The organism is Hyphomicrobium sp., assembly GCF_035687085.1.
In the GTDB taxonomy this organism is placed as follows: domain Bacteria; phylum Pseudomonadota; class Alphaproteobacteria; order Rhizobiales; family Hyphomicrobiaceae; genus Hyphomicrobium_B.
Map to the genome: position 1 here is coordinate 284456 of NZ_DASRYS010000002.1, position 55222 is coordinate 339677.

Below are 55222 nucleotides of genomic sequence, written 5' to 3' on the forward strand. Positions count from 1 at the left end.
CGAGTCGGAATCGTCTTTCTTCGCGAGCATGACGGCGACATGGCGGTTCAACGCATCGGCCGCGAGCGTTGGTACGAGTGCCGGTCCGATCGGTCCTTGAGCGGCGTTATAGGCCGTGCGCATCTCGCCGTCCTTGCCCCAGATGACGAGCGCATAACCCGCAACATCGTCCCCCAGCGTGTTCACAGCGCTCATGCATTTCTCGAACAGGTCTTCGCGCAGAAGCTCGGCATCGCGTTCCGAGCGAGCGGCTTTTTCGGTGGCGAGTTTTACCAGTTTGGACATGGTTTGAAGCCGTATTTAGGGGTCTTCAGCCTCTAACGCGCGGGACCGGCCGGGGTTCATGCAGGAGCCGGGGGCATACTTACTGGGGCTTGACTGTCGCGTTTCGTTAGGCATGCTTGGGTTCGCCGCGAAACGGAGGCGCCGGGAAAACCCGGTTGGTTGTGAGGTGTCGGCCGGACGACATCGTAACAATCGAGGTCGTCGTCATGTCTTCCGGCAATCCGCTTTCCAATAATTCCGCTGTGTATGGGCAACTCAATTGCGGGGGGCTTTCACCCTCCACAATTGCATCCGAGCAAACGTACTCCGGGCCTCAAACGTTCTTGCGGGCGCCGCGTGCCGCCCAGGCGAGTGCTGGTGATTTCGCGATCCTCGGTGTGCCGCTCGACATCGCGACCTCGAACCGGCCGGGCGCCCGGCTAGGTCCTGCGGCGGTGCGCGCGGCCTCGGCGCCGCTGGCCGACATCAAATCGTATCCCGGCGGTTTCGATCCGCTTTCGCACGTCCGGATCGTCGATCTCGGCGATGCGTTGCTCGACTACGGCTTTCCGCAAACGATCCCCGCGGCGATCGAGGAGGCCGCGTTTGAGGTTGTTTCAGCTGGCGCGTTCCTGTGTGCGCTCGGCGGCGATCATTTCGTCAGTTATCCACTGCTCAAAGCGCACGCACGCAAACATGGGCAGCTCGCGCTCATTCATTTCGATGCGCATCCCGACACGTGGACGCCGCGCACGGGCCCTGGCGGGGAAGTCGAAATCAATCATGGCACCATGTTCGCGCAGGCCATTCGGGATGGGATCGTCGATCCGTCACGGTCATCGCAGATCGGTATCCGTACATGGGTCGATGACCCGATGGGCATGAATATTTTTGACAGCATGACGGTTGCCGAGAAGGGCGCCGCTCAGATCATCGCGATGGTGAAGGCGCTGGCGGGTGACGCGCCCTGCTATCTGACCGTCGATATCGATTGTCTGGATCCTGCCTTTGCGCCGGGCACGGGTACGCCGGTGATGGGCGGGCTGACGCCGCGTGAGTTGCTCGCCATGCTGCACGGCCTCGACGATCTCAACATCGTCGGATGCGATGTCGTCGAAGTGGCGCCGGCCTATGATCATGCGGGCATCACGGCGCTTGCCGGGGCGACGGTCGTCTATGAGCAGGCGTGCCGCTTTGCACGACTTAATGGCGCGCGTCCGGCGTCATATCCGGTGCCCGGCAAGGTGCTCGCCGCGAGCGAGGCGTAGGCCTCCGGCTTACGGTCAAGCTCCGGTTCCCACCGGAACAGCGGGCATCACACGGATCTCGTATCTCTTTTGGCGACAAGTCCCAGAGACGGGCTTGCATCGCCAAAAGAGAGGAGCCCCAGCCATGCATGCCTTCATTGCGATAAGCCGGAATGCTTCGAATGCCGCGTTCGGTTCGGCCCTGGCACTCGCCGGTGTCACGGTGCTTTCTGCGACGGCGTCCGCCGTCAGCCTGCGCGTTCAGATGGCGTGCGCGAGCGATTACTATGCGCACTGCAGCGCGTACAGCCCGACCAGTCCGCAGGTGCGATCGTGCATGCGGGCGGTGGGTCTCAGTTTGTCGAAGGGGTGCGTGAATGCGTTGATTGCAGCGGGGGAAGTTTCCGCCGCTGAGGTCTCTCGGCGCCGTGATGGATCGAAGACGGCGGCAAAGTGACTTGAAAGTTCAGCGTGGTGCGCAGGCCCGGGTATGCCGGAGCCTGCGCAATTCAACTCAGTGCCGCTGCTGGCCGTTGAACGTGAATTCGAACTCGTCGTGCATGTTCTGTGCAGCCTGACGCCAGTCGCCCGCCTGGCCGTTCAGCGCCTCGAGTTCAGCGCGTGTCTGATTGACCTGCTGCTGATGCTGATGCTGATGCTGCTGGTCGATGGCGGCGACGGGTTGGTTCTGCGTGCGGGCGGGAAGGGCGCAAAGGCGGGATGCGAGATCCTGAAGTTCACCGAGGATCGCTTCGCGGCGCAGCTCATGCTGGAGAGCGACATTACGGACATCGCGCAGCAGTTGTTCGTCGACCCTGCGAATGGCGTCGGAAAGCGTCAGCACGAAGTCCTGTTCGGTTCGTGCATTCTCCGCAAGGCGAATGAGCATTTCTTCGACGTTCTTGGACAGTGCGGCCATGGTTTTTCTCCTCGCGGTTCGTGCGCCCATTAGCGTGCGATTCTCATGGCCGAAAAGTGTTTTAGTTATGCTCGAAACTTGAGCTAAGTAGCTGCCGCGACTAGGAAATTTCGTGAGTATAAATTAGCTGAGCACTGAGGAAATGGAAGCGCGGCGGCGCGTTCGCCGGACCATGGGCAAGCGCACCGCCTTGTGCCGTGAAAGCCGCTTAGGGCTTGAAAAGCGTAAGTCCTGCAACGCCTGCCGAGAGGTTGAGGCCCGTCTGACCTTCGACGCTCACCGGCTGCAAAATGATCGATCGGCCCGAGCCGCCGATCAGTGCGTTGGCGTTGGCGCCGATGCCGACGGCCGCGCCGGCCGTCACTCCGCCGTAATTTCCTTCGAGCGCTTCGCTGGGGATATCTAACGTCGGGCCGATAACCGTCCACACCAATGTGCTCTCGCCCTTGAAGCCGATGTCGACGCCGACCTTGGTGATCGTCGCTGCGTACCGGTAGGTGCGGCCGCTGATGGCGGTTTCGAGATTGCAGCGCAGGTTCTGTTTCGACCCGAAGATGAGGCCGATGCTGCCGTGGCCGTAGCACGTCAATGTGCCGAGAGCGATTTTCGGCGTGTCGGCCAGCGAGGGCGAGATTTGCGCGGCGGCCGCTGCGATGAAGGCGACGCATGCGGCAAGCGCGCGGATACGAAGGCGTGAGGTGATCATGTTGTTCTCCGACGTGGGGCTTCGCGCAGGGGCACAATCCCGCGCGTACACGGGGCCGGAAAAGCTCAACACCTGCGTGGAGTTCCAACTTCGTGTCGAAGGGGATTTAAGGCCCCAAAACGACGGTTCGGTGGCAGATTCCTGTGTGCGAAGGTTAACGTGGCGCGCGTGGGGCCTGTTTCACCGTTCCGTGAAACGGTCCTTCAGCTCCTTCGTGCGCTGTACGGTCTTTTCCGTCATGCATCCGAGAATTGCCGACGTCGTGCCGCTGCCGCCTGACCATTCCTGCGCCACGAGATCCTTGCAGTCGGCATCGCGGTAGGCGACCCAGGCGCGTTGAGCGTTGCGCATCGCCGCCTCAAAACTCGCCGCGTCGTAGGGCTTTTCTCCCGTTTGCGTTCGGATGTAGGCGATTGCGGCTTCATAGGCGGCGTTGAGCGCCTTGTCGGCCGCTTGATACTCTTTGTCGAAGCAGACGTTGATCTCGACGGTCGATGCCGCATCGGCGCAATCGCTTTCCGCATGCGCCGGGCTGATGATGGGAACGATGGCTGCGAGGGCAAGTGGGAGAAGAGGGCGTGCTGCGCGGCGGGGCATGTGTATGAACTCCAAGAGCCGGTGAGTAAGCCGTGTGCAAATCTCTACGCGTCGCGCGCTTCGGCCGGTAGGCGTTAAGCGGTATATTCCGGCATTCGCGGGCAAGTGATGGTTGCATCTTGATAGCGATGCGTTGCCGATTTCTTGATGCGTGCAATGAATGAGAACTAGGTGAGCGGCCTGTGATGGCATTTACGCCCTACAGTTATCGTAACGATCCGGCGGTCCCGCGCTTCGACGACACGCGGCCGCTGATCATCTTCGATGGGCTGTGCGTGCTCTGTTCGAGCGGCGTGCAATGGATGCTCGATCACGATCCCGCCGGGCGCAGCCAATTCGCGGTGATCCAGGATCCGCTGCCGAAAGCGATTTACGCGCATTACAAGCTCGACGCCGACGCGTTCGATACGTTCATGGTCTTGCGGGATGGCGTGCCGTATGTGCGATGGGCCGGCGTTCTGGCTGCAGCACAGACGATGCCGCAACCGTGGCGCGGGTTGGGGTTCATGGGCCGCATCATTCCCAACGCCATTGGCGACCGCATTTACGATTGGGTTCAGCGCAACCGGCTTATCTGGTTCGGCGAGCGCGCCGCGTGCCGCCGTCCCAACCCTGGCGAGGAGCAAAGATTTCTCACAGCTTAGCTTGCCCTAGCGTGCGGCTTGCACGAGGTTAGGGCCTTGGTATGCGCGATGCTTGGCGCAGAAGCGGAGGCTACGATCGATGAGTTGGCTCAAAGACAACGATCCCATTCCGGGCGATCGCCAATCATGTGATGCCGTCGAGCAGGTGATCGTGCCCCGCGCGCGCGATCTCGGCGGCTTCGAAGTGCGCCGCGCGCTCCCCTCGGCCCAGCGGCAGATGATCGGGCCCTTCATCTTCTTCGATCAAATGGGTCCGGCGCAGTTTCTCTCAGGTCAAGGAATCGATGTGAGGCCGCATCCGCACATCGGGCTGGCGACTGTCACCTATCTGTTCGAAGGCGAGATGATGCACCGCGACAGCCTCGGGTCATCGCTCGCGATCAGACCGGGCGAGGTCAATCTCATGACGGCCGGGCGAGGCATCGTGCATTCGGAGCGCACGGCTCCAGAAATGCGCACATCGGGCCAGGATATGTTCGGCATTCAAGCATGGATGGCGTTGCCCAAGTCGCACGAAGAGAGCGCACCGGGATTTGCGCATCACGACGTGAGTGCGTTGCCGCGCTTGGAAGGTGAGGGAAAGCGCGTCCGGCTCATTGTCGGAAGCCTTTACGGCGAGACATCGCCTGCAGCATTTCCGCATGATTGCTTCTATGCGGAGGCGGTGCTCGCTCCCGGTGCAGTGCTGCCTCTCGATGCCGATTATGATGAGCGCGCCGTATATTTAGCATCGGGCCGCATCGATATTGCGGGGCAAACTTTCGAAGCAGGGCAGCTTCTCGTCTTCAAGCCCGGCGATCGCATTTCCATTCTCGCTGAGACGAACGCGCGACTGATGCTGCTTGGCGGCGAGCCGATGGATGGGCCGCGCCACATCTGGTGGAATTTCGTATCGAGTTCGCAAGAACGAATTGATAGCGCTAAAGAAGACTGGCGGCAGGGCCGTTTTGCGATAGTGCCCGGTGACGAAACGGAATTTATTCCGCTGCCAGAAAAAGGCTGATTTTGCCCTTTTCGCGATTTATTTGACGAACTTAAAAATTGCTGATCCGTACAGCTTACGTTCAGTCAAGGACTCCTAGCTTGCTTTTGCCGGAACCAGCGATCGCGATTGCGAATTGTTGGAAGGCAATAGCTTGGGAGACCGAAATGCGAAAACTACTATTAGCAGTGGCGCTGGGACTCGGTATCGGCGTTGCCGCGACTGGAACTCAAGCCGCTGCGATCGGCGGCGGCAACCTTGCGGCCGTTGAATCCGCTGCGAAGAGCGGCAACAGTGTCGTCGAGAAGACGCACTATCGTCGCTACCGCCATCGTCATTACCACCGCCGCTATTACCGGCCGTATGGCTATGGATTCCATCGCCATCGCCACTGGCGCCATCATCACCGGCATCACCGGCACCACCACCACCGGCACTATCGCCGCTGGTAGTCGCCGGTTCAGCCATTCAGAGCTGACTGGAAGTCATTACAGGGGACGGGCTCAGCCTCGTCCTCTGTATGGCTGCACGCCCTGATCGGGCAGCCAGACGCCTTCGGGAAGTGTTCCCGTCTGCCAAAACACGTCAATCGGAATGCCGCCGCGCGGATACCAATAGCCGCCAATTCTCAGGAACTTCGGTTCGATGAGAGCGGCGATGCGCCGGCCGATCGCCACCGTGCAATCCTCGTGGAATGCGCCGTGATTGCGAAACGAAGCGAGATACAGCTTCAGCGATTTGCTTTCGAGCAGGTACGGGCCCGGCACGTAGTCAATGACGAGGTGCGCGAAATCGGGCTGGCCGGTCACCGGACAGAGTGATGTGAACTCGGGCGCCGTGAAGCGCGCCACATAGTTCGTATCGGCGTGCGGGTTCAAAACGCGCTCAAGCTCGGCAGCCTCGGGACTTTCGGGAATGCCGACCTGGTGGCCGAGCTGGGTGACGCCGGGCTTTCCCGCTGTCATGGCCCGTTACTCCGCTGCCAGGCGCGGGGTCTCCGGCGCGGGGCCGCGATAGATACAACCTTCGCTGCAGCTGTCGCGATGAACCTCGACCTGCACGAGACCCGGGATACGGTTGGCAAGCCGGTTCCAGATCCACATCGAAATGCGTTCGAGGGTCGGCGCCTGGAGGCCGTCGATCTCGTTCAGCATGCGGTGATCGAGGGCGTCTTCCGTCTCGCGGAGAGCCTCTGCCATCTCTTCAAAATGGAAGATGTAGCCGGTCGATGCGCTCGGCTCGCCTTCAACGACGATGCGGGCGCGGAACGAGTGGCCGTGCACGCGCGCGTTGGGTGTGCCAGGGGGCGCCGACGGCAGGAAATGCGCCGCCTCGAACCGGAATTCCTTGTATATCTGCATGGCCGCTCCATAAGGGATTTCATCCCGTGGCGCCACCCCCCGGATCGGGGTCGAAACCGCGCCAAACGGGCGCGGAGGCGTGCTTCCGTTAAGGAATTCCCAGGATTTTATGGGTTTGCACGGATAAACGCCACGCCGGATTGGCCTTGCAGTAGGCGATGGCGGCGATGGTGTTGGCGTGCTGATCGGGCCCATCCATGGGCTGCAGGAAGCGCTCCTCGAAGTCGAGTTCGAGGAAGGCCGCCGGATCGTGCCCCTGTTGCGGGAAGACGAGTTTCAGCTCGTTGCCGCGCCGCTGCTTCAACTCTGATCCGGCCTTGGGCGAGACGCAGATCCAATCGATGGTGTCGAGGACGGGCAGCGTACCATTGGTTTCAATGGCGATGCGGAAGCCGCGGGCGTGGAGGGCGTCGACAAGTTCCTGATCGACCTGCAGCATCGGTTCGCCGCCCGTGAGGACGACGAGGGGGGCGTGATTGGAGGTCTGTGGCGCGGCGGCGCGGCATGCGTCTGCCAACTGGTCCGCCGTCTCGAACCGGCCCCCGCCTTCGCCGTCGATGCCGACGAAATCGGTGTCGCAGAACTGGCAAACGGCCTTGGCGCGGTCCTGCTCGCGGCCGCTCCAGAGGTTGCAGCCGGCAAAACGGCAAAACACGGCCGGCGTCCCGGCATTCGCGCCTTCGCCCTGCAGCGTGTAGAAGATCTCCTTGACGGCATACATGGCCGGATACCTACGAAGCGGGGCGGGCAAGTCAAGCCCGCGGGAGCGCTTCCCGGGCGGCCGCGCGTACGTACCGCAATTTGGCTTCGGAGGGGCGCGTAATGCGTTGCCGTCAAGCGCCCGCCGCGGCTGCATCGCGGGTGCGTGCCTGCCATTCGGCCCAGCCTTTGGCGCGCAGATCGCAGGCCGGGCAGGTGCCGCAGCCGTAGCCCCAGGGGTGCCGGTGGCTCCGGTCGCCCATGTAGCAGGTGTGGGTGTCTTCCAGGATGATCTGGATCAGTTCGTCGCCGCCGAGCTTTGCCGCGAGTTCCCACGTCTGCGCTTTGTCGATGAACATCAGGGGCGTTTCGATCGTGACGGGTGAGGCCAGCCCCAGGGACAGCGCCTGCGCCATGGCCTGGATCGTGTCGTTCCGGCAGTCGGGGTAGCCGGAGAAATCCGTCTCGCACATGCCGCCGACGAGCGTGGCGATGCCGCGCCGATATCCGAGCGCGGCGGCGTAGGTGAGAAAGAGGAGATTGCGCCCGGGAACGAACGTCGTCGGCAAGCCGGTTGCCGCGAAGGTGATTTCGGTTTCGCGCGTCAGTGCTGTGTCGCTGATGCTTTGGAGCGCGGGAAGATCGAGAACGGTATCGTCGCCGAGCGTATGGCCCGAGGGCGCGAGCTTTGAGAGCTTCTCCCGGACGATCCGGCGCTGCTCGAGTTCGACGTTATGGCGCTGGCCATAGCTGAACCCGACCGTCTCCACCCTGTCGAAACGGTTGAGCGCCCAGGCCAGACATACGGTCGAGTCCTGACCGCCCGAAAAGAGAACAAGAGCAGAAGAATCGGCCACGGCGCGAAGGTTCTTTCTCAATTGGCGGCCAGCTGCGGCCGAATGAAATCAGATAGGCAGCGTCTTGTCAGCGCAACCTTGGCATCTGGTGCGGGTTTCAGCTCTATCGCAGGACCAAGCCTAACGCCAATCCGCAAGCCTCGATCATGATCTGACCCATAGGGTAGGCGCAAGCCCGCCCGCCGGGACTTTGCTGTACTCATAATTGGGTTTAAGAACCGGGCGCCGAACCCCCGCAGACGAAACCCGATAAGAACCAATAGACCAGGAACGCTCATGACCGCCATCGTCGACATTATCGCCCGCGAAATCCTCGACAGCAGAGGCAATCCGACGGTGGAAGTGGATGTGGTCCTCGAAGACGGTTCCGAGGGCCGGGCTGCCGTTCCCTCCGGCGCATCGACCGGCGCCCACGAAGCCATCGAGCTGCGCGATGGCGATAAGGGCCGCTACCTGGGTAAGGGCGTGCTGAAGGCGGTCGATGCCGTCAACGGCGAGATCTTCGACGCGCTTTCGGGCATGGACGCCGAGGAGCAGCGCGGCATCGACGACGCCCTGATGCAGCTCGACGGTACGGAGAACAAGAGCCGTCTCGGCGCCAACGCCATTCTCGGCGTCTCGATGGCTGTTGCGAAGGCGGCTGCTCAAGCCAACAACCTGTCGCTCTACCGCTACATCGGCGGCGTCAACGCGCACGTCCTGCCGGTGCCGATGATGAACATCATCAACGGCGGCGCGCATGCCGACAATCCGATCGACATTCAAGAATTCATGATCATGCCCGTCTCGGCGGAAAGCTGCGCGGACGCGATCCGGGTGGGCGCTGAAATCTTCCACACCCTGAAGAAGAACCTGAAGGACGCCGGCCACAACACGGCCGTCGGCGATGAGGGCGGTTTCGCGCCGAACCTCAAGAGCGCGGACGAGGCGCTGAGCTTCATCATGAAGTCGATTGAGAATGCCGGTTACAAGCCCGGTGAAGACGTGATGCTGGCGCTCGATTGCGCTTCGACCGAGTACTACAAGGACGGCAAGTATCAGCTCGCGGGCGAAGGCAAGACGCTCGATAACGCGGGCAATGCGAAGTATCTCGAAGATCTCGTCAACCGCTATCCGATCATCTCGATCGAAGACGGCATGGCCGAGGACGATTGGGCCGGCTGGAAGCATCTGACCGATCTCATCGGCAAGCGCGTTCAGCTCGTCGGCGATGATCTGTTCGTGACGAACACCACGCGTCTCGCGGAAGGCATCGAGAAGGGCATCGCCAACTCGATCCTGGTGAAGGTCAACCAGATCGGTTCGCTGTCCGAGACGCTCGACGCCGTGAGCATGGCGCAACGCGCAGGCTATACCGCGGTCATGTCGCATCGTTCGGGCGAAACCGAAGATTCCACGATTGCCGATCTGGCGGTCGCGACGAACTGCGGTCAGATCAAGACGGGCTCGCTGTCGCGGTCGGATCGTCTCGCCAAGTACAATCAGCTCATCCGCATCGAGGAAGAGCTTGGCGCCGTCGCCGTCTATGCAGGCCGCTCCATCCTGAAGCGCGCGCAGTAATCGTTGCTTGAAACCGTAGCTTGGGCGCAGCGCGCCTAAGCTATGGGCGCCGGCAAGCTCGGTTCAGACACGCTATTTTGGCGTTTTTATAACGTAAACTCGCGGTATCGTGACGCCGGAACGCTCCCGCGTTCCGCGCGTTCTCGTCGAATGAACGGGAACGTTATGCGTCAGACAAGATCCGCAATTCTGGGCAGCGTCGATCGCGCCAGAAAAATCGACCGGTACCGGCGTCGCGCCTGGGGCCATCGCCGGGTGGCCCTTCGAACCGTCGATGTTCAATCCCGGCCTCAGTACATTCCAGGCGAGTATCCGGAACCGCCGAAGTGGAAATCGCTAGCCCTTGCGCGCCGTGGCGTTGGTCTAACATCCGACGTTCTTCTGCTCTCACTTTTTTCGCCGTTCTTCGCTCTCTGGTTCCTTTATCGCGGAGCATTGCGGCTAGGACGCCTCGCCACACAACCCTCCAAGCCGGTCAAGCCGATCAAAAAGTGATGACCCGATGTGATCGCGCGGGCGCGCCACGTTAGCGGAACGCTGCAGGAGAGGCGTGCGTTTAATCCTCGCAAAGTCAAAAACGATAAAGAGGAAAACGCCATGAGGAAGATGTTTGCTGCGTGCGCCATCGCAGCTCTGTTCGGCGTGACGCCGGCAATGGCTGCGGACACGTCGACCGACAATAAACCCGCGTCGGACATGAGTTCGGGACCCGGTGTGAAAGGCGATGTTGGCGGCAAGAACGGCCCGGCGATGGATGCCGACGGCGCGTCCGGCAGCAGCGGTGCAAGTTCGGGCGAGCAGGGCATGTCCCCCTCGCAGGATGCGACCGGTGTGAAGGGCGCTGAAGACAGCACCAACGGGCCGTCGGACAAGAAGCCGGGCGATACGTCCAACTAACCTCATAGAGGCCCCGAGAATTCGGGGCCTTTTGTCTTTTCAAAATCTGGAACTGACATTGCCAGGGGGGTGTTTCCTTCTAAAGGGAAGGACCTCCGGCCATGACATATTTTCTCTCCGCTTCCGCTGTCGCGCTGCTTGCCGCGAGCATTGCTCCAGCCTGGGCGCAGACCAAAAACATCGACAACTCTTTGCCGGAAAGCATGCGCATCCAGCAAAGGGTGACGGAGCAGTACGAGCGCGACGGGGAGAAGTTGCGCGAGCGGAATTCCCGGCTTCTCGGTCCGCAGACGCCAAGCGCCGCCGGCGGAAACAATAACTCGCGCATCAATCCGGCAGGCTCGGGTCCGCAACGGCTGCAGCTCGATAACAATGCGAATACCCAGGCGCGTGGCACTCCCGGTGCGGGCGCGACCAACCCCGGCTTGCCGGCGAACGCGGGTTCTCCGACGACCGGAACTGGAGCCGGTGCTTCCGGCAGCACGGGTGCCGGCATGCCCAGTGCGGGAACACCGGGCGTTGGTACAGCGGGCGCGGGACGGGGCGGCGCAGCAGGAGGATCGCGAGGCAGTTCTGCTGGCGGCTCATCCGGCGGCGGCTCATCAGGCGGAGGCAGCTGAAGTTCGCGCAGCGCCCATTTTATAGAGCTTGGAGAAATTTTCGATGACCCAGCAATTCCGATCAGAACGTGAAGCGGCTGCCGAGCAAGGCCGCGAAATACAGGCGGAGGTCGATCGTATCGACGCCCAGAGCGGACAGGACACGAAGGCAAAATCACCTTCTCAAACCGGCGTGCGCCACTATCCGGAAAAGTTTCCGGAACAGCATCAGGCGAAGTCGGGACAAGAGGCGAAACTCGATCCCGCACCGATGTATGAAGCTCCAGGCTACAAGGGATCGCAGAAGCTACAGGACATGGTCGCGCTGATCACCGGTGGCGATTCCGGCATCGGGCGCGCGGTTGCTGTTCTCTTTGCACGCGAGGGCGCGGACGTTGCCATTTGCTATCTCGAAGAAAGCGAGGATGCGCGCGTTACGAAAGAGGCCGTGGAGAAAGAGGGCCGCCGCTGTCTGTTGATCCAAGGCGACGTTTCCAGTTCGCAGTTCTGCGATGAAGCGGTGCGCCAGACGGTCGATACGTTGGGCAAGCTCAACATCCTCGTCAACAACGCGGCGTTTCAGGAGCACACATCCGATATCGTCGATCTGACGGACGAGCATTTCGACCGGACGGTGAAGACCAACCTCTACGGCTATTTCTACATGGCGCGTGCAGCCGTGCCGTATATGACGCCCGGCGCGTCGATCATCATGACGGGTTCGGTCACAGGCATCGAAGGCAGCAAGGAACTGCTCGACTACTCGATGACGAAGGGCGGCATCCACGCGTTCACGCGCTCATTGTCGTCTCAGCTTTTGAGCCGCGGGATTCGCGTGAATGCGATTGCGCCGGGTCCTGTCTGGACTCCGCTCAATCCGGCGGACCGGCCCGCGGAGGATGTCGCGAAGTTCGGTTCGTCGGCCGCAATGGGACGTGCCGCGCAACCGGAAGAAATCGCGCCTGCCTTCGTCTTCATGGCGGCGCCAAGCTGCTCGAGCTACATCACGGGTGAGATCCTGCCGATCATCGGGGGCTACGGCTCTTAAGGACGGTGCGGCGCATACAAGTCTTAACGGCCATTAACCTGTAATCACGTCTGGCACATCGTTTGCTCCTGATGGGTATCGGCCCTTCGCTTGACGGCGGAGGGTGATCCTTTTTTTGGGGGGCGGAGACAGACGTGTTTTTGGATAGTCCTCACGCCGCGGCCGTTGCGAAACGGCCTGCCGACACTCCGGCTGCGGCCGGCTTCGATGCCGTGGTCATTTTGGCCGCCCTCTGGAATCGTAAGGTTTTCCTGGTGATTTGCGGCCTATTGGGCGCTGGGCTCGCTGTTACAGGCGCCAAGTTCATTCCGCACCGGTACGTCGCGACAGCTGAATTGCTGGTCGATCCGCGCGACCTTCGCGTGCTCGACAAAGAAGTCATGCCGCGCGCAGGGGAATCCGATTCCGGCATCACGGTCGTCGAAAGCCAGGTTCAAGTCCTATCATCGAACAGTGTCCTAAAACGAGCCATTGCGAAGTTGGGACTCCAAAACGATCCGGAGTTCAACGGAACGCAGAGCAATGTGCTCTCAGCCGCTCTATCCGGTGTGACCGGGCTCTTCGGGTCCCCCAAGAAGAGCGATCCGGAAATGGCGGCGCTGCAGACGCTGCGGCAGCGGATCGGCGTCAAACGGCCCGAGCGTACGTTCGTTGTCGAGATGTCCATCAGCTCCAGTGATCCCGACAAGTCGGTGCGCATCGCGGACGCTATCATCGCCGCCTACCTCGAAGACCAGGCGCAATTCCGGTCGTCGAGCAACGAGGGCGCGGCCGTGGCCCTCGATGCCGGTCTCAAGGCCATGCAGGACCAAGTCAACGCAGCCGAACAGAAGATTGCCTTCTACAAGGCTGCCAACAATCTCGGGCTGGCGAGCGGCAAGCTCGTCGTCGAGCAGCAGCTGAGCGACGCCAACAACCAGCTGGCACTCGCGCGCGCTGCGAGCGAGCGCATCAAGGCGCAACTCGACGACATGGAGAGGTCGCGCGGCGCGCCTCAATCGATGCCGGAGATCATGGCGTCACCGGCGCTCATCAATCTGAAGAAGCAACTCGCCACCGTCTCGGCCGAACGCGCAAGGTTTGCCGCGCAATTGATGCCGAAGCATCCCGTCATGGTGACGCTTAGTCAGCAGGAGCGCGCCGTCAGGTCGGAGATGGATCGCGAAATCGGCCGCGTTCTGCAGAGCATCCGGCACGACTACGAGCGGGCGAAAGCGAACGAGCAGGCTCTTGCCCGGTCGGTCGAGCGTCTCACGAGCGAGATGAACCAGGCGGCGCAGGCGCAGATTCAGTTGCGCGAGTTGGAGCGCAACCTCGAAGTCACGCAATCGCTCTATCAGCAGTCGGTTGCGCGGGCGCGCGAAACGCGTGAGCAGTCCCGCCTCAACACGACGAACGTGCGCGTCATTTCCTCGGCGATGCCGCTCCCCGCACGCGTCTTCCCGCCGCGCGGGGTCATTCTGGCCATGCTCGGTTTCATTGTTGGTGCGGGTATCGGCGCCATGGTGGCGCTCTGGCCCCTCGCACGCCGCTTCATAGCGTTTATCAACGGCGCCGACGCGCCTTCGCCCAAGAGCGCTAGCGCAAGCGGCAGCGTGAACGCTGAAGAAGAAATTCCTACCGAAAAAGCCGAAGCGCCCGTTTCAGCGTCGTTCGCCGAGCGCCTGCAGCGAACGGCTGAACGGCCGGCGCGGGCGTCAAAGATCTTAGACACTGTGCCATCTGAAGAGGCCGGAAGCGATCCTGTCCCTGTTCCTCTCGAAAGCATGGTCGAAATCATACCCTCGCCCGCGCAATCTTGCGAGCAGCCAGCCGTCGATGCTGTGCCACCCGATGAAGGGAGAGCTGCGAGCGAGAACAAGGTGGACGTTGTCTCGCTCAATTCGCGGCGGTTTGTCAGCGACATGCGCGCGGCTTCGCGTGCTGCGCAGACGATGTGGCTGCGTGAAGGGACTTCGGCCATGGCCGTGCTTGCGCGCATGGCTGCCAAATCGTCCGATACCGCGTTTGCCGATCACATCCGTGCGCTGCAGGCTTACTTGGGCGGTGCTCAAAAGGGCGAAGGCCGAACCGTTTGGTTCGTGTCGCAACATGGCGTGCCGATCAAGCCCGTCATCGCGCTGGCATTCGCGCAAGCCTTCGTTGCCGAGGGCAAGAAGGTGTTGATCGTCGATGGCGACGTGCGGACGCCGGGTCTGACGCGCTTGCTGGTGGCCGATCATCAGCTCGCCGCGCGTTCGGCTTATGAGGCAAGAGGCCGTATCATCAAAACGGAAGATCCCTCTCTCGACGTTCTCATCGTTAGCAATCCGAATCCCTCTTCGCTACTCGCGGCCCTCAATGCAGCCAAGGGCTCCTATGACGTCATCGTGGCCGACGCGCGGGTCGATGCGCTTTCGCCGGATCTCGATCAATCGCATGACGTCTTCTTCGTTGCATCGGGGCGTCCCAATGAGATTGTTGCGGGTGCGGGAGCCGACGGCGTCACGGACAACATTCCCCGCATTTGCGGAACGATCCTGACCGCGAAGGGCCTCGCAAGCACTGCGTCTTCGGCAGTTGAAGCGCATGCGGTGTGAGCTCAGCCGGCGGAGGATGCTGACGCTGGCTGCGGCCGCCGGCATTTCGGCCGCTGCAACTCCGGTGGGTGCGGGCGAAGCGGCCAAATTCGACGTCGTGGGCAATGAGCTGCATTTCGGCGGCCGTGCGATCCGCCTGATGGGCGTCGGCGTCGGCGATCCGGTTTACGTTCGCGACGGGCGGCCGCTTGACGATTATGAGCATCTCGCGCGCGATTGGCTGTGCTCTGCGGTGCGGATCAGCGTGCATCCGGGGCATTGGCGCCAGGATGCTGAGACGACGTTCGCGCTGCTTCGGCGCGATGTGGCGGCGGCCCGTGCTGCCGGGCTTTTCGTGATTATCGATTGGCACGCGATCGGGTTTCCGGGCCGGTATGCCGAGCCTGTCGATCCGAGCTGGGGTTTGCCGCCCGATGCATTCGCTTCCGATGAAGCGCTGGCGATCGATTTCTGGCGCAGAACGTCCGCTCATTTCGGGCAAGATACGGGCATTCTTTTCGAGCTCTGGAACGAGCCCGTCTACGATGGCCAGCTCTGGCGGAGCACGGGTGAGCATTGGCCGCTTCTCAAAGCGCTTTGGGAGCGCCTGATTTCCGAGATTCGATTGCGGTCGGATGCGATCATCATCGCCGCGGGTGGGCGTTGGGCTCATGATCTCGTAGGCGTCGCCGACGATTTGATCGCCGATCCGCGCGTCATCTATTCCTGGCATTGCTACCCCAATGAAGATCGCGGCGTTGCTTCGCGCTGGCCCGACAGCCTCGGGGGATTGCCGGCGATCAAGCCTGTCATCGTGACCGAATGGGGCTTCAGCCGGGATGGCCACGACGCCATCCGCGGAACACCGGAAGACTTCGGCATTCCATTCGTCAGAGACGTGCTGGAACCGCTCAAGCTCCATTCCATGGCGTGGTGCTACAGTTCAGGCGCGACACCGCGCTTGCTCGCGGCCGATGGCGCGACACCGTCGGAGTACGGTCAGTTCGTTAAAGACTATCTGGCACGTTCATGACGGCCTCAGACGTGAGGCCTGAGGGTTGGCTGGCATGACGCCCATGGAAGCGATCGGGGAGGGAGGCACGCGGCGCACGAGCGATGCCGTCAACCTGCTGCGCCCTTTCCTGCTGCTGATCGTGCTGCTCGTCTATTGGATTTCGTTCGAGCCGTTTCATGACCGGTCGGGCGCTGATCTCGCCGGCCCGCTCGAAGGCGGCAATGTCGCCAACCAGATCGCCTTCCCGTTGCTGTGGATTATTTTGGCGGGCTTCACGCTGGTGGCGAAGCCAGCGTATTTCCGCAAGGTGGCGACGCTTCCGCTCGTGGCTTTCATGAGTTGGCTGCTGATCACGAACGTCGTTTCGGGCGATCCGGCGACAGGGCTGAAGCGCGGCCTCTTCGAGATCATTTCCATTACGATCGCTGCCATGGCCGTGGGGTTGCCGGAGAGCCCGCGCCAGTTCGCCAATCAACTGGCGATCGCCGCCATGGCGGTGCTGGCTCTCTGCTATTTCGGCGTGGCGTTCCTGCCATCGATGTCCATCCATTCGACCGGCGACATGCTGGAGAAGGAACTCGCCGGAAACTGGCGCGGCTTTTTCAGTCACAAGAACGAAGCCGGCGCGATGATGGTCGTGTTGATCTTCACGGGTCTTTTCATCAAAGAGGCCGGGAACAAGGTGGCGGGTTGGGTGGTCGTCGGGCTCGCTGCAGTCTTTCTGGTGTTCTCCGTTTCCAAGACGTCGATTGCGCTCGTCCCGGTCACGCTCGCGTTGGCGGCCTTGGTCGCCCGTGTTCGCAGCGGGTGGCTCAGAGCCATCCTCATCCTGTCTCCGGTTATACTTCTCAACGTTTTGACGGTCGGCTCGAGCTGGCCAGGACCTGTGCGTTCGCTGGTTGCCGCTGTGCTGCCGGATCCGACGTTCACATCGAGGACGGATCTGTGGCGGTTCTCCGTCGAGCAAACTTCGCAGCGCCCGATCTTCGGCTATGGCCTGACAGGTCCGTGGCGGACGAACGAACTCATGTATCGGGACAGGCTTCGGCCCGAGCCTGAGGATCTGTCGGGCTGGGTGGAGGAACTCGGTACGGACTCTCACAACAGTTATCTCGAAGCGGCCCTGCAGTTCGGCGTGCCCGGCGTGTTGCTGCTGTTGCTCTTCGTGGTCTACCAGCCGATGCGCGATTTCGGAACGGCACTGCGCGTCTCGAACAATCCGGCGCTGCTTCGCTATTTCCTTAGGCTGTGGATTTACGTGCTCTTCACGGCATCGCTGGAGACGGTTCTTGTTTCACGCAACAACCCCGTCTGGTTCATGGCGCTCATGGCGATCATCGGGCTTCATCTTCTCGCCCGATATCACGTCGCTGAAGAGAAGCGGGCCTAGGCCCGCACTCCGATGGCGGTGAGCGCTTCATCGACCGCCAAGCAGTCAATGCCGCGTGCTTTCACAGCTTTCACGGCCATTTCGAGATGCCCGGGCGAGCAGCCAATCCAGCTCGGGCCGGGCGCAACGTCATGCGTATAGAAGATCACCCATGCGTTCGTCGCGATCGCTTGATCGAGAACGGCGTTGATGGATTCCTCGGTGCTGGTGCGATCATAAAGTTCGATGGAGCGCAGCATCGCGAGATCGATGAGGCCTGAGTTCAACCCGGTGTAGATGCTGCGGCAGCTCGTGAACTGCCGGTCGAGCTGGAACTTGTGCGGGAACGACACATTGCCGAACGGATACGCGAAGTTCTTGCTTGGCGCGCTCCCACAAATAGCGCGCAGCGACTCGAAGCAGCGCTTCGTTTCGCGGGCGAGTTCGGAGCGCGTGAGTGTCTGCACCTTGACGTGACTGTATGTATGGCAGCCGACCTCGTGCCCTGAGTTGGCTAGGGTGGCGACGCCACCTCTATCAATGACCGTCCAATGCTCGTCTTGCAGACCGCAGGTGCCGGGCGCGACGTAGAATGTTCCGCGAATGCCATGCCGATCCAGAATGCGCGCGCCGTTGGTTAGCGCGGAATTCGGCACATCGTCGAATGTGAAGCTGACGATGGGGCGAGAATTTCTCGCCCGGAACGGCTTCGTCGGCACCACGCGTGCGAGATAGCGTGATCCGCTTGCACATAATCCGGTGAGCCGCTTGGGTTGTTGCGGATTTCTCGGGCTCATCCATCCGCTCAGGGCCGTGATGCTGTTCATGGTCTCACCCGAATTGCATATTGGTTAGGAGACAGCGGGCGGCATGGCGCGCTGTATGTTTTTCTGCGGCGCGTCGCAGCGCGGCCCGGTCCGGTGGCGTTGCGAGTGTGCGTTCGATCGCGCTCGCGAGCGCTTTGGGATCGGCGACAGGAACGAGCTGGCCGAGGCGCCCGCCTTCCAGGACTTCGCGCGGACCATAGGGGCAATCGGTCGAGACGACGGGCGTGCCGCAGGCGAGCGCTTCGATGAGTACGTTGCCCAGACCTTCGAACTTCGACGAACTGACGAGCACTTCCGCCTTCAAGAGCCATTCGAACGGGTCGCTCGACGCGCCGGCAAGCGTGATGAAATCACCGAGACCGTGACGCGCGATGGCATCTTCAAGCGCGGGTCGCATCGGGCCCTCACCGACGATGACGAGCCGCGCGCGGGTATGCTTGCGGAGATCTGCAAACGCCTCGATCAGCGTCAGGTGGTCTTTTTCCGGCGACAGGCGGCCAATCGCGATGATCAAGCCTCTCTGGCGGACGGTCGCAGTGGCTTCCGGACGTGAAAGGCGCTCGGCGGTTGAGGGATCAATAACCGCGTTCGAGGTCATCACGCTGATGCGCTCGGGCGGCACGCCGAAGTTCGAAATGAGGTCGCGGCGCGCGCCGGCTGTCAGCGTCAGGACACGATCCGCGCGGCTGTAGACGTATCCGGCGAGACGGAATGCAAGGCGGTTTTGAAAGTAGGGATCCAGCGTTTTCGCGACGGAGGGAGCCGTCACTTCTCGCAACACGAGGCGAGGGCGGACCTTCGCATTCAGAAGGCTGACCGCTGCAAAGGCTGCGACATTCGCCGCCGCTTCCGAGCTGAGGAGCACATCGGGTTTGACCTTGTTTATCGTGCCGCGAAGCGCGTTGACGGCCGTTGCGAGACGCTTTGCCCGAACGTGATGGATGGCGACGCTATCGTCCACGAGGGATGCCAAGCGGCCTTCGGGGACGAGCGTCAAGATGCTGACCTTCGTACCGGTTGCGGTCAGGGCGTTTGCGAGCAGGATGGCATCCCGCTGCGCGCCGCCGCCATCAAGCGCACGAATGAAGAAGGCGATGTGAGACGGTGCGCCTACTGCGACGTGGCCGGAGATGTCCGTTGCGTCGCCAACGGAGACGCCGACGTTGGCATGGAAAGTGGATTTCACGTTTGTATCATGAAGCATCATGGGAACGGCACATGCCAAAAGCATGCCTAAACCGATGCTGATCTGCCGCCGTCACGCGAAAGACAAAATGAGACGCGTCCCAAAATCGAGCAATGCAGCGTGAGTAAGGCCTTCCCAGAATGATCCTACGACACGCTGTGATCTATATCGGCACGCGGGTGTTTGCTGCCGCGCTGAACCTGCTCTCCGTCGCGCTGTTCGCGCGCCTTGCCGGACCGGAGAGTTTCGGCAGCTATCTGCTTTATCTCGCGTCGGCCTACATCATTTACGGCTTTGCGTTCCAATGGCTGCGGATGTCGTTCTTCGCCGTCTATACGGTGGATAATTCGCTCGCCATCGCCGCCACGTTCATTCGAACGGTGGGGTTGTTCGTGGGCCTTACCGCCGCGATCGCGGTGTTAACGGTTTGGGCCGGACTCTTCAGTGCCGACGTTGTCGCTGGAACCACGTTGCCGATCATCGGTCTTGCGGTCTTCGAGACGTTTTACGAGATTGCGCGCGCGCGCCTGAAAGTGAACCTGATCGGGTTTGCCGTGCTGCTTCGCGCGGTTCTCGTGCCACTCTGCGGTGCGGGCCTGTTCGCGTTGACCGGCACAGCGACCGGCCTCGCCGCGGGTGTCGCCGCCGCCCACATTGCCGCCGCGGTACCGCTCATCAGGGAGGGCTGGTCGGGCATTCGGGCCCGGTATTCGGCCGGTATTGCGCGCCAATATCTGAAGTACGGCTCGCCGCTGATCCTGGCTTTCGGCATCAATGCCTTCGGACAAAGCGGCGACCGTGTTCTCTTAGGCAAGCTCGATAGCGTCGGCGCCGTTGGACCCTATGGGGCTGTCGGTGATCTCATCAAGCAAAGTCTTGTCGTTGTGTCGGAGGCCGTTGCCGGATCTTACATGCCGCATGCGAAGCGCGCCGCGACCGACGGCGACGATCAGCAGACGCGGAGCATTCTCTCGCAAGCGTTTCGCGCCTATGCGTTCATTACCGCGTTCGGTTCGGCATTCATTTTGTGTTTTGCGCCCGAAGTGGTGAAGCTGCTGTTTGGCGCCCATTACGCCGATGCTGCCGTTTCGCTCGTGCCGTATTTTACGCTGGCGACGGCTTTTTACGTATTCCGCGCCTTCTACTTTGGGCAGGCGATCTATTTTCTCGAGAGCTCATCAGCTGAACTCTATGCCTCTACGGCAACCGCGGCGGTGGGGGCGGCTACAGCGCTCGCGCTCATTCCGCTCTATGCAGCGACGGGTGCGGCGCTGGCGATGCTCGCCGCCCAAGCTGCCGGCTGCTTCGTTGCCGCGTTGGCGGCGCGGCGCTGGCGGGCCATGCCGCTTCCAGTTCTCGATCTTTGCGGAATTGCGGGCGTGGCTTTGGGTACGGCGGCGATTGCCGACGCCGCTGTATTGTTGCCGGTGAGCTATGGCCTTGCGCTTCTTATCGAGTTTGCCGTTCTCAGCGCCGGGGCGTGCGCGGTCATAAAGATCTACGACATCTTCGGGCTTGGCGATTGGGTTCAGAAATTCGTTTCGCGGAAGCTCGCAGCACTGCGGCCGGTTTGACCGGCCGCTCCATCAGGCGGCGTTTCGCGTTTCGTTGCCGCTGATCAATTCCGCATAGGCACCCAGCATGCGGCTGCGCGAGTATTTGGCGCGGATCGCTTGTGCGAACTTGCGAACGTCGTCGCTCTTCCGGTTCCTCTTGCGCTGCTCTTCGACCGCAGCGGCCAATGCGCGTGGGTCGTCCGGAGCAACGAAGCTGACGGGTTCCTTGCCGCCGCTGGATAGAACTTCACGCAAGACAGGGAGATCCGCAGCGACGATCGGGATGCCGGACATGGCGGCTTCGACCGCGGCAAGGCCGAAGGTCTCCCATTTGGAGGGGAATACGAACACATCGGCGGCGCCCAAAAGGTCGCCCAGGTCGTCTCGAGATACAACTCCGAGGAAGTGGATGCGATCTGCAACCTGAAGTTCCCGAGCCAAGTCTTTCAAGGCAGCTTCGTTCGGCCCGCCGCCAGCGAGCACCAAGCGCGCATCGTCAATATAGGTCAGGGCGCGGATGATCTGCTCCTGGCCCTTCTGATCGCAGAGCCGGCCGGCGTTGAGCAGGAGGAGCCCATCATCTGGGATCGCATAGCGAGCCAGCACATCGGCGCGGGGATGGCGGGCAATGAGTGCATCCAATCCATGGTCGATCCTGCGCAGATATCTACGATAGCGCCGCGGATAATTGCCGAAGGCATGTGTCGTGGCGGCAGAGTTGGCGATGTTGACGCTGTAGAGGCCCGCGGATCCCATGGCGGTGTCGAGTGCGCGAACCGCAGGATGGATTTCATCCGGCATTGCCGTTTGATGCACGATGCGTGTCTTGCAGCCAGCCAGAGTCCCGACGATACCGACCAAAACCGAGGCGGTCGATTGATACGCGATGAGCGTGTCCGGCCGTTTGCGTACGATCGTCAGGATCGCATTGGCGATGCCCTGGAGCTTCTGCGCGGTCGTCGCAGCGATGCTCGGATAGATGAAGTGCGTCTCGACCTCGGCGCCCGTGCGATGCAGCCCGTCGGCGATCATCTCCGCCAGGGCTTCGACGCCGCCGCCCTCGTTGCTGTGGACGAGCTGCAGCACGGAAGCCTTGCTTCGACGACGCTTACGAGGCCGGTGAGCCTCGCGCTCAGCTACATCGGAAGTTGAGTGCACACCCGCCCCAGCAGCTTCAATGAGAAGAGATTTACGCAGTGTACCAAAATGAAACCAGTTCTTCCGCAACCTGATGCTCCCTCGGCCCTCGGGATGCTTGTTCCGGGCCGTTGGCGCATGCCGTTGCAAGTCAGTAGCCAGTTTGCGGCCGCAAGGTGATGTGGGCGGAAGCTCAGGCGGCAGGCCTCTGCAACTTGCCGGCGACCGAGCGGGCGAGCGTCATGAGGTGCGGATTTCGCTGAAGGTAGGTGACCGCTTTTCTGCGGGCCATGAATGGCGCGCCGCGCCAACTCAGCCTTGCCGTCAGCTCGGCCATCGGAATGGCAGACACGCCGAACTCGCTTTTGTACCGGTTCGACCCAACCGAGAGGTCGAAGGTCCGGCAGCCTTCCGCGTGAAGGACCTCAAGGGCGCGGTGGATGATCATTTTGCCCAACCCCAGCGACTTCCACTTGGGCTCTGGCGATTGGCTCATGCGCACGAGCGTGTGGTGGCCCTTGCCGTTACTCAGCGCGAGGAAGGTTGCAACGATCTCGCCGTCACCGACGAGAGTGAACATCAGGGCATGGCCTGTCGTCAGCCCCTGTAAAAGCTGGCGGCGATAGAGCTCCTGGTACCTGGGATCGTCGAATACGTGCTTGGCGCCGCGCGCGGCGAGACGCGCCGTTTGCTGCTGCTGCAGAACATCGAGCGCCGCAAAAGCATCGGCGTGCGTGGTGATACGGCGGAGATGGCCGCCGTGTTCATTAGCAAACTTCGCCGTCCGGCGGCGCAGCTCTCTTAGGGCCGATTTGCTCAACGACGAAACATATGCGCCCCAATCGTCGCCGAGATCCGCGATATGGCCGCTGAGATCGCTGCTTTCGACGGCGGAGAGTGTCGTCAATGGGTTCATCATGGCGCCGAGCGACACCGGCATTTTGCGCAGGATCAGTACGTCGGCCGGCGGTAGTGCTGCCAGTACGGCTGGCCAGACCTCTTGCTCGAAGCGGCCGTGGAAGTTGTGGCCAAAGCGCAGAAGGGGCGCGTTATAATCCGTCACCCAAAGGTCGGCGAATTCGATCCGCCTGATGCCGTTTTCAGATCGCCGCACAAACGGAATCATCATCAGGTCGCGGCCCGAACTCCGCTCTACAACAGTGACGATGACGGGCTCGACAGCGCCTGGGGCGCTGAATGTTTCGTACCAGTTACCGATCCAATGCGCGGTCTGAAAGGGTGACGCCTGCGCGTGTTGTTCGAGCGCTCGCCAGCGTTCGGAAATGGTGTCCCATGTTGAGGCGATCTCGACCGAGATGTCAGAATTGAGAATTGCGGGCAAAAAAGTAAATCCGTTCAATGGTAAGATGGGCGCAAGAGAAGCCGCGCCGCATTGACGGATGCAGTTTGGGTGCCAGATCGTTCTCGGGATGTCATTTGCCGCTGGCGTGTGGCGGACATTGCCCGGCTCCAGGCAGCGGGGCTTACGGCGTCCCGGTATCGCTCACTTCGGGTTCAGTTCAAGGTCGATATCGACCATCGGGCAGCCGCCCGCTCTCAGCAAGTTATTGACGCCGTCGGCATCGTGGCGAAGCTCGGACATCTTCGCGAGTTTTGCCGGATCTGTATTTTTGGTGCCTTGCAGATGCTGGATCCAGCCCGCGAGATTATCCGTGCGCGGCTCGAGTGAGTTCTGCAACTCTCGAATTTTGGCGATGTTCTGTTTGACGAAGCCCGTCGGGCCCGCGCAAGGGTCGCTCGAGGATTGCTGCGGTTGAGACTTGCGGTGCTTGGCCGAGGCGTCGTGCGGGTAAGAGGCAAGCGCTGAGGCGAGCACCGCGGCTGCCAGGCTAGTCAGGGCTAAGCCTCTCGTCAGGTGGTGCTTCTCCATCAAGACACCCCGCCTATGTCGACTGCGAGTCATGCGCTGAGGCTAGCGTAAGTAGAAGGCTCGCGAAATGTGACTAGGGCATAGCGGAATTGCATAGGGCAATTCAGCCACGCTCGTGACGCCCGCGAGGCATGCCGTCCGGCGGAGCTTTGCGAAAATAGCAGTTGTCATGCTGGCGACTCGGCAGTGAGGCGCGCGATTGCCGGCCTGACAACCCGGGACCTGAGGGACGAGGGGTGTGGCGGCCCGCGCGTGGGTCATACCGAAATGCTCGCTCGACCTTGCCGCCGTCAGATTGGCACAAGGCCGCGAGGCGAAAACTGGTCCTTGAAAATAAGAGCTCGCAGCAACGCTTGACGGCGGCGCGGGATGGCGGACGCCAGGTCCGCCCTGCAAGGTAAGCCATGCTGAACGAGACGGCCCAGCCCAACGCGGATGACGCGCATGGGCTAATACTCGGCAAAGCGCCGCTCGTGCGTCATCTCTATGAGGGCCGAGATATTTCATCCATCTGGGATGGGTTGATGGCGCGCGTGTCGGCCGACATGAACGATGCCGCAGCCTTCCTTGATCTCTCCACGGTTCTGCAAACGTTGGGGCATGCGGATAAAGCAGCCCAAGCGCAGACAGCTGCGCTCGACATTCGCAGGACTTTCGAGATCCGGAACGGGCGGGGCACGGGGCCCAAAGTTCTGGTTTTCGCAACGGCCGGCGACTTCATGGCGAACACGCCGATCGAGTTTCTTCTGGAAGATTCCGACGCGACGATACTGCTGCACTACACCGATGCGGCCGCGACAAGTCTCGCTGAGGTTCCCCCGCACGACGTGGCTTTCGTCGCCGTTGGCGAGTCGCCGGCGAACCAGCCAATCCTCAGTGCGCTCGAACGGCTTCTGACCGGGTGGTCAGGTCCGATCATGAACAATGCGCCGATGCGGATTGCTGCTCTGACCCGCGACGGCGTCTCCGAGGCTTTCGCCGACGAGCCTTCAATTCTGGCACCCCGGACGATCAGCGTTTCGCGGCAAGTTCTGGCGATGTTGGCTCAGAAGGAAGTGGCGCTTTCTTCCGTGATGGCCGGCGCGACCTATCCGATCATCGTCCGTCCTGCCGGCACACATGCGGGCCAGGGCATGGAGAAAATTGCCGGTGAAAGCGAACTTGACGACTATCTCAAGGCCCGCTGCGAGGCAGACTATTATCTCTCGCCCTTCGTCGACTACAGCGGGCCGGACGGGAAGTTCCGCAAGCAAAGAATTGCGTTCATCGACGGCCGGGCTTTCGCGAGCCATCTCGCCGTTTCCGATCATTGGATGGTGCATTACCTGAGCGCGGGTATGGCAAAGCATGCCGAGCGGCGGGATGAGGAAGCCACCTGGATGCGTGATTTCGATTGCGACTTCTCCGTGCGGCACGCGTCTGCGTTTCAGGCTTTGCACCGGCGGCTCGGCTTGGATTATTTCGCCATTGACTGCGCCGAGCTTGCCGACGGCCGGCTGCTTCTGTTCGAAGCCGATGTCGCGATGATCGTCCATTCGATGGATTCAGAGGCGACGTTTCCCTACAAAAAGCAGGCCATGCGCAAGCTGTTCGCAGCGTTTCAGGATGCATTGCAACGGCGCTGCGAACCCCTGGTCAGCGCGGCATGAGGGACTTCTACTTGCGGAGATTTGATTGATGGGCGCACCGCGGAGCAATATTCGCGCGGCAGAGGCGAGTACGCGGCTGGGTTCGCGTCCGGAGACGAGCACCGAGCAGGTACTTTCCTCGGTTTCGCTGCTGCTTGCGAGCGGAGGCGACAGAAGAATTTGGTCGGACGCCACGACTGGGCGCAACCGGTATGGGACCTTGGCCTCGCCTGCGCCACGCGAGATCTCCTTTTCCTCGACGACGGCAAGCAACGTATCGGCGGAGGGCTATGCTGCAGCCGATTATGCGCTGAAGCGGCTCGTTGGAACGACTGCCATCCCGGCCATTCCATACCAGGAATGGTTTGACGATGTGCGCGGCCGCGTCGGGATGCAGCTCGGTCTTGCCGGAACACAAGTCATCCTTGCGGCCTCTGGAACGGATGCCGAAATCCTAGCGCTCTCGCTCGTCGCCGGGTTGTCGCCGCGGCCGATTACGAATGTTTTCATCGCGCCGGATGAGACCGGTAATGGCGTTCCGCTTGCCGCTGCCGGGCGTCACTTCTCGGATCTTACGGCGCTTGGCCGTTCGGTCGATGCCGGAGAACGGCTCGAGGGGCTGCTGCCGGGCCGCATCGAAGCCCGGACGGTTGCGATCCGGACGGAAGCCGGCGAGCAGCGCAGCCCGGAAGCGATCGACTACGATGTGGCCACCATTGTGGAACAGGAGTTACGGCGCGGGCGCGATGTCCTTGTGCATGTGCTCGACACATCGAAAACGGGACTGGAAGGTGTCACACGCGAGGCGGCCCGTCAGCTGGCAGCCGCAGCGCCAGGCCGCGTGCGCATTGTTATCGATGCGTGCCAGCTGCGTTGCCCGCTCGCTCAGTTGCGGCGGGATCTTGCCGACGGCTTCCTGGTGGCTGTAACCGGTTCGAAGCTCGGGGCGGGGCCTCCATTTGCGGGTGCATTGCTCGTGCCGGCGGCGCTCGCCGAGGAGGTCGCCTGGTGCGGCTCGTTCCCTGCCGGTCTTGCGGAATATTCGGCTGCTCAGGATTGGCCGGCGGCGCTGCGCGAGCGCGACGACTTCACATTCAAGTCCGAGATGAATGTCGGGTTGAGCCTCCGGTGGGTGGCTGCACTCGCAAACCTTGCGCCCTATGCGCTGGTCGATGAGGCAGATCAGATGCGCATCAAGCGCCGCTTCGTCGAGGCGGTTGTGGCCAGGGCAGAGGATGTGGCCGGCATTCAGCTGCATCCGGACGATGAAGGCGCATATCTCGCCGCCCGGGGCATCGTTCCGCTGACCGTTCTCGACGGCGGGGGTGGTTTTGCGTCGGCTGAGGAAGCGCGCGGCATCCAGTTGGCGCTGAGAAGCGAAACCGGGGGCCCTGTCTGTCACGTCGGACAAGCCGTTCGGATCGGACCGCGCGTGGCTCTACGAATTGCAGCGTCGGCTGTCGATATTGCCGGCGTTGCGGGACGGATGGCCGAAGGCATGATGCTCGATGACGCGTTCAAACCGGTCGAGAGCAACCTCGATGTGATGTTTGCCAAGTGGTCGGGCATTGAACGAAATCTTCGACGTTCATGACGTCTCGGCCGTTCGAGCACAGCGCGAGCGATGCCGGCGGCGGTGGAACCGCGGCGGCAGCGCGTGACCTCGATCCGGCCGATTGGGCGGAGTTTCGCCAGCTCGCCCATGCCGCGCTGGACGATGTGATCACGCACATCCAGACGGTGCGCGAGGGGCCGGTGTGGCAGGCCCCGCCGGAAGAAACGCGGCAGCGCTTCCGGCGGCAGCTGCCGGTGACGCCTTCCAGCCTCGCTGACGTTTTGGACGACGTGCGTGCGCACGTCGCGCCGTTTGCCACGGGCAATCTGCATCCGCGCTTCATGGGGTGGGCGCACGGCGCGGGCACACCGGCCGGTATGGTCGCCGACATGATCGCCGCCGGATTGAACATGAATTGCGGCGGCCGGGACCATATCGGCCTCGAAGTCGAACGGCAGATCGTCCGCTGGATGGCAGAGGCATTCTCCTATCCCGATGGTGCCAGCGGGTTGTTCCTCACCGGTTCCTCGATGGCGAATTTCCTGGCGGTCATCATCGCCAAGACGAACGCGGTCGGGCCTCAGAGCCGGGAGCTTGGCTTGCGGGCCGCGGATCGTCAGCTGGTCGCCTACACGTCGGCGGAGGCGCATGCTTGTATCGCGCAGGCCATGCAACTCTCGGGCATCGGATCTCATCATTTGCGGCAGGTTGCGACAGACCCGGCAGGCCGGATGGATCCCGGGGCGCTACAGGCTGCGATCGCCGCCGACAGGGCGGCCGGCTTTCAGCCATTCCTCGTCGTCGCGACGGCGGGTACGGTCAATACGGGCGCGGTCGATCCGCTTGCTGACATTGCGGTGATCGCGCAGCAGGAGGACCTCTGGTTTCACGTTGACGGTGCGATCGGCGCTCTATCCGTGTTGTCCCCGGTCCTTAAGCCTCTGATGGCGGGCATCGAGATGTCCCACTCCATCGCGCTCGATTTTCACAAGTGGGGCCACGTTCCCTACGATGCCGGGTTTCTGCTGGTTCGAGACGGCGCCGCTCACAAGCGGGCTTTCGCCTCGGCGGCCGCTTACCTGCAACGCGCCGACCGGGGTTTGGCCGCCGGCGAGACGTGGCCGTGCGATCTGGGGCCGGATCTCTCGCGCGGTTTCCGCGCGCTCAAAACGTGGATGACGTTCGAGACGCTCGGTACAGCGCGGCTTGGGGACGCCATGCTGCATACGTGCGAGCTGGCGCAGTATCTAGCCCAGAAGGTGGACGCGAGCGAAACCTTCGAACTCAAGGCGCCGGTGGCGCTCAATATCGTCTGCTTTGGTGTGAAGGGTGCCGCTGGTGCAGCGAACCGTGATCTCGTGCTCGATCTCCACGAGAGCGGGATTGCCGCCCCGTCCTGGACGACAATCAATGGCGACACGGCCATCCGGTGCGCCATCTTCAATCATCGGACCACGCGGCGGGATATCGATATTTTTATGGATGCGATCAGTGATCGCGCCCTCAGGACCTAGCGGCGGTATTGACGGCCCCGATACGCCTCGCGGCGAACACCGCGCGCGTACTCCTCACGCGCGCCGGGGCGCGGCCGCCAGTTTGGGAACAGGCCGAAGTAGGGGAGTGGGTAGGCCGAGGCGTAGTAGTAGCCGTTCTCTTCGTAGAGGAAATTATAGGGGCGTTCGATGAGCACCGGGCGCGGCAGGGGCTCCATGAAGTAGGCCTCTTCTTCCACGTCTTCGTAGGCGCCGCCGAAGTCAGCGGCCGAGGCCGCGGTCGAGGCGAGAGCTGCTGCCGCCGCAGCCAGTGCAATGAGCGTCTTCATCGATGAGAATTGCCCCCGGTGGTCAGGTCAATGGAGGAGAGCAAATACCGTCCAGGCCAGGGTCATGATGCATATGAGGAAGAGGGTCGGCCCCAAGTGCTTCTTCTCTCGCGCCGGCTGGTATTTGAAGTTCTGATGGATGGTCATCGAATGCTCACGCAACTCGGTTGTCGCCTTCCGGAGCCTATTCTTCGGCTCCCGGTGTGATGATCTCGTTAAAAGCGGCGCAGATATTTGCCGGACGGTCGCGTTTTTCAGCTCTCTGGGGATGCGCCTCCGTTACTTGCGGTACTGGCCGTCGCTGACGTGCTCGAGCCAGTCCACGACTTTCCCGTTCAGGGCTTCCTGGACGGCGATGTGGCTCATGCCGTTCGTGGGCGTCGCCCCATGCCAGTGCTTTTCTCCGGGTGGAAACCAGACGACGTCGCCGGGGTGAACTTCCTCGACGGGGCCACCTTCCCGCTGCACCCATCCGGTGCCGGTCATAATGATCAAACTCTGGCCCAAGGGGTGCGTGTGCCAAGCGGTGCGGGCTCCAGGCTCGAAGGTGACGAGGGCACCTGCTGCCCGCGCGGGCTCCTCGGTTTTGATCAACGGATCGATGCGGACGTGGCCGGTGAAGTATTCGGCTGAACCTCGGGCCGAAGCTTGAGAGCCGCTGCGGGTGATTTTCATCGAGCATCTTTCCAAGCGGCAGGCGGCTCAGCCGGGCGCGACGTCTCAAGCACCGTCTTGGCGCGAGCCGGTAAGGCGGCACGCCCGGCGCTCAAGGACGTCAATTGCAGAGCGGTGTCGAACTGAGGTCAGTCGAGGCCGATGGGGAGGCCGCTGGAGCGGCGGCGCAGCGACTTGACGACGAAGCTCACCGCGATGGTCGCGGCAATGGGGATGAGCGCCGCGACAGCGATCGCTGGCAGCGTACTCAGCACGGCAAAGAATGCGTAGCCCATGGTTATTTCTCCGGAGGACGGGCCTGCAACGTTCAAAGACGCTGCATGTTCCTCTGCCGCGAAAATTTTCAGCTAGCAGGGAGGCCTCGCCACCGCAGGATGCACGACCCTTGTTAAAGGATCGTGTCAGTTGATCGCCGAACAAGCCGGGCATTCGGTTCCTATGCAGCGGCCCCGCATGCGGGAACGTCCGGCGGCCGGGGGTGTTTGGCGGAGACAGTCTAACGAGGATGTTTCCATGACCCCGGGCGAAGAAGAAAAGCACCTCTACGATCTTCTCAAGAACTTCTCGACAGCCATGCTGGCGTCCCGGACACAGGACAATTCCCTGCACGCAAGGCCGATGGCGGTCGCCGAGCTGACGCCCGGCGCCGAAGCCTATTTCATCACGGACGCGCGGTCGCCGAAGGCCGCTGAAATCGAGGCTCACCCCGACGTTCTGGTGACGTTTCAGAGTTCGTCAGAATTTGCGACGCTGTACGGGACGGCGGCCGTCGTGCGTGACCGCACGCACGTCGAGCGGCTTTGGAACGAGGCTTGGCGCGTCTGGTTTCCCGGCGGAAAAGATGACCCGAACCTCGTGCTGATCAGTGTCACGCCCAGGTCGGGCGAGTATTGGGACAACAGCGGCACCGAAGGCCTCAAGTATTTCTTCGAAGGGCTGAAGGCCTATTTCAAGGGTGAGCGGCCACGGATCGGCGACACTGTCAACGCCAAGGTGACGCTACGCCCGTGAGCAAGGCGGGGCGGATGTCAGCGAAGCGGAGCTGTTTGGATGGCGAAGCTCGCTGCTCGGCAGGCCGAGGCTAAAGATCAGCAGGCGAGGCCAATGGCCCTTTGCCGTCCGGACAGAGACGCTGCTGATAGGGCGCCTTGCGGGGATAGTTCTTAGCCGCGCCGTGTTCGGCAAAGGGCACCCGAAAGAGGCAGTCGAAGCATCTTCTGTTTTTCACTCCGCATTCCGTCGGCCAGCACTGAACGTCGTCGACGAAATTGAGCCAGATCCTTTCCAGGTGAAGGTTTTTCGCTGACTTCAGCAGGATGACCTCGTCTTCCACCGCGCTTTGGCGGATGTATTCGGCGCACTCCTTGATCGTCGGAAAGCCCTTGAACCTTCCGGGAGAGGCGCTGCCTTCGTCCGTCGTACTGAACTTGTGGGAGTTCGGGCCCACGAGGATGACTTCGTCGGCAACTTCGAGCGCGGCGCGACATGCGTTCCGGTACTTGGATCGCGAGTTGCCCGCGTAATCGCTGATCTGCCCCAGGACTATTCTTTTCCGCGGTGCCTCAATCTCGCGGATGACCTCGAGGGGCAGCATCAGGCTGAACCACGGGGCCTTCTGAGTATCCAAGATAAACCGCGGGCCCTGCGGGATCTGCTCCACACTCATACGGCCGAGCATTGGTTGAAAAGTTTCAAGGCGGGCGACTATGAGTTCGGGTGATATGCCCATCTCCAGCGCGCAGACGGCGGCTGCCGCGACGGGCAACCAGCTATATTTGCCAAGAAGGCGCGTCGCTAATTCCAGCGTCTGGCCGGTAGGCGGGGTGATCGTGAGCGCGAGTTCGCCCTGGGGGTTGAGCCGCGGGTTGCTCACCCGGTAGTCGCCATTGTGCTGGCCAAATCCGACAACGCGGGCTTTTGTGTTGGCCGCCATGGCCCGGACGAGCGGGTCGTCGAAATTCAGGATCGCCAGTCCGCCGGCAGACAGCGGCTCGAGGAGTGATGCCTTTTCTGCGGCAATGGCGGCGAGCGTACGAAATGCCGAATAGTGCTCGATTGCTACCATGGTCACGATGGCGATCGTGGGTTTGATCAGTTGAGCCATCGGCAGAATATCGCCCGGCTTTCCCGTTCCGCATTCAAAGACCGCGTACTTGTCCGATGGTTCAAGCCTTCTGAGTGTCGTCACCGCTTCCGTCAGCCCATTCGCGCGGAACTGACAAAAGGTTTGGTCGCTTCCGCTTAAAATGTGAGACAAAATTGCGGCGGTGGTCGTTTTTCCGCTGCTGCCGGTGACCGCAATGAACGTGGCCCCGGATCTCGTCCTATGCCACTTCGCGTCCCACAGCCGCCATTTGTATCGGATGGCCCGCCGCTTGCGGCGGATTGAAGTCCACGCATCCGTGATCGTATCGGCCGCTCTTGCGAACTGGCCATTCGCTATTTGCTGGATATTCAAGCCGCCCGCCCCGCGGTTCGAGTTTTTGAACCTTTTCTGAATATCTGCGTACGCATTAGCGCCCAAAGGCGCGGTTATGCAACATTTAACAATTAAACGAAATCGCGGGCAGGGTTGCGGGTTTATAACGCTGTTCAGTTGCGGCTTCCGGCGGCGGGCACCATATGATCTTTGAGGATGGGTTGGGGAGGATGGGTGGAGAACTAATGTTCAAGGCTGGCTTGATAGTATTGTCTGCAATGGTTTTCGTGCCGTCGGTGGAGGCGCGAGACAGGGTGCGTGCGGACCCCTGGGCGTTGGATCCGCCGATCGTGCGGCAGCCTTCCGGCAGCAGCAATCTTTCCCGCCCGTCCGCGACATCGACCTATCCCAGATATCCGGGCCGGCTGCGGAACTACAACAATCCCCGCGCCGAATATGGCTTCGTCAATCCGCGGTTCCGGGCAAGGCGCCGCTGATTGTGCCAACGGGGCGACTGTCATTATGATCAGCCGAGCGGGACGAGCGGCGGCGAGATCAAATGCAAGCACATCGGTTCTTGAAATACACCGGGGTATCCGGGCGGCATATTTCTCTAGGCTGGCTGTGCCTCGCTGTGATGGTGATGAGCGCCCCAGTTCACGCTCATCGCGCGCAAGACGCCGTGAACACGTCGGGTCTGACGATCCCAAATCTTGCGCATGACGAGTTGCGCGCCGTATACCGGCATAAGGCCGCCATTCTTGATCTCGCGAGCCGTCAAATCCGTCCGGATCTCACGACGCGGACGCTCCACAACTTCGTCAATCTGCAGTTCAGCTATTGCTTGTGGGGGCTCGTTCCCGGCAGCCTCACCGACGAAGCCAGTCCCTTCAACGGGTGCTCGCATGCTTATCTATCAGCAAGCAAAGCGCTGCTCGAGCACCTTCGAGCGGCGGCCGATGATCCAAGCCAAGCCGTTGAGCTGGCGAACCGGATTCAATCCGATTTGGCGCGTGAGCGGATCGGAGAGATTTGCGCCAACGGCGCGGCTCGGTTGAATACGGCTGAAATCACCCTGCCGAAGTTGGCTGGGTTCGACTTCAATCCGCTCCTCACAGCCGTAAGCCTTATGGCGTTTTTCACGCTTGGCGGGCTGCTCGTTGGTGCCCGCGTCACAGGCAGCGGGAAAGCTTCCAGAAACCAATAATCGTCTCGATAGTTGGGAACGCGCGATCGGGTATTGCCTCGCCTCATCTAAACATGGGTTCCTCAGCCGCTGTTGAGCTTCCGGAGAAAGAACGCTTCTCCGCGTTTCCGCATACGGGAACGGTGCCGCCTGCTTTACGCCGTCACGTGTGCAACGGGCGCGGAAGCCATGACCCTGGAGGAAGACGATGAAGCGAGAGATCCTTGCGATTGTTGTGTCGCTGTCGATGTGCAGCGTTGCCTCTGCCCGTCAGTTCGAAAAGGACGGTCTTGTGATCGACAATGCGTGGACGCGCGCGACGCCGGAAGGCGCAAAGAATGGCGCGGGCTTCGTGACGATCACCAACAAGGGGAAAGAGACGGACAGACTCACCGGTGGCACGTTTCCCGACGCCGATGAAGTCCAGGTTCACGAGATGAAAATGGATGGCGATCGGATGTCGATGCGCCAGATGAACGACGGGCTCGAGATCAAGCCCGGAGACACCGTCACGCTTTCTCCGGGGGGCTATCATCTGATGTTCGTCGGTTTGAAAAAACCCATCGTCAAGGGTTCGGACGTCAAAGGCTCATTGAGCTTTGCAAAGGCTGGCAACGTCGATGTCGATTTCAAGGTTGAAGGCATCGGCGCCATGAAGCCAGAGGAGGGCAAGATGAAATCCGACGACTCCAAGATGATGCACGAGCACAGGCAATAGGGACTAGCGTCTATCTGCGCACGCATCTTCCATGGTTGGCGTTCGAAGCTGGACGCGCCCGGCGTTGGCGTTCAAATAGTATTTGAAAAGTTCATAACGGCCACGCGTGAGGAGGTTTCGGAATGGGGGATCGGATCCTGGTATTCTACGGATCGTATCGCCGTGACCGCCTAGGCATTCGTCTCGCCAATTACATCGTTTCCGGGCTGCGGGCTCGCGGCTGTGATGTGGAGCTCATCGACGCGATGGCGGTCGGTCTGCCGATGCTCGACCGGATGTACAAAGAGTATGCGCCTGGCACGGCCCCGGTGGCGATGGAGACCCTGGCCACGAAAATAAAGTCCGCTGACGCTTTCATCTTCGTGACGGGTGAGTACAACTGGGGCATGCAGCCGGGTCTCAAAAATCTCACCGATCATTTTCTGGAAGAATGGTTCTGGCGTCCGGCCGCGATTGCGAGCTATTCGGCGGGGCGACTATCCGGCGCGCGATCGAGCTTTACTTGGTACGGCACATTGTCGGAAATGGGCATGGTCGTTATTTCCAGCACACTGACTGTCGGGCCTATCGTTCAGACCTTGGACGCAGATGCCCGGCCCACCGGTGAGGCCGGTTCCGCACTTGCCCAAGCTTTTCCGCGTTTTGCTGACGACCTTGCATGGTGGACTGAGGCAGCCCGTGCACAGCGGGCCCGCAAGAAGCCGCCTTACTGAAGCGTATGAGGTGAGTGCCATATCGTGTCTGATGCTCAATCCACTATTGCCAATCGCCGTGAGCAGATGTTCCCAACTCTGGAGCCGCACGAGATCGATCGCGTGCGCCGGTTCGGAGAACTCAAGCGGTTCGAGGCGGGAGATGCGCTGGCTGAAACCGGCCAAGTTGGCGTCGGTCTCATCCTCATTCTGAGTGGCAGCGTCGACGTCACTCAGGACGATCGGGCGGGGCATCGAAATCTCATTACGACGCACGGCCCGGGCTCCTTCATGGGCGAGCTGGCGCAGCTTTCAGGCCATCCCGCGCTGGTTGACGCGCACGCGAAGACCACCGTGGAAGCGCTCATCATCCCGCCGCAGAAGCTTCGCTCCTTGCTGATCGCGGATGCTGATCTCGGTGAGCGGATCATGCGCGCGCTCATTCTGCGCCGGGTCGCCTTGCTCGAGACAGGCCGTGGGGGGCCGGTCATCATCGGCGAAGCCGACCATGCCGATGTGCTGCGCCTTGAAAACTTCCTGTCACGGAATGGCCATCCGCATCTGAGGCTTGATCCTAGAACCGATTCCGAAGCCAAGGCGCTGATCGAGCGGTTTCATGTTACGCCTGCATCCCTTCCCATCGTTCTTTGCCCAGGTGGGCAACTGCTGCAGAACCCGACCGAGACGAAGCTGGCGCGATGCATCGGGCTTGTCGGGCCGATCGACCCAGAGCGGGTCTATGACGTTGCCGTCATAGGCGCGGGGCCTGCCGGAATGGCGGCGGCGGTCTATGCCGCGTCGGAAGGGTTATCCGTTCTCGTGCTGGATTGCCGTTCGTTCGGCGGGCAGGCGGGCGCATCGGCGCGTATCGAAAACTACCTGGGGTTTCCGACCGGGATAACCGGAATGGCCTTGATGGGCCGCGCGTTCAGTCAGGCTCAGAAGTTCGGCGCGGAGTTCTCCATTCCGACGCAAGTCGTGGGCTTGGAGCAACGCGATGGCGCAGGCTTCACTTTGCTGCTGGCCGGAGATGAGCGTGCGAACGCGCGTTCGGTCATCATCGCCAGCGGGGTCCGATACCGGCGGCCCGGCATCGACAGGATGAGCGAATTCGAGGGCGGAAGCGTCCATTATTGGGCTTCGCCCTTGGAAGGGAAGCTCTGCGCGAATTGCGAGGTCGTTCTGGTTGGTGCGGGCAATTCTGCCGGGCAGGCGACGGTCTATCTCGCTAGCCAAGCCGGAAAGGTGTGGCTGCTGGCCCGTGGCGGCGATATCGCGGCGAGCATGTCGCAATATCTCGTCGACCGGATCAAAGGGCTTCCGAATGTCGAGATCGTAACGCGGGCTGAGATCACGAGCCTGGAAGGTAGCGATGGCGTGCTTGAAACAATCTGCTGGCGCACGGCTTCGGGCGACGTGGTTCGCCGGAACATCCGGCATCTGTTTCTGTTTATCGGCGCCGATCCGGAAACGAGTTGGCTGTCTGGTTCCGGCGTGGAACTCGACAAAAACGGGTTTGTGCTGACGGGTACCGCGGCGGCCGAGGGGTGCAATTCGTTGGAGACGAGCTTGCCTGGCGTGTTCGCGATTGGTGACGTGCGTGCGGGTTCGATCAAGCGCGTTGCGGCCGGCGTTGGTGAGGGCGCGCAGGTGGTTGCGGCCCTGCACGCCTATCTCGCTTCCACGAATGCGCTGAGCGCGGCGGCCGTCTAGTCCCGCTCAGGTCATGCAGTGGCGTTCAATTCGAAATGGACTGCGACGGCGGCGCCAACGCGGCGGCCCTGGATCGCGCAGGACCCACTTGCCTTGATCGGATGAAGGACGTTGCCCGCGGCGAAGACACCGGCGAGGTTCGTTCTTCCTGCATTACCGACGGCGATGCCGCGGGTTTCGCTGTCGATCTCGACGGGGCTCGCCGTGAGCGCTGCGGTTTCCGGAATCCAGTTCGCAGTGAAGACGACCCCGTCACAGGGGATGGTTTCCGTTCCGCGCCGGCCGTCGATGACGACGGCGGAGACGCGATTGTCCTGGGCTTTGATCGCAGCAATACGCGTGCGCAGGCGGATATCGACTCCCATGGCCCTGGCGAGCCAACCGGCAGCGCGGAATGATCCGACGCGCGGCTTCTCGTCGATCATCGTGCGCACGTTCAGCCCAGCGTGACGTGCGGTCCAAATGGCTGAGAACGAGACGTGCTCGGTGCCAACGACGACGATCGATTTGATCGCGGCGGGGAAGGGGACCTTGCGCGCCACCATTTGCTGAAGAAGGCCGGTGGTCATGATGCCTGCTTCCGGCCGGTCGCCCGGCACCAGTCTGTTGCCGCGGTTTGCTTCACGAACACCGGTGGCGAGGATGACAGCGCGGGGCCGCAGCGTCCGGTATCCTGTCTCGGGCCCGGTGATCGTCACGGTAGGACCAGCCTCGAGAGCGGTCATGGTCGTGCTGCAAAGAATGCGAATGCGTTTCTTCTCGGCCGCGCGCACAAGGCGTGCCGCGAAGTCCGGGCCCTTCTGCGGAACGGGGGCATAGCCGATGCCGAAGCCTGGATGCGCACAGAAGCGTGGCAGACCGCCGGCCGCGTCGTCGCGATCAATGACGAGGATGTCGTTGATCCCGCGCCGCGCGAGTTCGGCCGCTGCGGCGAGACCCGCGGGTCCGGCGCCGACGATGAGGACCGCTGGATCATGCATGGCGCTTCACCTTCGCTGCGTCGAACATCGCCTGCACGCGCGCACCGCAGTAGAAGCCTTGGCAGCGCCCGAACATGGCGCGCGTCCGCCGCTTCAGGGCTTTGATCGATCCCGGCGGTATGGGCGAGTTCAACGCGTCGCGCACTTCGCCGACCGTGATGCGCTCGCAATGGCAAAGCATTTCCGAATACGCGGGATCAGCCGCGATCTTGTCGGGGTCGGCCCAGGGGCGCACGCTGGTCTCGGATAGATCCGGCACACGCACGCCTCGCACCTCTTTGGCGGGCTTCAGATCGAAGACTTTCGGAAATACGAGCGACACCACGTATTCGGCGATGCCGAGCGCGCCGGAAAATCCGGTCGAGCGAATGCCTGCAACCGTCAGCCAATGTTCATCGAAGCGCGGGATAATCTGATACTCGCTGTGGTTGGTCGCGGGCCGCATGCCGGCGTAGATCGTGTTCACCGGCATGTCCCGCAGCGTGGGGACCATGTCTTCAATGGCTTTGCGCAATGCGGCCAGGCCCTCTTCGGTGACCCCGCGATCGTCGCGATCTTCGACTTCTTCCGCCGTTGGTCCGACGAGCACGTTCCCGAAAATCGTTGGTGATATGAGGATGCCGCGCGACGTGGGCGTTGGCGTCGGATAGGCGATGACGTCGTGAATGGCGCGTGCGGGCTTATCGAGCAGAATGTACTGACCGCGGCGCGGCCGCATCGTGAAATCGCGATAGTTCGCCAAGCCTTCCACGATGTCGGCGCGGATGCCGCCTGCGTTGATGACGAGGCTCGCATCCAGAACTTCGCCGCTGTCGCTGCTCAAGCGCCAGCCTTTGGCATTGCGTTCGGCTCGAGATACGCGCCACGGCCGCAAGAAGGCGACGCCATTCGTCACCGCGTCGAGCACGTAGGCATAGGGCGTGGAGAACGGATCGGCGATCACTTCATCCGGCATCCATTGCGCACAGAGGACACCGGGGCGGAACTGGGGCCAGCGCTTTGCGACCTCCTCGCCCTTCAGCAAGTGGACGTTGTGAAATCCTTCCGCGTGGGCCTGCTCGACGTGCTTTTCCACGGTCGCGCGCTGCTCCTCAGTCCAGGCCAGCATGACGGCGCCCGTCTTGCGCATCGGCAGGCCGAGTTCAGGCGCCTCAGTCATGTAGCGCTGATAACCGCGCACGACGAGATCGCGTTCGAGCGTGCCCGCGGGCGTATCGTGACCCTCGGTCATCAATGCCGAATTGCCTTTGCTCGACTCATCGCCGAGATCGGTATTGGCTTCGAGCAGGACGACTTTCAGATCATACCGCGAGAGGTCGCGCGCGATGGCGGACCCCACCACGCCGGCGCCGATCACCGCGATGTCGAAGTGCACAGTCATTGAAATTCTTTCAGCATCCGGTCGATGCAATGCTTTGAGTAGGGGACGAGGTCGCCTTGCGGTCCGGCGTGCCGGAGTTGCGCCAGGGCCCAAAGGGCCTCGCGGATGATGAGCGCCACACGCTGCTGTTCCAGGACGCCGGGGCGATGCGGACCGTAGGCCTCAAGGAATTTGCGCGTCTCTGACGGATTGAGATCGGCATTGGAGATGACCGAGGCGAGGTCCGTCTCGGGCGCGCCACGGCCGGAATATTCCCAGTCGATCAGCATCAACCCGCCGGCGGTGCGCATCAGGTTTTCCGGGATGATGTCGGCGTGGACAAGCCGGTCGCCTTCGAGCGTGCTCTCATCCAGACGTGCCATGATGGATTCGCGCGGTACGGGCAATTCTTCATCTGGCGTCGTCGCGAGGTAGCTCCGGCAACTCGTCACGCCGCAGCGAGCGGGGATCGTCATGGGTGCGGCGCGGGAATGAAGCTGGCGCAGAACGGCTGCCGTCGCCTCCAGCGTCGCGTCGTCGTGCATGTCGGCCGCATGCAATGTTTCACCGTCGAGGAAGGCGGTGATCAGGATGCCGTCTGCCGCGTAGTGCACGCTTGGTGAGACGCCAAGATCCGCCGCGAATTTCGCGCACGCCTGCTCGTTGGCACGCACGATGTCGTGATGGGGCAGGTCAACGCCCATACGGCCGAAGTAGCGCTCATCGCCGTCCTGGATGATGAAGTTGCGATTGGTTCGCCCTTGCATCAGCGGGACGAGCGTCGGTGTGCGGCGCCAGATCGGCAGCGCCGCCAGGGTTTCCTCGGGCGTCATCCCTTGACGGCTCCGAAGGTCAGACCGCGCGCCATGTAGCGCGACAGCGAGAACGTCAGAGCGAACACAGGCAGAAGCACGACGACGCCAAGAGCCAGAGCCGGTCCCCACAGGATGCCGCGATGCGTCAGCGCCAAGCCGACGATGGGCGGCAGCGGCCGCAGGTCGCCACCGACAAGCGTGTTGGCGATCATGAATTCGTTCCAGCTGAAGATGAAGACGAAGACGGCGCAGCAGATGAGCCCCGGAACGGACAACGGCAGGATCGCGCGCCAAAGAACGCTGAAGGGGCGGCAGCCATCGACCGTTGCGGCCTCATCTATCTCGCGCGGGATTTCCTCGACGAAGGACTTCAGAACGAGAATGGCGAAGGGCAGCTGAAACGCGGTGTTGAGCAGGATGAGCACCGCCAGCGTGTTATAGAGTCCGACCTGCCGCGCCAGAATGAAGAGCGGCACGACCGCCGCGATCGGCGGAATCATCTTGAGACTCAGGATCTCGAACGTGATCGCGTCTTTGCCTTTCACCGGAAAGCGGGCGAGCCCATAGGCTGCGGGCAAAGCCAGGGCGAGCGTGAGGATCGTCGTCGCAACGCTGACGATGATGCTGTTCACGAGATGCTTTTCGACGTTCCAGTTGTCGAAAATGAAATGCCAGTGCTCGAGCGTCGGCGTGAAGAACCAGACGGGGCTCGGCGACAGCAGATCGGCCTGCGACTTGAAGGCGCCGAGGATCATCCACGCCAACGGAAAGAGGAAGAGCGCGACGAGCGCCACATTGGCTGCGACGTGCGCGGCTTCGAGCCAGGGCTTGCGGCGGGTCTCAGCCATTGGACAGCACTCGCTTGAATGTGAAGGCGCTGAAAGCCGTAACCATCAGCAGGACCAGGAACGACATTGCTGACGCCAGCGCGACGTTGAGATTCACGAGACCCTCGCGTTGGATGAGGAGGGTGATGAGATCGGTCGCGCGCGCCGGGCCGCCCTTCGTCAAGACGAAGACGGTGTCGAACGTCGCGATTGCGAACATGACGCGGAACGCCAACGCGACGCCGATGATGCGAGCCATGAGCGGCAGCGTGATGTGAAAGAGCAAGTGGAGCGCGCGCGAGCCGTCGACCTCGGCTGCTTCGAAGACTTCCTCCGGCAAGCCTTCGAGTCCGGCGAGCAGAATGAGGAACATGAAGGGCGTCCATTGCCAGACGTCCATGATGATGACCGAGACCATCGCGAGGACGGGATCGGCAAGCCACAGCATCGTGCCGAAGCCAAGCTGCTGCCCCGCATATGGGATGATGCCGAAGTCGCTGTTGAGCATCAGTTTCCAGACCAGGCCCACGCTCACGGGCGTCGCCATCAGCGGCAGCATGAGGAGCGCGCGCATGATCGGATGTGTCTTGCGCATGGATTTGAACGAGAGCGCGAGCGCGAAGCCGATCAGGAATTCCAGCGAAATCGCGACGACGAGGAAGATCAACGTCAAGACGACCGAGCTGATGAAAGCGCTGTTGGTCAGCACGCTCGCGTAGGTATCGAGGCCGACGAAGCGCGTGATGGGGCTCGTCAGGCGCATGTTGGTGAGACTCGCATAGAGCGAGTACAGCATCGGATAGATCAGAACGACCGTCAGAAAGACGCCGGCGGGCAGGAAGAACAAAAGCCCGTGGCGGCCAGCTGACGCGTTAGGCCCCTTCATTTTCTTTCCTTCGGTCGTGAGATGATGTTGACGCCGCTGTCCGTCAGCGGAGCCGGGATTTCGGCGCGCGAGCAGCCGCACACCAGATGATCGACGCTCGACAGGGCGACGCCTGCGACGCGCTTCACCGACATGAGCTTGGGCCTCGTCGCCACCGCCACGATGCTGCGCGATTGCGCGACCATTCGCCGGGCGAGCGATGCGTCATCAGCGTTCATGAACGTCAGCCCGTGTTCGGCGTGCAGGCCGTCGGGCGAAATGATCGCAAGATCGGCGTTGATCTGCGCGGCCATGGCTTCGGCGAACGGACCGGTGGTGGCGAGCGATGTCTGCCGTACGAAGCCGCCGAGCAAGCACGCGGTGATGGCGCGGCTTTCGGAGAGCTTGGCTGCGACATTGACGGCGGGCGTCGCGACAAAGAGTTCGATTCCGCTTTCGACGAGCACTTTCGCGATCGCCATCACAGTTGTGCCGTCATTCATGAACAACGTGCTGGCGGGCGCGATGAGGGGAAGCACCGCTTCCGCAATCGCCTGCTTTTCTTCGGCATCGATGGATTCGCGCTGAGCGAAATTCTGTTCGGCTTCACGGAGAAGCGGGACGACGGCGCCGCCGTGGCTGCGCTCCAACTCATCATTGTCTGCGAGAGCGGCGAGATCGCGCCGGATCGTTGCGGGTGAGGCCTGCAGAAGCGCGCACAGCTCTTCAACCGTCGCTGATTGCTGCGAGCGGAGGATGCGCCGGATTTCAGCCCGGCGGACGCCGGGGGCTCGCTTCGACTTGGACATTGCCGCCCTTTATTCAATCAGATGCGCGCAAAGCGATCACTATCAATCATAGTATTTGCGTTTTGTGATCGTTTCACTAGTGTCACCATTGTGCAGACTTGAAAAGGGGTGACCGGGGGATGGCAGTTAATTTTGCGAAGTATGCCGGCGCGGTGTTGTTGGGCGGCTCGGTGTTGAGCGCGACCAACGGCCTGACGGCATCATCAGTGAATGCGGAAGAGTTGAGGATCATCGCGACCGGCGAGCCTTACGGTCTCGGCTTGAAGGCGGCGGCGAAGGTTTTCGAAACGAAGACCGGCATCAAGGTCAGCGTCGATCAGTTCCCGTATTCAGACGCCTACAACAAGCAGGTTCTTCTCGGCACGGCCGGCTCCGACGAATACGACATCATGGTGCTCGACTGCATCTGGCTGCCGATCTTCGTGAAGAACAAGTGGGTGCAGCCGCTCGAACCTCTCGAAGCAAAGGCCAAAGAGAAGATCGAGTGGAATGCGTTTCTGCCCGGCATCGTCGAGGCCTACGACGTCATCGATGGCCAGCACTGGGCGGCGCCGGTCGATTTCTTCATCGAGGTGATGGCCTACCGCACGGATCTCTTCGCGAAGGCCGGCATCAACGAACCGGCGAAGACGTGGGATGAGTTCAAGACACACGCGGAAAAGCTGAACGATCCTGCCAACAACGTTTTCGGTGTCGCGACGATGCCGGGCGAGCAGGACGGCGGTTATTCCGAATGGACGGTGCGTCTCGCCAGCCTGCCGATGCCGCCGAATTCGACGCAGTTCGTCTGGGATCGCAGCTTCAAGCCGATGCTCGAACATGACGGCAACGGCAAGAAGGCGCTCGACCGCTGGCTCGAGATCAAGCCTTTCACGGCGCCCGGCGCCAACGAGATGGGTTATGCGGAAGCCACCAATGCGTACATGCAGGGCAACGCTGCGATGTACATCAACTGGTTCGGTTTCTTCCCCGACATCGAAAACCCCGAGACGAGCAAGGTTTTGGGCAAGGTCGCTTACGCGCTGCCGCCGCGCGAAAAGCTCGAAGGCAAGCGTCACGATTATATCGGCGGCTATCAGATCGCGATTGCCGCCAATGCGCCGAAGCCTGATGCGGCCTATCAGTTCATCGCTTTCGTCACGAGCGCTGAAGGCCAGAACATCATGCTCGAAGCTGGTGCTTCCGGCGCCTATCGCTCCGATGTCTATGAGACCGAGAAGTGGCTGACGAAATTTCCGTTCCTGAAGCCCGTTAAAGAAACGGAAGTGCTCGTGCCGCTGACGTCGGGCTTGGCCGAATACGTGGAGATGCAGCGCACGGTCTACGATCAGCTGTTTGCGGCCTGGGTTGGAAAGTCCACCTCGCAAGACGCGATCACGACGGCCAACAAGAACCTCGACGAGCTGATGAACTCGCTCGGTTACCAAAAGTGACGGAGGGGCCGGCTTCTTGCCGGCCCTTTCCCCCGCCCTCAGAGAGACTTTAATGGCCGACGTTTCCCTACGCCGCGTTTCAAAAAGCTTTGGCGCGACCGATGTCATTCCAGAGCTTGATCTTGTAATCCGCAGCGGCGAATTCACTGTCCTTCTTGGACCTTCCGGTTGCGGCAAGACCACGCTTTTGCGGATGGTCGCGGGCCTCGAAGATCCGACCCGGGGTGAAATCTTCATCGGCGATCGCGCGGTGACGAACTTGCGTCCGAGCGAGCGCGACATCGCGATGGTCTTCCAAAGCTATGCGCTCTACCCGCATTTGACGGTGGGCGAGAACTTGGCCTTTCCGCTGAAGGTCAAAGGCGTGCCGAAGCCCGAGCGCGAGCAGCAGATGGCGCGCGTGAGCGGCATGCTCGGCCTTTCCGAACTCCTCGATCGCAAGCCGAGACAACTCTCGGGCGGGCAGCGCCAGCGCGTCGCGCTCGGCCGCGCGATGGTGCGCGAACCCGATGTCTTTTTGTTCGATGAGCCCTTATCCAATCTCGACGCCAGCATGCGCGAGGAGATGCGCTCAGAGCTCATCCGCTTCCACGAGCAGCAGAAGAAGACCGTGATCTACGTCACCCACGATCAGGTCGAGGCGATGACGATGGCGCAGCGGATCGTCATCATGCGCAAGGGCGTGATTCAGCAGATCGGCTCGGCGCGCGATGTTTACAAAACGCCTGCGAATACGTTCGTGGCGCGGTTCATCGGAAGTCCGGGAATGAACTTGCTGGACTTGAAACGGGATGGTGCGGGCGTAACGGCCGGCGGCGCGTATGCGAACGTCAGTTCCAGCTGCGTGCTGCCGGCCGGCTCGAACCTCACGCTTGGCTGCCGGCCGGAAGATTTGCGGCTCGATGGCGGGGATGGGGAGGGCATCAGCTTTCCTGCAACCGTCGTCGCGCTGCAGCCGCTGGGGGCATCGCTACTCGTCGATCTCGAAACCGCGGGCGGAGCGGCCAGACTGGTGGCCGTTACCGCATGGCGTGAGCCGATGCCGCAAGTGGGCAGCACCATCACGCTGTTCGCGCCGGCGAACTGCATCTCATTCTTCGACGCCACGACTGGCGCACGGATCAGCGAAAAAGAGATGGCGTGATCCTCGGTTTGGTTTGAGTCGCTTCAGGTAGCGCGCGACTCATGGCGGGACACAAATTCGACAGTCGTCGAGTTTGTGTCCCGTTCCCGTTTAAAGGGACGGCAGCAAGAATGCTCAGGTCCGGGGCCGTTCGCGCTTGTGAGTGCCGGTCTTAGGAACGGATTTGGGAACGGGGTTTGTGCGGTTTTCGCACTTCGCCATCGAAGGCGAATCATGTAACCAAATTGGTGTGAGCCACCGCACCGCTTGAGTAGCGACGTGCAGAGGGCGCGGCTTACACTGCGATTGACAACGCCTAACGTGACGACACTGGCAAGCCATGCGATGGCCGCCGGTGTGCTTTGCGTTGCCGCCCGAATCGATTAGGTTACGGAAAGTAAAAGGGGCGCAGACGGCTTCAACGTCTGCACCCCCGTAGAGCGTTACCGCAGTTTGACCCCCAGCGGCAACGGAATTGATGACGTAGAGTCATCCAATTTGGTGTTGGCGTCAACCGCTGGTTCTTCATCCGTTTTGGAGAACCACCAGCATGAAGCATACGATTCCAAAGCACTTCACGAAAAAGACGACACCGATGACCGCTGAGGTTGCCGGTAAAGCGATCACGCTTGTTCGGGAAGTCGGCCTTAATCAGCAGCAGGCGGCGGCGCTTCTTGGCGTCAATCAGGGCCGCGTCTCGGAAGTGCTCAACGGCAAGCGCTATTCAGGCGCGCCGCCGTTCCCCAGCGATCAGCTGGCTTTCGATATTTAGAGACTAGCCGCCGGGCGGTGCGGATCGCCCGGCGGCCCATAAAAGAGCTTTTCAGCTGCGCGGCGCGCCGCAAGGCATTCCGCATTCAATTCCCCCTCAATCATTGGAACAGATTGCCATGAGCAAAATGCTTGCCTCTTATGACCTGCGAAAGCCAGGTCGCAATTACCAGCCGCTCTATGCGCGGTTGGATGCCTGGGGCGCCAAACGCGTCCTTGAGTCGGTTTGGATTCTGACGGCGAACGCATCTCCGGAAGAAGTTGGGAATGACCTTCTTGCCTACATGGATGTAAGCGACGGTCTGCTCGTGGTCGGCCTCGACGGCTCGGCAGCATGGAGCAACGTGCAAAATCCAAATCCGCTTGCTGCGTAGAAGCGATGGCTGGCGGGGCTAATAGGTTCCGCCGCCTCAGAACAATGTCACCTGATCCAGCGGGGCCGCCTTTGCCGGTGAATCGAACATGCTCACCTGCATTTGCGCGGCCTCGATGCGCTCGCATGCAGTGTCGAGATATTTTTGCTCGCGCTCGATGCCGATGAAATTGCGGCCCATCTGAGAGGATAATCCGTGCCCCTTCAGGCAGGTGACGGATGCACCATTCCATGAGTCGCACGGGCTTTTGAGTTGGGTGGACGTTGCCGCCAGCGCGGAGCGATTTTCACGAGGTTAGGCGACGGTTTCTCCGCCAATTTCGAAGCGCTCAAATCCGGCCCGTTCCAACTTTAGGAACAGACGTTTGCCCGAAGCTGGTCGAAACAGGGGGGTTGGAGTGGTGCGCGGACCAAGTCTAGAAACGGCGTTGCTGCCCTGAAAACAAAATCCTTTGTCTTCAGTAAGTTGCATTGGTTACCTGGCGGAGGGGGTGGGATTCGAACCCACGGTGGACTTGCGCCCACGCCGGTTTTCAAGACCGGTGCCTTAAACCACTCGGCCACCCCTCCAGCTGGAGTGACCGTTTACTTGCTCGCGGGGTCGCCGACAAGGCTTTGCGAGCGTTCGCGGCGTCATGCTGCATACGGGACGGGAGCCCAAGAAACCACCGAATGGCGCCGAGGCCCGGGCCGGCAGGGGCGCCGGCCCGGGAACCCCGGGGGAGAGAAGACAGCTCGGCGGCTGTATTCCTCAGCAGGGGCGGGGGGAAGCGGCAGCCTATTTCTTTCGCGGATCGTCTTCCGGATTGATGTAGTGCAGATCAAACGGGCCGACCGCTGCAACCTGAAGAATGGTTTCCTGGTCTTCGGCCCAAACATAGTGCGGATGGTTGGCTGGCAGCAGCAACAACGATCCGGCCTCGAGGACCTTTCCCTTCGACTTGTCGAACTTCTCGCCCATGCCGCTGCCCATGGCGCCGCTCAGGATCGAAACGGATTCGAAAACCGGGTGCGTGTGGGGTGCGATTACGGAATTCGGGGGCATCTTAACCCGGATCAGGAACAGCCCGGGCTTCGTGGGATCGCCATAGACGACGGCAGTTTGAATGCCTTTTGGGAACGCCGGATCGTCTTGGAACTTCACGTCGGCGGGCGTCAGTTCGTGCGCGTCGTGGCTCGCATCTTGTGCGAACGCAGACGTCGTCAGTGCCATCAGGGCGGCTGTCATCAGAGCTTTTGAGATCATGTTTTTTTTCGTCCTGGTTTTGCCGGGGCGGCGCCATGCAGGTTCAACGCCGACTTTAAGCAGCTCAGTGACACCCGATAGAGTGGTTTGCCCAAGGAACCTTGGGCAAATTTCCCGAGCTCTGGCCGTGTCTCTTCACAGCTTTGCCGACGCCTTCTAGCTTGGCGTGAGAAAGGTGGCGTCATGGACCTGAAGTGGCTTTTGGTGCGGCGGATCACGTTGGTCGCCGTCGCATGCTTTCTTGCGGGGTCGGCAATCGTGCTTTACGAGACCGCGCGCGCGGCAAAGCAGCAGAACTCGGAGCTTGCCGAACTCGTCGGCCGTCAACTGTCGCTGCAGCTTTCGCGGATAGACCGGTCGACAGACATTCCACAGCGCTTTCCCGATTGGGACATCATCACGACGTACTCGTTGCAGCCGGGCCAGTGCGTGGAACTGCTTGGCGATAAGGGAACGACGCTGCGCTCCCATTGCGGGGGCATGGACACGACGACGAGCACGCCGGAATGGTTCTTCAAGGCCTACCGCGCATTCATCAGCGGTCACTTGGATGCTGTGCTGCCTCTTTCCTACCGCGGCGCGGCGAGCGGAACGGTTGTTGCCTCGCTCAATCCGGCGGCGACCGCTGCCCAGGCGTGGGCGACCATTGCGCCGCTCTTGCTATTGTCGGCCGGAATGATCGCGACGCTCTGCCTTGTCGCCTATTTCGTGGTCGATCGCGCGCTGAGGCCAGCCAAGGAAATCCTTTCGGGTCTCAACCGGCTTTCGCGCGGCGATCTTGCTTACCGTTTGCCCCCGTTTCGCCTGCGCGAATTCAACCGGATCAGCGAAGTCTTCAACGCCCTGACGGATGAGCTGGGCAAAGTCACGTCCGAGCGTTCCGAATTCGCGCGCCGGCTCGTCGACAACCAAGAGCAGGAGAGGCGGCACATCGCACGCGAGCTTCACGATGAGATCGGTCAAAAGCTCGCCGCTCTCAACGCGCTGGCGGCGTGCATCCGAGCGAGCGCGCAGCGCGATGCGCCGGCCCTTGTTTCCGAGGCGCGCGAGCTTGAGGACATGGCTTCCGTCTCAATGAAATCTTTGCGGCGGACGCTCACCTATCTCAGACCTCAGGAAATAGACGATCTCGGATTGATCCAAAGCCTCAAGGATCTCATCGATCAGCACAACAAGATCGCGCACGGCCGTACGCAGTTCTCATTCGAGACGACGGGAGATGTCGAGAAGCTGCGGGCGGAAACGAGCGCTCACGTCTATCGCATCATTCAGGAAGCACTGACCAACGCATCCAAACATGCCGATGCGCGGCATGTAAGGGTGCTTCTGGACCAGCTTGCGGATGCTGAGCAGGAACGGATCCGGCTTTTGGTGGTGGACGATGGGGCCGGGGCGCGTAGTTCCGACGAAGGGCCGCTTGCCGCCGGTTGGGGTCTGATCGGGATGCGCGAACGCGTCGTGGCGCTCAGCGGAAAGTTCGCAGCCGGGCCGCTTCCGAGCGGCGGCTTCGGGCTCCATATCGAATTCCCCACCGCGCAGGAAGGAGCTTGAGAGCTATGGGCATTCAAGTGCTGCTGGTCGATGATCATGCCGTCGTCCGGGAGGGCTATCGCCGGCTGATGGAGCGGCATCACGGCATCGAGATCGTCGCGGAAGCCGGTGATGCTGCCTCCGGCTATGAGGCCTACAGGAAACACAGGCCCGACGTCGCCGTGATCGATATTTCGATGCCCGGTCGCGGCGGCATCGACCTCGTCCGGCAGATACGTCAGCTGGATCCCGCTGCCCGCGTCCTGATTTTTACGATGCACGCGAGTGCGAGCTACGCGCAGCAGGCATTTCGCGCGGGTGCGCGGGGCTACGTCACCAAGAGCAGCCCTCCGGAAGTGTTCGTCAGCGCGATCCGCGAAGTGTGTGCCGGGAGGCCTGCGCTGTGTGCGGAGATCAACGAGGTGATTGCCAAGAATGCGCTCTCCGATGTGTCAGCGGTCGATCAGCTTTCGCCGCGGGAATTCGAAATACTTCGCATGATCCTGGACGCGAAGTCGGCGGACGAAATTGCCGAGGCTTTCAACCTCAGCCCGAAGACGATTGCCAACTACCACTATCAGATCAAGTCCAAGCTCAACGTCAGATCCGATATCGAACTCGTCTATCTCTGCATGCGGCGCGGGCTCGTTGCCTCCATTGCGGAGCCTGGAAGCGCTTAGTCCCGATCTGGCCCGGCCGCATCGTGAAGACGAATTGTAGAAGTGTTGGCGTTTGGGACGTGCACGAATATTTTGAGACATTGCCCAGATTATTGTGTTTGTTTCGATGGGCCTACAGCACTGGCCATTCACAAATTCCTGGCAAATGAGCGATAGCGCTCCGGTGTTTTCCGTGAGTGCGACCGGCGTTTAAACGCAGCTCTCTGACGATAAGCGACTGCTGCCGGCACTGCGTCGGTAGGCTCGGCAGAGCTTTCAACGCCGATCCATGAAGACCACGCGCCGCCAACTGCAGCTCATTCAACTCTCAAGCTTTCAATGATCGCGATAGACATAGGAGTTCAACATGTCGAGATTACTCGCCTCGGGCTTCACCGCACTCCTCATTGCTGTTCCATCACTCGCCATCGCGCAAACGGCTCAACCGATGCAAGGCCAGCCGATGCAGGGCCAGTCAACGCAAGACATGCAGGGCATGCAGCCGTCGCAAGGGATGCAACGCCAGCCGGCGATGCAAAGAGGAATGAACCGGCCCGGGGATGACATCACCAACAATCGGATCGATATCGTGAAGACCGCCTTGCAGCTTCGGCCGGATCAAATGCAGTACTGGCCCGCCATCGAGGAAGCCATCCGGGCGCGAGCGGAAGGACGCCGCCAGAGGATCGGCAATATGGTGTCTCGCATGCAAGAGGGTCAGTTCGACCAGAACTTCGTGCAAGTGTTGCAGAACCGCGCTGATAATCTCATCGCTCGTGGCACCGAGATGAAGAAACTCGCTGACGCATGGCAGCCCCTTTATTCGACACTCGACGACGCTCAGAAGCGGCGGGTGCGTGTGCTTATTGCGCTCGTCCTGCAGAGGATGAGGGAAGGAATGGAAGACCGCCGCGAGATGATGATGGACGACGAAGGTGACGGAGCCATGATGGGTGCCGGTACGGGTGAGAGCGGCATAGGCCGCTAGGTCCCCGCGCCGAACGGTCCCGGATGCGGTGGTGGATGGGCATTGAAGCTTAACCTGATCCTAAGCTGCATTTGCCATTAATCGGGCAAGCTTCGGCCCACCTTTGCGTGCTTTGATGAGCCGCGAGGGTGCGCTTGGGCGGGCGTAGCGTATCAAGTGAGTTTGCGTAATGGAGAGGCGTGTATCCGGAGCCCTAGCGGCGTGCCGGCTGGTGGCCGCTGCGAGTGCAGCAGCCCTTACAACTGCCTGCTCATCCGGCGGCTCGTCGCCGGGAGGAATTCCCGGCGTTTCACGGCCTGCATTTTCCGAAGACGAATACGGCGTGAAGACGAGCCCGCGTGCTACCCATCTCAGAAAAGGCGGCGGTCACTTCAAGCTTGGTTCGCCCTACAAGGTGGCGGGAAAGTGGTATGTTCCCCGCGAAAATCCCAATCATCAGGAATACGGCGTCGCCTCGTGGTACGGCGCTGATTTCCACGGCCGCAAGACTGCCAACGGCGAAGTGTTCGATGCTCGCGCTCTGACTGCCGCGCATCCGACGCTGCCGCTCCCGTCCTACGCCTACGTGACCAATCTCGATAACGGGAAGACGGTGCTCGTGCGGGTCAACGATCGCGGGCCGTATGTGAACGACCGGGTCATCGACATGTCGTACGCGGCGGCGAAGGAACTCGGCTACGTCAACAAGGGGCGGGCCCGCGTACATGTTCGTTATGCCGGGCGAGCGCCACTCAACGGCGATGATACGCAGGAAAAGCTGTTTCTGGCATCGCAGCAGCGCGGCCGTGGTGTCGGACCCAGCGCTCCGATGACGCCGGCACGTGAATATGCGTCCGCGGAGTCGCGGTACGCCGGTCTGCCGCCTGAGTCCTCTGGCCAGTGGTCGCCGACGGATTACCGGTCGTCGCTTGCTGGAAAGTCCGCTCAATCGCCGCGGCCGGCGCCGCGAAATACGCCGTTCATGCAGACCGCAAGTTACGAGGCTCCCGATCGTGGAGAGGGCCGCATGGCGCTTGCGGCGCCGCAACCGTTTGCGCCGGCATCCTCCCCTGGCGCCCAAGGCGACAGCTATTATCAACTGAATACCGGCAGCACCGGAACGGGCCGGTCGTACGTGCAAGTTGGCATTTTCCGGGATCGCTCGAATGCCGAGCGGCTGAGGCGGGAACTGGGATCGCTGGGTCCGGTCGAAGTGGCGCCTCTACAATTCGGTGACGGCTCGCACGTCTACCGGGTGCGCGTCGGGCCGTTTTCACACGCAGGCGCCTCACGCGCGCAGGACCAGATCGCGACCTATGGGGTTACTGGAACGGCGGTTGTCACCGACTGAAGCCCAACTGGCGTTAAGCTGGCGTTGACCATGTTACAATCGAGCCGGATACTCCTGTCTTGATGAGGGAGGGCACTGCACCCAGTGCCGTATCACGGTGGTCCGATCTATGTTGAAGACGTGCAGCATGTTGTTCGCCGCCCTGGCGATCGCGTTGTCGTTTCTGGCGCCGATTGGCTGTGCCCAGGCAGCAGAGTCGGCTTTCGTGACGAAGGCGCCGCGCGCGATTTTGATGGACGCCGCGAGCGGCGCCGTTTTGTTCCAGCAGAATGCCGACGAGCTGGCGCCGCCGGCGAGTATGAGCAAGCTGATGACGCTTGCCGTCCTGTTCCGGGCGATCAAGGAAGGCCGCATCAACAAAACCGACGAATTCACGATGAGCGTCAACGCCTGGCGCAATGGTGGCGCGCCGTCCGGCACATCGGCGATGATGGTGCCGGTCAACACCAAGGCGACGGTCGACGAACTCATCCAGGGAATCGCTGTTCAGTCGGGCAATGATGCCGCGATGTGCGTGGCGGAGGGCATGGCCGGCAATGAGACGGCGTTCGCGCGCATGATGAACGACGAGGCGCGGCGCATCGGCCTCGTGAAGTCGACGTTCGCCAACTCAACCGGCCTCGAGGCGCCCAACCATCTGATGACCGCGCGGGAGCTTGCCATCCTGGCGCGCTACATCATCAACGAATATCCGGAGTTCTATCCCGTCTTCGCGCAGAAGGAATTTCTCTATCGCAAGCACAAGTTCATCAATCGCAATCCGCTGCTCTTTTTGAACATCGGGGCCGATGGCTTGAAGACCGGGCACACGTCGGTTGCGCGCTATGGGCTCGTGGGATCAGCGGTGCAGGACGGCAAGCGCTTGATCGTTGTCGTCAGTGGCCTTGAGAAGGCCGACCAGCGTAAGGACGAGGCCGCGAAGCTTCTGGATTGGGGGTTCCGGTCGTTCAGCGAGGTCAAGGTTTTCGATGACGGCGAGATTGTCGGCAAGGCACGGGTGTGGGGTGGAAAGACCTGGTACGTTCCGCTCGCGCCGAAAGGCGATGTGATGTTTACGATGCCGAAATATCCGGCGGCGCAAAAACTGTCGGCGGAAATCGTCTACAAAGCGCCGTTGAAGCCGCCGGTCAAGAAAGGCGAACAGGTCGCGACGCTCAAGATTTCCAGCACCAGCAGCGCGGCGGCCGAAGTGCCGCTCTACGCGGCGGAAGACGTGGTCAATGGCGGCATCGTGCGGCAAGGCGTCGATTCGCTTGTTCTGATGGCCTTGCGGCGCCTGGCGCTCTAGATTACGCCCGCCGGTAACAGAGGCGAGCCATGAAACGCGGAAAATTCATTACTTTTGAGGGCGGGGAAGCGGCTGGAAAGTCGACCCAGGCCAAGCGTCTGGCAGAGCGGCTGGAGCGTGCCGGCCTCAACGTGGTCGTCACGCGCGAACCCGGCGGCACGCCAGTCGGCGAAGACGTGCGCGAACTCATCATGAAAGATCGTCCGACCGATCCCGTGACCGAGCTTCTGCTGTTTGCCGCCGCGAGGGCGGAGCATGTCACATCGGTCATTCGGCCCGCGCTCGATGAAGGCACGTGGGTGATCTCGGATCGCTTCATGGATTCGACGCGCGTCTATCAGGGCAAGCTCTATGGGCTCGAGCCAGAACTCATCACCATGCTCGAGCGCTACACAGTGGCGCCCGATTATCCGGACCTCACCTTGATCCTCGATCTGCCCGCGAAGGCCGGCATGGAGCGTGCGCAACTTCGCGGCACGCTTTCGCGCTACGATGCCGAACGCATCGAGACGCACGAGACGCTGCGCGAGGGCTTCCTTGAGATCGCTGACCGGGAACCGTTACGCTGCGTCCTTATCGACGCCAGTTTGTCGGTGTCGAGCGTCGAGACGGCCGTCTGGCAGGCGGTCTCGTCGCATCTTCTCGCCGAGGCCAATTGATGGCGCGGGCGCCGCTCGCAGCCGAGGCTGAAGTTCTTCCCGAGGCCGACCGCCTCGATGATTTTCCGCATCCCCGGGAGACGCGGGCGCTCTATGGGCAGGAAGGCGCGCAATCAATTTTCGCCGAGGCGCTCGCCGGCGGGCGCATGCATCACGCGTGGCTGCTTTCGGGCCCAGCAGGTGTCGGCAAGGCGATGCTCGCCTACCAAGTGGCGCGTGCGGCTCTCGCGGAACCAGAGGAGCGCGATATTTTCGGCCAGGGTCTCGCCATCGAACCTGACTCGCGCACCGACCGGCAGGTGCGGGCGCTTTCCCATCCGTCCCTGATGATCATCCGGCGCCCCTATGATCCGAAGACGAAGCGATTTCCGCAGAGCATTCCGATCGATGAAGTGCGCAAGGTCAAAAACTTTCTCGCACATAGCGCCACGGGCCAGGGCCGCCGCGTCGTCATCGTCGATACGGCGGATGAACTCAATCAGAACGCGGCGAACGCGCTTTTGAAGTCGCTGGAAGAGCCGCCGGCGCGCACGATTTTTCTGCTGATGACATCCGCACCCGGGCGGCTGCTCGCGACAATCCGCTCACGCTGCCGGACGATCCAGATGGGCCCTCTCGCCGAGCCCGATTTGAAGCGTGCGGTGGGGCAGGCACTGACGGCTGCCGGAAAAGCCGTACCGGAGGCGCACGAGTGGGAAACGCTTGCGCCGCTGGCCGAGGGCAGCGTGGGGCGCGCGCTCGTGCTGCTCGGCGGCGGCGGATTGGCGCTTCAGGCGCGGATCGACCAGGTGCTGGGCAGTCTACCGCGGCTCGACCTCAAGACCGTTCACGGGCTTGCGGATGAAATGCAAGCGGCGGCGCAAGACCGCAAGTTTCAGCTCTTCATGGATCTTCTGCAAACGACGCTGGCGCGGCTCATTTCCGCTGCCGCCACGGGGCAGGGGCCGGAGCGGGACGTTCAACTCGCGAAACGCCTGATTGGCGAGGGCCGCCTTGCCACTTTTGCCGAGCTATGGGAAACACTGGCCCGCGACAAGGCTGATGTCGTTTCCCTCAACCTTGATCGCAAATCGCTCATCCTCGGAACTTTCGCGCGCCTCGAGGCAGCGAGCCGCGGTTGAGACGGGCGCGGCCGCATCCTGCGGCCCATCCGGCGACAGGCGAACACGAAAGATACCGACAGTGGCGGAAAAATATTACATCACGACGCCGATTTTCTACCCCAACGGCACGCCGCACATCGGGCACGCCTACACGGTGATCGCGACCGATACGTTGGCGCGCTTTGCTCGTCTCGATGGCAAGGACGTGTTCTTTCTGTCGGGCACCGACGAGCACGGCCTCAAGATGCAGCAGACGGCAGAGAAGGAAGGTATTCCGACCAAGGAATTGGCGGACCGCAATTCGGCGATTTTCCGCTCAATGATCGAAACCGTTGGCGGCTCGAACGATGACTTCATCCGCACGACGGAACCCCGGCATTACGCAGCTTGCCAAGCCATCTGGGAGAAGATGGCCGCCAATGGCGATATCTATCTCGCGCGCTACGGCGGTTGGTATTCCGTGCGGCAAGAGGCTTATTTCGACGAGAAGGAAACGACCGTCGGCGAAGACGGCGTGCGCCGCGAGCCGCTTGGATCGCCGGTCGAGTGGAACGAGGAAGAGAGCTACTTCTTCCGCCTGTCGGCCTATCAAGACAGGCTGCTCGAGCTTTACGAGCGCGATCCGGAGTTCGTCGGTCCTGTCGAGCGGCGCAACGAGGTTGTGAGCTTCGTCAAATCTGGTCTCAAGGACCTTTCCATTTCGCGCTCGACGCTGACGTGGGGCGTGCCTGTTCCG

The 55222-nt window shown here is 61.6% G+C and carries 60 protein-coding genes and 1 tRNA gene (2 of these 61 cut by a window edge); 35 read left to right on the forward strand and 26 right to left on the reverse strand.

The genetic code is table 11. From position 1 onward, the window contains the following. A protein-coding gene (locus VFG26_RS01730) for a hypothetical protein (protein ID WP_325021564.1) crosses the window boundary here: on the reverse strand, positions 1-285 show its 5' portion. The gene continues 9 nt to the left of window position 1, outside the view; only the first 285 of its 294 coding nucleotides appear in the window; its start codon is at positions 283-285; the stop codon falls past the left edge of the window. A gap of 161 nt (positions 286-446) precedes the next feature. Here VFG26_RS01730 and speB point away from each other — a divergent pair, with 161 nt between their 5' ends. Beyond that, on the forward strand, positions 447-1532 hold the full coding sequence (speB, locus tag VFG26_RS01735; RefSeq protein ID WP_325021566.1) for an agmatinase: 1086 nt from the start codon (positions 447-449) through the stop codon (positions 1530-1532). Between the two features lie 124 nt (positions 1533-1656). Then, on the forward strand, positions 1657-1968 hold the full coding sequence (locus VFG26_RS01740; RefSeq protein WP_325021568.1) for a hypothetical protein: 312 nt from the start codon (positions 1657-1659) through the stop codon (positions 1966-1968). Positions 1969-2025: 57 nt separating this feature from the next. On the opposite strand, the gene VFG26_RS01745 is transcribed toward VFG26_RS01740, so the two are convergent. From VFG26_RS01745 to VFG26_RS01755, 3 genes are all read right to left on the reverse strand, one after another. Further along, a complete protein-coding gene (locus VFG26_RS01745) occupies positions 2026-2430 on the reverse strand; it encodes a hypothetical protein (protein WP_325021570.1) in 405 nt (134 codons plus the stop codon). A 208-nt stretch (positions 2431-2638) separates the two neighbouring features. Beyond that, entirely contained in the window at positions 2639-3136 is a 498-nt protein-coding gene (locus VFG26_RS01750; RefSeq protein ID WP_325021573.1) for a DUF992 domain-containing protein, read from the reverse strand. A 180-nt stretch (positions 3137-3316) separates the two neighbouring features. After that, positions 3317-3733 (reverse strand): lysozyme inhibitor LprI family protein, encoded by a 417-nt coding sequence (locus tag VFG26_RS01755; RefSeq protein ID WP_325021575.1) that lies wholly within the window; start codon positions 3731-3733, stop codon positions 3317-3319. Positions 3734-3918: 185 nt separating this feature from the next. On the opposite strand from VFG26_RS01755, the gene VFG26_RS01760 reads away from it, so the two are divergent. The 3 genes from VFG26_RS01760 to VFG26_RS01770 all read left to right on the forward strand — a co-directional run bounded on the left by VFG26_RS01760 (position 3919) and on the right by VFG26_RS01770 (position 5811). Then, complete coding sequence (locus tag VFG26_RS01760) at positions 3919-4377, forward strand: thiol-disulfide oxidoreductase DCC family protein (protein WP_325021576.1); 459 nt, start codon at positions 3919-3921, stop codon at positions 4375-4377. Positions 4378-4456: 79 nt separating this feature from the next. Next, complete coding sequence (locus VFG26_RS01765) at positions 4457-5380, forward strand: pirin family protein (protein ID WP_325021578.1); 924 nt, start codon at positions 4457-4459, stop codon at positions 5378-5380. 146 nt (positions 5381-5526) lie between these two features. After that, positions 5527-5811 (forward strand): hypothetical protein, encoded by a 285-nt coding sequence (locus VFG26_RS01770; RefSeq protein WP_325021580.1) that lies wholly within the window; start codon positions 5527-5529, stop codon positions 5809-5811. Between the two features lie 51 nt (positions 5812-5862). On the opposite strand, the gene queF is transcribed toward VFG26_RS01770, so the two are convergent. The 4 genes from queF to queC form a co-directional block, all read right to left on the reverse strand. Then, positions 5863-6324, reverse strand: coding sequence for a preQ(1) synthase (gene queF, locus VFG26_RS01775; RefSeq protein WP_325021582.1), 462 nt, complete (start codon positions 6322-6324; stop codon positions 5863-5865). 6 nt (positions 6325-6330) lie between these two features. Further along, positions 6331-6720, reverse strand: a complete 390-nt coding sequence (locus VFG26_RS01780) for a 6-carboxytetrahydropterin synthase (protein ID WP_325021584.1) — start codon at positions 6718-6720, stop codon at positions 6331-6333. A gap of 88 nt (positions 6721-6808) precedes the next feature. Then, complete coding sequence (gene queE / locus VFG26_RS01785) at positions 6809-7441, reverse strand: 7-carboxy-7-deazaguanine synthase (protein WP_325021587.1); 633 nt, start codon at positions 7439-7441, stop codon at positions 6809-6811. A gap of 112 nt (positions 7442-7553) precedes the next feature. Beyond that, positions 7554-8276 (reverse strand): 7-cyano-7-deazaguanine synthase QueC, encoded by a 723-nt coding sequence (gene queC / locus VFG26_RS01790; RefSeq protein WP_325021589.1) that lies wholly within the window; start codon positions 8274-8276, stop codon positions 7554-7556. Between the two features lie 276 nt (positions 8277-8552). On the opposite strand from queC, the gene eno reads away from it, so the two are divergent. The 8 genes from eno (at position 8553) to VFG26_RS01830 (ending at position 17343) form a co-directional block, all read left to right on the forward strand. Further along, on the forward strand, positions 8553-9836 hold the full coding sequence (gene eno, locus VFG26_RS01795) for a phosphopyruvate hydratase (RefSeq protein WP_325021592.1): 1284 nt from the start codon (positions 8553-8555) through the stop codon (positions 9834-9836). 165 nt (positions 9837-10001) lie between these two features. Further along, positions 10002-10331 carry a hypothetical protein gene (locus VFG26_RS01800; protein ID WP_325021594.1) on the forward strand — a complete coding sequence of 110 codons (330 nt, stop codon included), beginning with the start codon at positions 10002-10004 and terminating at the stop codon, positions 10329-10331. A 102-nt stretch (positions 10332-10433) separates the two neighbouring features. After that, a complete protein-coding gene (locus tag VFG26_RS01805) occupies positions 10434-10733 on the forward strand; it encodes a hypothetical protein (protein WP_325021596.1) in 300 nt (99 codons plus the stop codon). Between the two features lie 101 nt (positions 10734-10834). Further along, positions 10835-11353 carry a hypothetical protein gene (locus VFG26_RS01810; protein WP_325021597.1) on the forward strand — a complete coding sequence of 173 codons (519 nt, stop codon included), beginning with the start codon at positions 10835-10837 and terminating at the stop codon, positions 11351-11353. Positions 11354-11396: 43 nt separating this feature from the next. Then, positions 11397-12380 carry an SDR family oxidoreductase gene (locus VFG26_RS01815; RefSeq protein ID WP_325021599.1) on the forward strand — a complete coding sequence of 328 codons (984 nt, stop codon included), beginning with the start codon at positions 11397-11399 and terminating at the stop codon, positions 12378-12380. A 140-nt stretch (positions 12381-12520) separates the two neighbouring features. Beyond that, complete coding sequence (locus tag VFG26_RS01820) at positions 12521-14959, forward strand: exopolysaccharide transport family protein (protein WP_325021601.1); 2439 nt, start codon at positions 12521-12523, stop codon at positions 14957-14959. Next, entirely contained in the window at positions 14949-15971 is a 1023-nt protein-coding gene (locus VFG26_RS01825; RefSeq protein ID WP_325021603.1) for a glycoside hydrolase family 5 protein, read from the forward strand. The genes VFG26_RS01820 and VFG26_RS01825 overlap by 11 nt, the downstream gene beginning before the upstream one ends. A 34-nt stretch (positions 15972-16005) precedes the next feature. After that, complete coding sequence (locus tag VFG26_RS01830; protein WP_325021605.1) at positions 16006-17343, forward strand: O-antigen ligase; 1338 nt, start codon at positions 16006-16008, stop codon at positions 17341-17343. Here VFG26_RS01830 and VFG26_RS01835 read toward each other — a convergent pair. Together VFG26_RS01835 and VFG26_RS01840 are read right to left on the reverse strand one after the other, a co-directional pair. Continuing rightward, positions 17340-18149 (reverse strand): polysaccharide deacetylase family protein, encoded by an 810-nt coding sequence (locus VFG26_RS01835; RefSeq protein WP_325021606.1) that lies wholly within the window; start codon positions 18147-18149, stop codon positions 17340-17342. The two genes, VFG26_RS01830 and VFG26_RS01835, sit on opposite strands and share 4 nt — an antisense overlap. A gap of 4 nt (positions 18150-18153) precedes the next feature. Further along, a complete protein-coding gene (locus VFG26_RS01840; RefSeq protein ID WP_325021609.1) occupies positions 18154-19335 on the reverse strand; it encodes a glycosyltransferase in 1182 nt (393 codons plus the stop codon). Positions 19336-19475: 140 nt separating this feature from the next. Here VFG26_RS01840 and VFG26_RS01845 point away from each other — a divergent pair, with 140 nt between their 5' ends. Further along, positions 19476-20909 carry a lipopolysaccharide biosynthesis protein gene (locus VFG26_RS01845; protein ID WP_325021611.1) on the forward strand — a complete coding sequence of 478 codons (1434 nt, stop codon included), beginning with the start codon at positions 19476-19478 and terminating at the stop codon, positions 20907-20909. Positions 20910-20921: 12 nt separating this feature from the next. Here the strand turns inward: VFG26_RS01845 and VFG26_RS01850 are convergent, their stop codons facing one another. The 3 genes from VFG26_RS01850 to VFG26_RS01860 form a co-directional block, all read right to left on the reverse strand. After that, a complete protein-coding gene (locus VFG26_RS01850) occupies positions 20922-21977 on the reverse strand; it encodes a glycosyltransferase (RefSeq protein ID WP_325021613.1) in 1056 nt (351 codons plus the stop codon). A gap of 244 nt (positions 21978-22221) precedes the next feature. Further along, positions 22222-23370, reverse strand: a complete 1149-nt coding sequence (locus tag VFG26_RS01855; protein ID WP_325021615.1) for a GNAT family N-acetyltransferase — start codon at positions 23368-23370, stop codon at positions 22222-22224. A gap of 162 nt (positions 23371-23532) precedes the next feature. Next, positions 23533-23919 (reverse strand): hypothetical protein, encoded by a 387-nt coding sequence (locus VFG26_RS01860; RefSeq protein WP_325021617.1) that lies wholly within the window; start codon positions 23917-23919, stop codon positions 23533-23535. 404 nt (positions 23920-24323) lie between these two features. Between VFG26_RS01860 and VFG26_RS01865 the strand changes: the two genes are divergently transcribed. Genes VFG26_RS01865 through VFG26_RS01875 form a run of 3 tightly spaced genes read left to right on the forward strand, consistent with a single transcriptional unit; the run spans position 24324 to position 28616 of the window. Beyond that, the gene (locus VFG26_RS01865; RefSeq protein WP_325021619.1) at positions 24324-25568 is read left to right on the forward strand and encodes a tetratricopeptide repeat-containing protein; all 1245 of its coding nucleotides are present in this window, start codon (positions 24324-24326) and stop codon (positions 25566-25568) included. A 28-nt stretch (positions 25569-25596) separates the two neighbouring features. After that, on the forward strand, positions 25597-27141 hold the full coding sequence (locus tag VFG26_RS01870) for a hypothetical protein (RefSeq protein ID WP_325021621.1): 1545 nt from the start codon (positions 25597-25599) through the stop codon (positions 27139-27141). Further along, a complete protein-coding gene (locus VFG26_RS01875; protein ID WP_325021622.1) occupies positions 27138-28616 on the forward strand; it encodes a pyridoxal phosphate-dependent decarboxylase family protein in 1479 nt (492 codons plus the stop codon). Before VFG26_RS01870 ends, VFG26_RS01875 begins: the two co-directional genes overlap by 4 nt. Here VFG26_RS01875 and VFG26_RS01880 read toward each other — a convergent pair. From VFG26_RS01880 to VFG26_RS01890, 3 genes are all read right to left on the reverse strand, one after another. After that, positions 28613-28924, reverse strand: a complete 312-nt coding sequence (locus VFG26_RS01880) for a hypothetical protein (RefSeq protein WP_325021624.1) — start codon at positions 28922-28924, stop codon at positions 28613-28615. The two genes, VFG26_RS01875 and VFG26_RS01880, sit on opposite strands and share 4 nt — an antisense overlap. Before the next feature lie 279 nt (positions 28925-29203). Continuing rightward, positions 29204-29599, reverse strand: a complete 396-nt coding sequence (locus VFG26_RS01885) for a (R)-mandelonitrile lyase (RefSeq protein WP_325021626.1) — start codon at positions 29597-29599, stop codon at positions 29204-29206. Between the two features lie 128 nt (positions 29600-29727). After that, entirely contained in the window at positions 29728-29874 is a 147-nt protein-coding gene (locus VFG26_RS01890) for a hypothetical protein (RefSeq protein ID WP_325021628.1), read from the reverse strand. Positions 29875-30112: 238 nt separating this feature from the next. On the opposite strand from VFG26_RS01890, the gene VFG26_RS01895 reads away from it, so the two are divergent. Next, positions 30113-30610: a pyridoxamine 5'-phosphate oxidase family protein gene (locus tag VFG26_RS01895; protein WP_325021630.1), complete on the forward strand. Its 498-nt coding sequence runs from the start codon at positions 30113-30115 to the stop codon at positions 30608-30610. 70 nt (positions 30611-30680) lie between these two features. Here the strand turns inward: VFG26_RS01895 and VFG26_RS01900 are convergent, their stop codons facing one another. Further along, positions 30681-32123 carry a Mur ligase family protein gene (locus VFG26_RS01900; RefSeq protein WP_325021632.1) on the reverse strand — a complete coding sequence of 481 codons (1443 nt, stop codon included), beginning with the start codon at positions 32121-32123 and terminating at the stop codon, positions 30681-30683. 140 nt (positions 32124-32263) lie between these two features. On the opposite strand from VFG26_RS01900, the gene VFG26_RS01905 reads away from it, so the two are divergent. From VFG26_RS01905 to VFG26_RS01925, 5 genes are all read left to right on the forward strand, one after another. Next, positions 32264-32515: a hypothetical protein gene (locus VFG26_RS01905; RefSeq protein WP_325021634.1), complete on the forward strand. Its 252-nt coding sequence runs from the start codon at positions 32264-32266 to the stop codon at positions 32513-32515. A 62-nt stretch (positions 32516-32577) separates the two neighbouring features. After that, positions 32578-33225, forward strand: a complete 648-nt coding sequence (locus VFG26_RS01910; RefSeq protein WP_325021636.1) for a hypothetical protein — start codon at positions 32578-32580, stop codon at positions 33223-33225. Positions 33226-33412: 187 nt separating this feature from the next. Next, positions 33413-33922 carry a copper chaperone PCu(A)C gene (locus tag VFG26_RS01915; protein WP_325021638.1) on the forward strand — a complete coding sequence of 170 codons (510 nt, stop codon included), beginning with the start codon at positions 33413-33415 and terminating at the stop codon, positions 33920-33922. 122 nt (positions 33923-34044) lie between these two features. Next, positions 34045-34635 (forward strand): NAD(P)H-dependent oxidoreductase, encoded by a 591-nt coding sequence (locus VFG26_RS01920; RefSeq protein WP_325021640.1) that lies wholly within the window; start codon positions 34045-34047, stop codon positions 34633-34635. A gap of 66 nt (positions 34636-34701) precedes the next feature. Further along, on the forward strand, positions 34702-36327 hold the full coding sequence (locus tag VFG26_RS01925; protein WP_325022008.1) for an FAD-dependent oxidoreductase: 1626 nt from the start codon (positions 34702-34704) through the stop codon (positions 36325-36327). A gap of 11 nt (positions 36328-36338) precedes the next feature. Here the strand turns inward: VFG26_RS01925 and VFG26_RS01930 are convergent, their stop codons facing one another. The 6 genes from VFG26_RS01930 to VFG26_RS01955 are packed head-to-tail and all read right to left on the reverse strand — an operon-like array spanning position 36339 to position 41983. Further along, on the reverse strand, positions 36339-37307 hold the full coding sequence (locus VFG26_RS01930) for an FAD/NAD(P)-binding oxidoreductase (protein ID WP_325021642.1): 969 nt from the start codon (positions 37305-37307) through the stop codon (positions 36339-36341). Then, positions 37300-38688 (reverse strand): NAD(P)/FAD-dependent oxidoreductase, encoded by a 1389-nt coding sequence (locus VFG26_RS01935; protein WP_325021644.1) that lies wholly within the window; start codon positions 38686-38688, stop codon positions 37300-37302. Before VFG26_RS01935 ends, VFG26_RS01930 begins: the two co-directional genes overlap by 8 nt. Continuing rightward, entirely contained in the window at positions 38685-39500 is an 816-nt protein-coding gene (locus tag VFG26_RS01940; RefSeq protein WP_325021646.1) for a choline/ethanolamine kinase family protein, read from the reverse strand. The genes VFG26_RS01935 and VFG26_RS01940 overlap by 4 nt, the downstream gene beginning before the upstream one ends. After that, complete coding sequence (locus VFG26_RS01945) at positions 39497-40330, reverse strand: carbohydrate ABC transporter permease (RefSeq protein ID WP_325021648.1); 834 nt, start codon at positions 40328-40330, stop codon at positions 39497-39499. Before VFG26_RS01945 ends, VFG26_RS01940 begins: the two co-directional genes overlap by 4 nt. After that, positions 40323-41195, reverse strand: coding sequence for a sugar ABC transporter permease (locus VFG26_RS01950; RefSeq protein ID WP_325021650.1), 873 nt, complete (start codon positions 41193-41195; stop codon positions 40323-40325). The genes VFG26_RS01945 and VFG26_RS01950 overlap by 8 nt, the downstream gene beginning before the upstream one ends. Further along, on the reverse strand, positions 41192-41983 hold the full coding sequence (locus VFG26_RS01955) for a DeoR/GlpR family DNA-binding transcription regulator (protein ID WP_325021652.1): 792 nt from the start codon (positions 41981-41983) through the stop codon (positions 41192-41194). The genes VFG26_RS01950 and VFG26_RS01955 overlap by 4 nt, the downstream gene beginning before the upstream one ends. Before the next feature lie 119 nt (positions 41984-42102). Here VFG26_RS01955 and VFG26_RS01960 point away from each other — a divergent pair, with 119 nt between their 5' ends. The 4 genes from VFG26_RS01960 (at position 42103) to VFG26_RS01975 (ending at position 45684) form a co-directional block, all read left to right on the forward strand. Continuing rightward, entirely contained in the window at positions 42103-43416 is a 1314-nt protein-coding gene (locus VFG26_RS01960) for an ABC transporter substrate-binding protein (protein WP_325021654.1), read from the forward strand. Positions 43417-43468: 52 nt separating this feature from the next. Further along, the gene (locus tag VFG26_RS01965) at positions 43469-44560 is read left to right on the forward strand and encodes an ABC transporter ATP-binding protein (RefSeq protein WP_325021656.1); all 1092 of its coding nucleotides are present in this window, start codon (positions 43469-43471) and stop codon (positions 44558-44560) included. A gap of 529 nt (positions 44561-45089) precedes the next feature. Continuing rightward, entirely contained in the window at positions 45090-45311 is a 222-nt protein-coding gene (locus tag VFG26_RS01970) for a hypothetical protein (protein ID WP_325021657.1), read from the forward strand. Positions 45312-45429: 118 nt separating this feature from the next. Continuing rightward, entirely contained in the window at positions 45430-45684 is a 255-nt protein-coding gene (locus tag VFG26_RS01975) for a hypothetical protein (RefSeq protein WP_325021659.1), read from the forward strand. Positions 45685-45720: 36 nt separating this feature from the next. Here VFG26_RS01975 and VFG26_RS01980 read toward each other — a convergent pair whose 3' ends face one another. From VFG26_RS01980 to VFG26_RS01990, 3 genes are all read right to left on the reverse strand, one after another. Then, positions 45721-45864: a hypothetical protein gene (locus VFG26_RS01980; protein WP_325021660.1), complete on the reverse strand. Its 144-nt coding sequence runs from the start codon at positions 45862-45864 to the stop codon at positions 45721-45723. A gap of 299 nt (positions 45865-46163) precedes the next feature. After that, positions 46164-46253: transfer RNA gene (locus VFG26_RS01985), tRNA-Ser, on the reverse strand. A gap of 208 nt (positions 46254-46461) precedes the next feature. After that, the gene (locus VFG26_RS01990) at positions 46462-46929 is read right to left on the reverse strand and encodes a cupin domain-containing protein (protein WP_325021662.1); all 468 of its coding nucleotides are present in this window, start codon (positions 46927-46929) and stop codon (positions 46462-46464) included. A gap of 183 nt (positions 46930-47112) precedes the next feature. On the opposite strand from VFG26_RS01990, the gene VFG26_RS01995 reads away from it, so the two are divergent. From VFG26_RS01995 to metG, 8 genes are all read left to right on the forward strand, one after another. Beyond that, on the forward strand, positions 47113-48480 hold the full coding sequence (locus VFG26_RS01995; protein ID WP_325021665.1) for a sensor histidine kinase: 1368 nt from the start codon (positions 47113-47115) through the stop codon (positions 48478-48480). A 5-nt stretch (positions 48481-48485) separates the two neighbouring features. Next, positions 48486-49139 (forward strand): response regulator transcription factor, encoded by a 654-nt coding sequence (locus VFG26_RS02000; protein WP_325021667.1) that lies wholly within the window; start codon positions 48486-48488, stop codon positions 49137-49139. Positions 49140-49485: 346 nt separating this feature from the next. After that, positions 49486-50106 carry a Spy/CpxP family protein refolding chaperone gene (locus VFG26_RS02005; RefSeq protein WP_325021669.1) on the forward strand — a complete coding sequence of 207 codons (621 nt, stop codon included), beginning with the start codon at positions 49486-49488 and terminating at the stop codon, positions 50104-50106. A gap of 169 nt (positions 50107-50275) precedes the next feature. Then, a complete protein-coding gene (locus tag VFG26_RS02010; protein WP_325021671.1) occupies positions 50276-51436 on the forward strand; it encodes a septal ring lytic transglycosylase RlpA family protein in 1161 nt (386 codons plus the stop codon). 127 nt (positions 51437-51563) lie between these two features. Continuing rightward, positions 51564-52724 carry a D-alanyl-D-alanine carboxypeptidase family protein gene (locus VFG26_RS02015; RefSeq protein ID WP_325021673.1) on the forward strand — a complete coding sequence of 387 codons (1161 nt, stop codon included), beginning with the start codon at positions 51564-51566 and terminating at the stop codon, positions 52722-52724. A 29-nt stretch (positions 52725-52753) separates the two neighbouring features. Further along, positions 52754-53383 carry a dTMP kinase gene (tmk, locus tag VFG26_RS02020; protein ID WP_325021675.1) on the forward strand — a complete coding sequence of 210 codons (630 nt, stop codon included), beginning with the start codon at positions 52754-52756 and terminating at the stop codon, positions 53381-53383. Further along, positions 53383-54504 carry a DNA polymerase III subunit delta' gene (locus VFG26_RS02025; RefSeq protein ID WP_325021676.1) on the forward strand — a complete coding sequence of 374 codons (1122 nt, stop codon included), beginning with the start codon at positions 53383-53385 and terminating at the stop codon, positions 54502-54504. The genes tmk and VFG26_RS02025 overlap by 1 nt, the downstream gene beginning before the upstream one ends. Before the next feature lie 61 nt (positions 54505-54565). Next, a protein-coding gene (gene metG / locus VFG26_RS02030) for a methionine--tRNA ligase (protein WP_325021678.1) crosses the window boundary here: on the forward strand, positions 54566-55222 show its 5' portion. It continues 885 nt past the right edge of the window; the window shows 657 of its 1542 coding nt (coding positions 1-657); it begins with the start codon at positions 54566-54568; its stop codon lies off the right edge, out of view.

Coding starts and splice junctions, on each gene's coding strand:
- VFG26_RS01740 (WP_325021568.1), top strand. CDS start 1,657: ATGCATGCCTTCATTGCGATAAGCCGGAATGCTTCGAATGCCGCGTTC.
- VFG26_RS01745 (WP_325021570.1), bottom strand. CDS start 2,430: ATGGCCGCACTGTCCAAGAACGTCGAAGAAATGCTCATTCGCCTTGCG.
- VFG26_RS01750 (WP_325021573.1), bottom strand. CDS start 3,136: ATGATCACCTCACGCCTTCGTATCCGCGCGCTTGCCGCATGCGTCGCC.
- VFG26_RS01755 (WP_325021575.1), bottom strand. CDS start 3,733: ATGCCCCGCCGCGCAGCACGCCCTCTTCTCCCACTTGCCCTCGCAGCC.
- VFG26_RS01760 (WP_325021576.1), top strand. CDS start 3,919: ATGGCATTTACGCCCTACAGTTATCGTAACGATCCGGCGGTCCCGCGC.
- VFG26_RS01765 (WP_325021578.1), top strand. CDS start 4,457: ATGAGTTGGCTCAAAGACAACGATCCCATTCCGGGCGATCGCCAATCA.
- VFG26_RS01770 (WP_325021580.1), top strand. CDS start 5,527: ATGCGAAAACTACTATTAGCAGTGGCGCTGGGACTCGGTATCGGCGTT.
- queF (WP_325021582.1), bottom strand. CDS start 6,324: ATGACAGCGGGAAAGCCCGGCGTCACCCAGCTCGGCCACCAGGTCGGC.
- VFG26_RS01780 (WP_325021584.1), bottom strand. CDS start 6,720: ATGCAGATATACAAGGAATTCCGGTTCGAGGCGGCGCATTTCCTGCCG.
- queE (WP_325021587.1), bottom strand. CDS start 7,441: ATGTATGCCGTCAAGGAGATCTTCTACACGCTGCAGGGCGAAGGCGCG.
- eno (WP_325021592.1), top strand. CDS start 8,553: ATGACCGCCATCGTCGACATTATCGCCCGCGAAATCCTCGACAGCAGA.
- VFG26_RS01800 (WP_325021594.1), top strand. CDS start 10,002: ATGCGTCAGACAAGATCCGCAATTCTGGGCAGCGTCGATCGCGCCAGA.
- VFG26_RS01805 (WP_325021596.1), top strand. CDS start 10,434: ATGAGGAAGATGTTTGCTGCGTGCGCCATCGCAGCTCTGTTCGGCGTG.
- VFG26_RS01810 (WP_325021597.1), top strand. CDS start 10,835: ATGACATATTTTCTCTCCGCTTCCGCTGTCGCGCTGCTTGCCGCGAGC.
- VFG26_RS01815 (WP_325021599.1), top strand. CDS start 11,397: ATGACCCAGCAATTCCGATCAGAACGTGAAGCGGCTGCCGAGCAAGGC.
- VFG26_RS01825 (WP_325021603.1), top strand. CDS start 14,949: ATGCGGTGTGAGCTCAGCCGGCGGAGGATGCTGACGCTGGCTGCGGCC.
- VFG26_RS01830 (WP_325021605.1), top strand. CDS start 16,006: ATGACGCCCATGGAAGCGATCGGGGAGGGAGGCACGCGGCGCACGAGC.
- VFG26_RS01835 (WP_325021606.1), bottom strand. CDS start 18,149: ATGAACAGCATCACGGCCCTGAGCGGATGGATGAGCCCGAGAAATCCG.
- VFG26_RS01845 (WP_325021611.1), top strand. CDS start 19,476: ATGATCCTACGACACGCTGTGATCTATATCGGCACGCGGGTGTTTGCT.
- VFG26_RS01860 (WP_325021617.1), bottom strand. CDS start 23,919: ATGGAGAAGCACCACCTGACGAGAGGCTTAGCCCTGACTAGCCTGGCA.
- VFG26_RS01865 (WP_325021619.1), top strand. CDS start 24,324: ATGCTGAACGAGACGGCCCAGCCCAACGCGGATGACGCGCATGGGCTA.
- VFG26_RS01870 (WP_325021621.1), top strand. CDS start 25,597: ATGGGCGCACCGCGGAGCAATATTCGCGCGGCAGAGGCGAGTACGCGG.
- VFG26_RS01875 (WP_325021622.1), top strand. CDS start 27,138: ATGACGTCTCGGCCGTTCGAGCACAGCGCGAGCGATGCCGGCGGCGGT.
- VFG26_RS01880 (WP_325021624.1), bottom strand. CDS start 28,924: ATGAAGACGCTCATTGCACTGGCTGCGGCGGCAGCAGCTCTCGCCTCG.
- VFG26_RS01885 (WP_325021626.1), bottom strand. CDS start 29,599: ATGAAAATCACCCGCAGCGGCTCTCAAGCTTCGGCCCGAGGTTCAGCC.
- VFG26_RS01890 (WP_325021628.1), bottom strand. CDS start 29,874: ATGGGCTACGCATTCTTTGCCGTGCTGAGTACGCTGCCAGCGATCGCT.
- VFG26_RS01895 (WP_325021630.1), top strand. CDS start 30,113: ATGACCCCGGGCGAAGAAGAAAAGCACCTCTACGATCTTCTCAAGAAC.
- VFG26_RS01905 (WP_325021634.1), top strand. CDS start 32,264: ATGTTCAAGGCTGGCTTGATAGTATTGTCTGCAATGGTTTTCGTGCCG.
- VFG26_RS01910 (WP_325021636.1), top strand. CDS start 32,578: ATGCAAGCACATCGGTTCTTGAAATACACCGGGGTATCCGGGCGGCAT.
- VFG26_RS01915 (WP_325021638.1), top strand. CDS start 33,413: ATGAAGCGAGAGATCCTTGCGATTGTTGTGTCGCTGTCGATGTGCAGC.
- VFG26_RS01920 (WP_325021640.1), top strand. CDS start 34,045: ATGGGGGATCGGATCCTGGTATTCTACGGATCGTATCGCCGTGACCGC.
- VFG26_RS01925 (WP_325022008.1), top strand. CDS start 34,702: ATGTTCCCAACTCTGGAGCCGCACGAGATCGATCGCGTGCGCCGGTTC.
- VFG26_RS01930 (WP_325021642.1), bottom strand. CDS start 37,307: ATGCATGATCCAGCGGTCCTCATCGTCGGCGCCGGACCCGCGGGTCTC.
- VFG26_RS01935 (WP_325021644.1), bottom strand. CDS start 38,688: ATGACTGTGCACTTCGACATCGCGGTGATCGGCGCCGGCGTGGTGGGG.
- VFG26_RS01940 (WP_325021646.1), bottom strand. CDS start 39,500: ATGACGCCCGAGGAAACCCTGGCGGCGCTGCCGATCTGGCGCCGCACA.
- VFG26_RS01945 (WP_325021648.1), bottom strand. CDS start 40,330: ATGGCTGAGACCCGCCGCAAGCCCTGGCTCGAAGCCGCGCACGTCGCA.
- VFG26_RS01950 (WP_325021650.1), bottom strand. CDS start 41,195: ATGAAGGGGCCTAACGCGTCAGCTGGCCGCCACGGGCTTTTGTTCTTC.
- VFG26_RS01955 (WP_325021652.1), bottom strand. CDS start 41,983: ATGTCCAAGTCGAAGCGAGCCCCCGGCGTCCGCCGGGCTGAAATCCGG.
- VFG26_RS01960 (WP_325021654.1), top strand. CDS start 42,103: ATGGCAGTTAATTTTGCGAAGTATGCCGGCGCGGTGTTGTTGGGCGGC.
- VFG26_RS01965 (WP_325021656.1), top strand. CDS start 43,469: ATGGCCGACGTTTCCCTACGCCGCGTTTCAAAAAGCTTTGGCGCGACC.
- VFG26_RS01970 (WP_325021657.1), top strand. CDS start 45,090: ATGAAGCATACGATTCCAAAGCACTTCACGAAAAAGACGACACCGATG.
- VFG26_RS01975 (WP_325021659.1), top strand. CDS start 45,430: ATGAGCAAAATGCTTGCCTCTTATGACCTGCGAAAGCCAGGTCGCAAT.
- VFG26_RS01980 (WP_325021660.1), bottom strand. CDS start 45,864: ATGGGCCGCAATTTCATCGGCATCGAGCGCGAGCAAAAATATCTCGAC.
- VFG26_RS01990 (WP_325021662.1), bottom strand. CDS start 46,929: ATGATCTCAAAAGCTCTGATGACAGCCGCCCTGATGGCACTGACGACG.
- VFG26_RS01995 (WP_325021665.1), top strand. CDS start 47,113: ATGGACCTGAAGTGGCTTTTGGTGCGGCGGATCACGTTGGTCGCCGTC.
- VFG26_RS02000 (WP_325021667.1), top strand. CDS start 48,486: ATGGGCATTCAAGTGCTGCTGGTCGATGATCATGCCGTCGTCCGGGAG.
- VFG26_RS02005 (WP_325021669.1), top strand. CDS start 49,486: ATGTCGAGATTACTCGCCTCGGGCTTCACCGCACTCCTCATTGCTGTT.
- VFG26_RS02010 (WP_325021671.1), top strand. CDS start 50,276: ATGGAGAGGCGTGTATCCGGAGCCCTAGCGGCGTGCCGGCTGGTGGCC.
- VFG26_RS02015 (WP_325021673.1), top strand. CDS start 51,564: ATGTTGTTCGCCGCCCTGGCGATCGCGTTGTCGTTTCTGGCGCCGATT.
- tmk (WP_325021675.1), top strand. CDS start 52,754: ATGAAACGCGGAAAATTCATTACTTTTGAGGGCGGGGAAGCGGCTGGA.
- VFG26_RS02025 (WP_325021676.1), top strand. CDS start 53,383: ATGGCGCGGGCGCCGCTCGCAGCCGAGGCTGAAGTTCTTCCCGAGGCC.